The following is a 55,726-nucleotide window of genomic DNA, read 5'->3' on the forward strand; positions in this document are numbered from 1 at the left end:
CGGTCCGGTGCTGGCCACCTGCGGTGTCCCCTGATTCGAGCTCCGCTGCGCTCCGCCCGGTGAAGAGCGTTCTTGTTGTTCCCTTCTGGCCTTCCGAGTCTCGCCGGCGGTGACCTGCGCGCAACCGCCGACGCCTGCGGCGGCCCAAGGGCTCCGAAAATTCTTTCCTCCGCTTCGCTCCCCCAAGATTTTTCGGCTCGACAGTTGCACTCCGGCCCCCTCATACCGGCGGTCCTCTCCTTTGCCAGAAGGGCACAAAAAATGATCTGGGCCGCGCAGGTGGCCCGGCTGAGTATCGGAGGTTCTGAGTGAGCACCACCATCGTCCTCGACACGGTCATCGACCCCATCGCCGTCGCGCGTGCGATCTACGCCGACTTGCGGGTCGAGGAGGACCCCGACTTCGACGACCTGGGCACGGATATGCGTGCCGAGCTGGTGGGCATGGTCTTCGGCCTGGTCCCCGACGACCCGTACATCCAAGCGGCCGAGATCCGGCTGGTCCCTGCCGACTTCGGCCTCTGACCACATCCAACCCTTCAGAAGGAGACACACATGCGCACCACCTTTTCCGCCGTCGTGATCGAGATCGACGGCACCATGACCGCCCAGGACCTCCCGGTCGACCCGTTGTGGGCGAGCCTGCGGATCCCGGCCGGTATCGGCGCGGCGCTGGACGCCGTCGGTGACGTCGGCACTACCGGGTTTGTCCTCGGACGCGGCCCGCACCAGGGCACGGCGAGCCTGCTCGTGGGGGCGAACCACCAGCATGTCCCCGCCGTCCCGGTCAACCAGTTGGCCACCGCGATCGTCCACCGATATGGCCCGGCGACCGACCGACCGATTCGCGGTCGCGCCGTTCTGGTCGCCGGATGGGATGAGAACCCGGAACCGATCCTCGGGCCGGTCGCGGAGGCACTGATCGCCAGCCGCAGCACTCGCCCCGCCCAGGCGGCGTAAGCACTCCGATCCGGAACGTCGGTGGGAACCGGGCAGCAACTATCTGCCCGGTTCCCACCGCCACGACGGACACCACTCACGCGACTGGGACCGGAAAGTTCCGGTCCCATCACCACCGAAGGGAACCTCAGATGAATGTGACACCGGGAGCGCCGAGTGTGCCGATGCGGGTGCTGCACAACGATGCACGGGACGCGATGCTCATCGGCTACACCGACGGCGACCCCTTGCGCGAGGTGGCCCGGTTCGAGATGGATCCGCGCCGCGACCTGGAGGTGAACCTCGAGGAGGTGTTCGCGGCGTTCAACGAACCCGGCCCCCAGCTTGTCGGACTCGAAGTGGTCCGCCGGTACCGGGCCGAGCGGCACCGATCGCTGAGCAAGGGCGACGTCCTGTTCTACGGCGAAGTCGCGTACGCCGTCGCTGCCGCCGGATTCGTCCGGGTCTACCCGACGCGCGAATCCATCACCTTCCGCTGACCATCAGGAGATCTCAATGACCGAGGAGACGGTCCGCATCATCCGCGAGCAGGGATTCACCGCCGGTGTGCTCGCGTCGTGCGGCGAGAGCGACGACGAGCCGCTGTACGTGCTCGCCGAACGTGCGGGCATCGAGTTCGGCTACATGGCCGCCGAACTCGACACCTTCAACGACGGCTTCGCCGCCGGGTGGCAGATGGCACGGCAGGCGGACGGCCCCGCCGATACACCGGCCCCCCGCTGACGAGGAACCACCCGGAAACAAGAGAACACCGGGCAGCAACTATCTGCCCGGTGTTCTCGCCCGAGACAGTACAGGAGAGAGACATCATGACCGCAACACAGCAACCGGTGGGCGTTGAGCTGATCGAGGTCGACCCGCGCACCCTCGACGTCGGCAAGAACGTGCGCGACCAGGTGGACCTCGAGGCGACACCGGGATTCGTGGCGTCGGTCCGCGAGCACGGTGTGCTGCACCCGATTACCGCGAACCGCCGCGAGGACGGGAGCCTGGTGGTGATTGACGGACAGCGACGAACGTTCCCTGGAAAGTCAGCGTGTTGTGCCTTCAGATGTTGTCTCGAAGTTTACGGCTGGTAGGGCACCCCCGCCGAGGCCAAGGCGCTGGGCGCGTTCTACCACCGCCAGCTCACCAGCACCGCGGCGGCGGTCGGCGCGGGCTACTCGGCCGGCGCCGATGACCTCGAGGGAGGGTAAGCCGGTGCTCATGCGCCGCAGGGGAGCCTGGCCACCGGCCTACCGTCCCCCGCCGCTGCCGTTGAACGGGATGACCTCGGTACGTGACCCATCAGGATGACGGGGGGCTACCGAGGAATACTTGCTGACGCCCCGGTCCCGGAGCAGTTGTCGAGGGCGGAGGGAATCTACAGCTACCCGGATCCACCGGAACCGGGAACGAACCTGCGGCCGGACTTTAGGGGGTTCCGGTTCGATAGATCGGCGCCTGAAGTAGTGATTCATATCACAAATTCTAGGCCGACTCTCAGCGGGAGAAGATTCCTCGGCTTCCCGGTCACTGCAGCAAATCGGATCGCGAGATCGACGACTACACCACACTCTCTGCCTGCGTGGCCGCCCATGCAGTGGCGAACAGCAGCATGCGAGAGGCCAGATAGGTGAACACCAGCACACCGATGATCGGCCCGAACGCCACACCGGCCGAACCTCTCGTGACAACTTGCAGGTAGATCGCACCGACCTGCTTGAAGATCTCAAAGACGATCGCCGCGAACAGCGCCGCCGTCGTCGCATTCCGGAAGGTGACGGGTCCACGCGGCAGGCGCGCGATAACCCAGATGAAGACCACCCAAGTGGCGACCAGCGACAGCACCACCGACAGCACCCGCAGTCCGGCGTCGACCGCGGCGACCTCGTCGAGGTTGAGGAACGCGAGAACGGTGCGGCCCCCCCGGCCCGCTGCTGAGCGCCGACCCACCGAGGGAGACGACGAGGGCGAGGCCGAGACCGACGAGCGCCGCCGCGTCGCCAGCTTCGTGCGGACGAACCCCTTCGGCGCATAGGTGCACCCCCACATCACGGTCAAGGCGTCACGCACGTTCGCCATCCACCGCAGCCCCGCATAGGCCGCACCAACCAAACCCAGGACACACACTGGTACGGGATGCGATCGCCGTGTCGATCACGTCGTTGAGGGTGTCGCCGAGCGTGCCCGGAATGTTGTCGGTGATCTCGTCCTGCAACTGCTGCAACAAGTCGGGCTGGCCCACCAACACGAAACCCGCGATCGCGAAGACCACCATGAGGATCGGGATCAATGCCAGCACGCTGAAATATGTGATTCCCGCGGCATAGTAGAGAAAGCGCGGTTCGCCAACCATGCTCCCCCCTTCGGTGTCAGCAAACCTACCTTGTCGCGCACGGTCTGCCCGCGTTGCGACGACACCGTTCGGGGCGCTTGGGGTGCCGGGCCCTGGTCCGCTGTCCGCGCGAATCCTCGGCGTGACATCGGCTCGGCAGTCCCCGCTTGGTGCGGGTCATTGGGGGCCGGGGACCTGCGGCGGGGTTATCCGCGCCGCCCCTACCCGCCGCGCGGTGCTGCCACAAATGTTGGGCCCGGAGCAGCGCAGCCGCGGCGCAGCCCGCGGGAAGGTTCGCCGCCCCGAACTTCATCACCTGTGGGTGAGTCGGCGCCCGCACCCGTTCGGCATGCTGGCCGAGAGGAGTGCTTGGACATCACATGGGGGCATGCCGTGCCGGATCCGCCATCAGATTGGCCCGAGAACGTGTATTACAGGTTCGTTCTCGCTGAGGGTGTGTCCGAACGTGTCCTTGCCGCCTTCCCGGAACTGGTGGCACGTAGTGGGCCGGCAGACGAAGTCACGCTCTACGGGCGGGTTCACGGTCCCCCGGATCTGCGTGAGCTTCTCGCCCGCTTCGACGATCTCGGATTGACCGTGATCGAGATCCACCGAACTACCACTTGACGGTTTTTCTCTCCGACCGTCCTCAGGTGCGGGCGATGAGGAGATAGGTCAGGTAGAGGGCGTAGCACCCGACGAAGACGGCGCCCTCGAATCGCGAGACTTTGCGGCCGGTCACGAAGACGGGCACGCAGGCGAGCGCCACGGCGGTCATGACCGGTAGGTCGACGCGCAGGACCTCGGGTGGCACCTCGATGCCGCCGGGTGCGACGAGTGCGGTGATGCCGAGGATGAGGGCGATGTTGTAGACGCTGGAGCCGAGAAGGTTGCCGAGGGCGACATCGCGGTCTCCGCGCACCGTCGAGATGAGGGTGGTGACGAGTTCGGGCGCGGAGGTGCCGATGGCGATGATCGTCAGTCCGATGACAGCCTCGGAAACTCCGAAGGCCCGGGCGAGGTCCACCGCGCCGCCGACGAGCACTTCGGCGCCGACCACCACGATCGCGAGACCGCCGACGAGGAGGGCGAAATCACGCACCAACCGGGCGGCCGACTTCTCCTCGGGGGGTGGCGCGAATTCGTGGTCGAATTCGGCTTGGACGGTGGCCGGTTCGTGGCGTCCGAGGCGGACGATCGCGGCGGTGTAGCCGAACCCGAACAGGATGAGGATCGTGCCGTCCAGCGTGCTCAGTTGCCCGTCGCGGGCCAGGACGAGAAGCAGGACCGCCGCGAATGCGATGACGGGCAGGTCGGTGCGCAGCGTCTGGATGCCCAGCGCGATGGACCGGATCGCGGCGCTGCCGCCGAGGATCAACAGCAGGTTCACGATGTTGGTGCCGACGATGTTGCCGACCGCCAGCGCTGCGCTGCCGGTGAGTGCCGCGTCGATGCCGATAGCGAGTTCGGGGGCACTGGTACCGAGCGAGACGATCGTCAATCCGATCACGATCGGTGCAATGGCCAGCCGCGCCGCGATCCGGGATGCTCCGCGTACCAGCAGCTCGGCGCCACCGATGAGGACGACCAGGCCGCCACCGACCGCGAGTGCTGCATTCACCGATCTTTCCCCCTGCCCTCGGTGTCATGACCGACTCGACATGGCGGGCAGGCAGGCACCGCAGCACCACCGGCCGTGGGGCAGGTCAAGGTCAGCTCAAGGCCTTCGCCTTGAGCTGCTCGAACTCCGCCGAGCTGATCGTGCCGGCGTCGAGCAGTGCCTTGGCGTCGGCGATCTGCTCGGCTGGGGACTTTCCGGCAATGTCCTTGATGTAGGTGTCGGTGGCCTCCTTGGCCGCCTGCTGGGCCTCGCGCTGCCGGTCGGCGATGCCCCGGCCGCGGACGATCAGGTACACGAACGCCGTGAGATAGGGCAGCACAATGAGGAAGATGATCCACAGGATCCGCGCGATGCTGGACATGGTGCGGTCGCGGAACAGGTCGGTGAGAACCTGGAACAGCACGATCAGGTAGGCGACGAAGGCGAACACCATCAGCGTGTACCAGAATAGTTCCCAGAACGAATCCAACATGGTCGACTCTCCTTCAGGTGTGGGGCTGCCCGGGTTCGGGAAGCCTCGGGGTGCTCGGGGCGGTCTCACTGGAGGCGGTGCGGTTGCGGGCCACCGCCGGGCGAAGTGCCTAACCTGTTCGTAGAGGGCGGATTCGGCGCTCTCACCGCTCGTTGCCGTATCCCCTCGGCCGTGCCCGGAACCTGCGACTTCACTTCACCAGTACGACCGGCAACAGCACGGTGTCCAGTGCGGTGACGAGCCGTACGACGATGGTCGCGAGGATCCAGGTACGCCGGCCCGAGCTGGTCAGGCCACCGAAGAGCGATGCGATCAGGAAGATTCGTCAGTACCAGTACTGGCGTCCGCCGACCTTCTGCCCGCGCAGTCCGAGCAGCAGGAGGATCAGGCCGAGGACAGCGACGATGAGGCCTGCGATCCACAGCGTGGAGATCTTGACGATCAAGCCGATGACGATGAGAACAACACCGATGGCGATCATGGCCAATTCCTTTGTAAGAGTGGGCTCGGGTTTCGCGCACGGTCAGAATTCGATCGGGTCGCGGCTGATGGGGCAGGTCATGCAGTGGCCGCCGCCGCGGCCGCGGCCCAGTTCGGCGCCGACGATGGTGATCACTTCGATGCCTTCCTTGCGGAGCAGGGCGTTGGTGTGGGTGTTGCGGTCGTACGCGAATACGACCCCCGGTTCGGCGGCGACGAGGTTGTTGCCGCTGTCCCATTGCTGGCGTTCGTTGGCGTAGAAGCCGCCGCCGGTTTCGACGATCCGGAGCTTGCTGAAATTCAGGGCTTCGGCGACCACGTCGACGAACGGTGCCTTCTCCTCGGTGACCTCCACACCGGTGTCGGACGGGCGCAGGGAGAAGGTGTGGATGCCCCCGACGATGTCGGGGAAGATGGTGACGCAGTCCCGGTCGGCGAAGGTGAACACGGTGTCCAGGTGCATGGCGGCCCGGAGTTTCGGCATTCCGGCGACGATGACACGGTCGGCGGCCTGGTTCTGGAACAGGGACGCGGCGACCTGGGTGATGGCCTGGCGGGAGGTGCGTTCGCTCATCCCGATCAGTACGGCGCCGTTGCCGATCGGCATCACATCGCCGCCCTCGAAGGTGGCCAGGCCCCAGTCCTGTTCGGGGTCGCCCCACCACACCTGCGCCTCGGTGAAGTCGGGGTGGAAGGTGTAGATCGCCTTCATCAGCAGGGTTTCGTCGTGCCGGGCGGGCCAGTAGAGCGGGTTGAGGGTGACCCCGCCGTAGATCCAGCAGCTGGTGTCGCGGGTGTAGAGGGTGTTCGGCAGCGGTGGCATCAGGTATTCGCGGACCCCGGTCTGTTCGCGGGCGAGAGCGAGGTATCCGGGCCTGAAGTCGTCGGGCAGGTCCGCGGTCGCCAGGCCCCCGATCAACAGGGTGGCCAGGGTGCGGTCGTCGAGGCCCTCGAGGTAGGCGCGGGTGTCCTCGACCAGGCCGAGTCCGACCTCGTTGGCGACGATCTTGCGGTCCAGGATCCACGTCTTGGCATCGGGGACTGCGAGGGTGTCGGCGAGCAGGTTGTGCAGTTCGATCACCTCGATGCCGCGCTCGCGCATCTTGGTCATGAAATCGAAGTGGTCCCGTTTGGCGTTCTGCACCCACAGCACGTCGTCGAAGAGCAGGTCGTCGCAGTTGCTCGGAGTCAGCCGTTCGTGGGCGAGGCCGGGGGCGCAGACCAGGACCTTGCGCAGGGTCCCGACCTCGGAATGGACACCATGCGGTGCGCTGCTGACCATGTTCTTCTCCTGGATCACTGGTGTGGAAGATACGGGGGCTCGGCCGGAGTGGGCTGTTCGATCTGGATGGCACCGGTGGCCATCAGCACGATGCCGACGATGGCGCCGACCAAAACGACAGCGAAGATCGTCAGGCCAGGACGGGTGAATACGGTCTCACCCTGTTTACGTCGCGCGGAGTAGTAGAGAAACGTTGCCGGAGCGAGCAGCACGCACGAGAGAAAGAGGAACAGGTAACCGGCCGCCCACAGCAGGAAGAGGGTGTAGACGGTGGAGATCGCAGCCACGACAAGTTCACGGGTGCGACCGGGGTCGCCTGCGGGGTAGCCATCGTGCGTGAGAGCGATTTTCAGGGCATAGGCGGAGGCGAGCGCAAAGGGTAAGAGTGCCAGCGCCGCGGTGAGGTCGAGGGTGAAGTCCAGGGCGTTGCCGATGAACTGCACGGCGAACAGGATCGCGGTGACCAGGATCGAGGTCCACAACACCGCCGACTCAGGGGCGCCGTGCTTGTTGAGTCGTTCGAAGTAGGGTGGGAAGTCTTTGTCTTTCGCTGCAGCGTAGACAACATCAGCGGCGAGCAGCTGCCAGGCGAGATAGGCGCCCAGGACCGAGACGATCAGTCCGACCCTGATGAGAGTCCCGCCCCACTCGCCGGTCACGGATTCGAGCACGCCTCCGATGGAGGGCTGCTGCAACGCGGCGATCTCTTCTCTGGGGAGGATGCCGTAGGACAGGATCGAGATACTGGCGAACAGAGCCAACACCGAGAGGAACCCGAGGACGGTTGCCCGGCCGACATCGGACCGCTTCTTCGCGTGGCGCGAATACACGCTCGCACCTTCGATGCCGAGAAACACGAACACCGTGATCAGCATGGTGCCTTGTACCTGCTGAAACAGGGAGTCCCCGCCGACAAGGTCGTATCCGCCGGTCAGATTGTCGGCGAAGACGTCGGACTTGAAGAAGAAGATCACGAGAACCAGGAACAGCAGCAGCGGAACCAATTTCGCGACGGTGACGATCGTGTTGATCCATGCCGCTTCCTTCACGCCGTTGCGGATGAGGAAGAAGAACCCCCACACCGCGACTGCCGACACCGCGAAGGCCCACCAGGTGTCGCCCGACCCCAGGATCGGCTCGAGATCCGGGACCAACTGCGACACGGTGGTCATGATCAGCACCCAGTAGAATGCGTTTCCGGCGCAGGCGGATGCCCAGAACCCGACCGCGGAGAGGAAACCCGGGTAGACGCCGAATCCCTCACGGGCGTAGACATACACGCCGTTGTCCAAATTCGGTTTGCGCCGCGACAGGTTCTGGAACACGAAAGCGAGGGCGAGCATCCCGGTGCCGGCGATCGCCCAGGAGATCGCCGCCCCGTACACGCCGGTCTCGCTCGCGAACCGCGAGGGTAACTGGAAGACTCCTGCGCCGACCATCGAACCGACAACCATCGCGGTCATCGCGGTCAGACCCAGCTTGCCCGTTGCGTTCGCGGTGCTCACCGCGGCGGTGCCTTCGGCCATGATTCGACACTCGCTCCCACCGCGCAGGTGCCGCGGATTCAGTAGTTTGCGATTGCGACAGTATAAACCCCGATTACTGCCCGTTGCCGATTAATGATCTTTTGCTGTACGACACGAGGGTTGGACCCACACATGTTCGAAACTCGCTGGTGACAGCTCTGTTTTTGCGGGCGCTGTGAGCGTACGGGTCCGCTAATTTTGGCCTGATTGTGAATTCCTTTGTCCCTGAATCGGGTCGCCAATTTATGGGAGTTCACTTATCCGTAAATCCGGTCCGTTCGGCGCACCCATGGAGATCGGTGCGCTTCCCGATTCGATTCTCCGGTGGCTGACCGACGCCGGCTGGGACACCGCGCCCGCACTGCGGTGCCCCGATCACTCATCCAAGTAGGACAGTCCCTCGATGTGGGCCAGGGAGTGCCAATTTCGGCCCAGAACAACCGACAAAGCAACCCCGGTGGTTACGTCTCACTTGATGACGAGGTTCCGAGCTCGAGGTAATCGATCAGGCGCGGATGACCGGAGCGGCGCGTGCGTCGCGGTGGAGGTTGTCGTTCTCGATGGTCAGTACGTGCAACGCGCGAGCGAACGTTTCGCTGGTCAGGCGGTAGCGGTCTCGTTCGTCTCGCAGCGACTGGTTGGTCTTCTGCAGGGTGGCGATCTGCTCGCGGAGCTTGACTTCGTTGTCGGGTATTCCGTGGCAGGTTCGTCGCTGCGCGTAGAAGAGATCTTTGAGGTCGGTGTGCTTGTGGGTCAGTTTGTTTCGCTTCACCCCGGCTTCTTGTGCGAGGGTGACGATGTCGAGTTTGCCGGACGACCGCAGCGGTGTTCCCGTGAACAATCGCTGCATGGCCGCGGTGATGGCACGCCGGTCGTCGTCATCGGTCAACGTCGGTCTCCTCGCGGTTCGTGGTGCGGGTCTTCTCGTGTTGTTCGACGAGTTTGTTCAGGTGGGCTGCTCGTTGACGGAGGCGTTCACGCAGCGGCATCGGGGTGGCCGGCTCGGCGATTTCGTCGCGGAGTCGGGCGATCTCGGTGCGCAGTGCGGCGATGTGGGTGTCGGTGCGCGCAATGTTCGCACAGGCCGGATCGCATCGGTCGGTCGCCGGGGATTTTGACCGGCCGGACGGGTGGGCGCGATCTGGGTGGCAGAGCGCTTTGGTGGGGTCGTAGTTGCAGGTGAGGAAGGCCTCGGGGTTGTCGTGAACGTGGAATTGCGGAACTTTGAGCAGGGCGCGGGCCTGTGTAGGGGTCAGGAACATGCCCTCGTACCGGTTCCGGGCTTCGGTGGCGGCGCTGATCAGGCGGCGTGCGGCGGGCCCGGAGACGTGTTCGCCGCGGTGGAGACGATCGGCGACGGTGTCGAGGTAGTCAGCCATGGCTCGTGCGGTTTCGATGTCGAGGGTGCGGCGTAATCCGTCGCGGGCTCGTCCGGCGTAGCCGTCGGTGACCGTGGACGCGCGTAGGTGCCCGTACTGCACCGCGAGCGCGACGCGCCCGCCGGGCAGGCGGGCGATGTGCCAGGCGAGAGTGCGCCGGAAGCGGTTGACGTGCACCGGGCCGTGCGGATCGTCGGGGATGCGTTCGTCGGGGCGGGTGCGGGCCGCGTAGTCGTTCAGCCATGTGGTGAAGGCCGAGATCCGCGCGTTGGCGCCATGACAGGTCAGCGCCTCTCCACGCCGCTTCCGGGAGCCTGACGTGGTCGAGGCCCAGGAAGTTTTCACGGGGAACAACAACGGCCCATCCGCCATTCGCTCGAGCACGCGTACCGCGCGGACCACCGGCGCGATCGCGGTCCAGGGCGTGTCCCGGGGAAGCCCTCCGACCACATGCTTGCCGTCGCCGTCGCGGGCGCCCTTGAAGTAGTTGCCGTGGATTTGGTAACCGTGGGGGCGCGGGTCGTCGGGCCCGGGTTCCGGGCAACACCTGACCCGCAGTTCGAGCGCTTCACCGGGTCTCATCCCGGTCAGATACAAGATGACGATCAGGCAGGCGGTGGACAGTCGGTGCATGAGCTGAGGGGCCTCGTGGAAGGTGATGTGCTCGAGCCACGCTTGCCCGTCCACGCGCCCACGAATGGGGCTGCTCAGCGGTGCCTCCTCCGCCACGGACAGGTGCGATCCGTAGGCCCGGACGGCGTGGCTGGCCTGCTCCTTGCTGGCATTGGCGCGGCCGGCGAGGTAGGAGATCGCGAGCATCGGGCGCCCGTTGTGGATGCAACCGGGCAGCGGCCGATTCTCGGCGGCGTACTGTTCGACCAGCTTCCGCATGGCTGCGGACGCCGCGGGGTCGGCGTGCGGCCGGATCCGGCCGGTCAGCGTGTGGTGTTCCTGCCAGGCGGCGAGGATGTCGTCGGCGAAATCGTCGACGAACCGCATCGCCCAGATCAGCAGCGGCGACATCACCGCCGGGTGGATCGGGGGTGTGCCGTTCTCGTTGGTGGTGTCGGTTCGGGGCAGGTAGTCCCGCATGCATTCGGCCTGCCACGGTGGCATCGGAATGCGGTCGCCGGGCGGCAGGTGCGGGGCGAACCCCCACAGCAGGCTGACGGCGGCGAGGCGATTGACCGCCGTCGTCGTGGAGATCCCGCGACGGCCGACCTCGACGGCGTAGTCGGAGAGGTCGTCGACGGTCAGCGCGTCGAGGTCGGTGATGTTGCGAGCGAGCAGCCACTGCGCGAGTTGGCACCATTGGCCGACGACGTTGCGCATCGAGGCCGGGTGTAGCCACTTGCGTCGGTGAGCATTTCGGCTCCCCAGCAGCGCGTCGGGGGTCGGGAGGTTGACCAACGCCCACCCGGCCCGTCGGAACGCCGGCCGCAACGGCAGCGGGAACAGCTGCCAGTTCAGGCAACGGTGCGCCTGGTGGTCGTTGGTGTTTAGCGGGGACAGATCCCACCGCAGGTCACCGAACCGGGACACAGCCCCGGGTTGAAGGGTGTCGGGCAGTCGGTGCGGATCGAGGAAGGGGTCGTCGTCGTGTACCAACCGGTGCTGGTCACCGCTGGGGTTCGAGGCGGAGGCGGCGGTCATGCGTCGAAGGTCCTGCGGAGCAGCCGATCGATGGTCGTGCGGTCCGCATCCGTGATTCGGGTGCGGGCGTCGGACCGTTCGGCTGCGGTGGTGTGGGTGTCGAGCAGGGTGGAAATTCGCTGAAAGTGTTGCTGCCACTGCTGCTCCCACACGGCGGTGTCCAGGACGGCGTGCAGTTCGGTCATCCCGTCGTGCAGGTGGACCAGGCGCGGCAGGTGCCGCCGGGTGGCGACCGCGTTCGGGCAGGCCAAGCACAGCAGGAACGATGCGGTGCACGGCAGGCCCGGGTCGGTGTGCGGGCTGTGGGTGAAATCGGTGCAGGCGGCGGTGGCGGTGTCGAGGTCGCCTCGTTGGATGGCGGCGGCGAGCTCGGGATCGTCGGACAACTCGACCAAGGCGTCGGCGTCGCCGCCGAGGACCAGCCGCATTGCACCGATGAGGTGGGCGTGCTCGGCGGCGTCGGTGAGTCCTCGGGCGATCGTCTCGCTCGCTGCCTCACGGCCGGCGGGATCTCGCAGCATGTAGACCGTGTCGTGGACCTCCGAGGTGTTCTGGGCCGGTTCCTTGCGGATCAGCACCTGCACGGTGCGCCGCAGCCGGCGCAGGCTCACCGATTCGGTCCCGACCGTCAGGCTCTTGGCGATGCCGAACCCGAATTCCTGTCCGCGGCGGGACGGACACGCGGTGCGATAGACCAGCAGCCGATCAGTCGGTCGGCCCAGCACCGCCAGGGTCTCCCGGGCCGGTGCCGTGGCCTCGATGACCTGGCGCAGCAACCGTCCCGGACTGCCCGCGCCGCTGTCGACAAGGTTCGTGCTGGTGTGCCGCAGCCGCACCGGTCGGCGCGGCTTGTCGAGCTGCACGGTGAAGACGTCGACGGCGTCGGCCACGGCCGGGTCGTGCTCCGGGATCCGCATCCGGTGCAACACCGATTTGTTCCACGACTCGCTGGCCACCAGCAGGACCGCCGCCGCGAACACTTCACCGCGGCTCAGGAACAGCCGACCCCAGGTCTTCTCCGGTGCCAACCCGCCGAGGGCGGCCAGATAGCGGCGTGACATCCGTCGCCCGGTTCCCTCCTGTGGCGGAAGCAACGGCACCTCGCCCGTGCGGGCCACACAATCCAGTGCCTCACCGATCAACCAGTCGCTGCTCGCCGCCCGGAACTCGCCGGCCCGCCAGCGACGCAGATGTTCACGGTGTCCCGGATCCGGACCAGGGCGCTGTTGAACACGGTCGCGGCGGCCGAGCGGATTCGCAGAAACTCCTGGTAGGTGTAGGCGATCTCCGACGACGCCGGCGCGGGATCGACGCGCCGATCGACGACCTCGAGGGTCTCGGATGGAAGCTCGGGTGCCTGGGCCAGCAGCGATCGGAGCGCGACCAGGTGATGGCGAGTTCCGGCGGTCGGGGGAAGAGACATCCGCCAGGAAATCCACACCGCCGGGGTGATCTGCGCCATCGTCGTCGGCGGCTGCTCCGAGGCCGCCAGCCCGCGCAGCAACAACCGCACACTCTGATAGCCGCAGTAGCAGGTGTCCCACGAACGCCACCCACCTGCAGGCCCGATCTTGCGGTCGAACGCCGCCGCGAACTGTTGCCGCAGCACCAGGGTGCCCGGCAGCGGTGTGAAGTCGAAAGCGCCTTCGGCGATTCCGTTTTCGGACCACAGGGTCACCACCAGGCCGGTGCTTTCCACCGAGGGCGGACGTCGATACCCCGCGTCGGGCAACACCGCCTTGCTCCGATGTCGGCCCGCCACGCTAGGCTCCCCCGTCGGGTGCGATATCGACGACCCGGCCGGTGGACGCGGAGACCCGCGCGAGGACCGCGCTGAGGTCGTCGCTGCCGTCCAGAATCATTCCGAGGCGCAGACCGTTGAGCGGTTCGAGATAAATTTCCCGGGTCGTCTGTTCGCTCCGATGTCCAAGCAGGTCTTTGACCAGCGTAAACGCGTTCCCGTAGACGTTGCGCAGGTAGTCTCGCTCTGCCTTGTCCAGGCCGCACCGGGCATCGAGCCCACGCTGCAGCGTGACCAGCATCTTCAGCGCGAAGGAATGCCGGCAGCTGTGCGGAGTGATGCCGACCGGTTTCCCGAACCGCAGGCACCGGACGTTGGCCGCGGCGAACACCGCCTCCCAGGATCGGTAGTCCATCGGCAGCCCGGCATCGGTGAGCCACAACTGCAGCGGCTCGAGCCCCGCCTCGCCCTCGACGAACAGGCGACGCCGCTGACGCTCGTCGATCGCGGTGACGGGGAGCTCACCGCGGCGCCCCAACCCGTCTTCCCAGGCCAGTCGACGCTGACCTGCCGATGCCTTGGTGACGATCAGCTTCCCCGCCAACCGGTCGTAGCGGCCCGCCCGCTGTGCACGACGAATCGCATCACGCCGGGTCGTGGCGACGTAGCCGGCGATCCCGCTCAGCGTCTCCACGGGGACGTAGAAGCAGCGTTCGCGGCGCTTCGCGGTCGCGGCCGCCACCGGGCCCTCGCAATAGACCTGGCCGGTCATCGGGACCGGAACCTCGACGGTGAGCAAGCAGCCGCCCTCCCGCAGGCGCAGTCCGGTATCGAACAACAGATCCGCGAAGGCCGCGTTGCGGCCGTCGTTGCGGCCCCGCCAACCCGGCTCCGGCACACCGTCGCCCGAGTAGCCGCGCAACCCGATGTCGCGCCACAACCGATAGGTGCGAGGGGTCACCCACTTGACGTTGGCGACCCGCACGTCCTTCGGTCGACTGTCTGCCACCTCGACCACGGCGCCGTCGCGCCGGCGCACCGTGTGTGTCGCCACCGGGCTACGCTGCATCGCGCCGGTGACCACCGCCCAGTCGAACAGCAATTTGAACGCGGCCAGCTCCCGAGCCCACTTGGCTCCACCGATCGGTCGCGGGTTGTCCGTCGACCGGCGTCGCCACGACTCGTAGTCGCCGATGTCGTCGTAATCGGCTTGATCCCAGTACTTTCCGCGGCTCCACATGAAGCTGAAGAACAGTCGGTAATCCTTCACATACGATTGCCGTGTTCCCTCGGCGAGAAACGCGAACCGGGACCGGCGGAAGAACTTCGCCAGAACCGGATCGACCCGGCCGGCCGGGTCAATCAAGATCGGTGTGACCTCGTCGACTCCCGCCGCACGCTCGCGGGCATCGATGTCCACCCATCCGTCCAGCGTGTTGTCGAACCCGACGGGCACGTCGACACCGCGAGTGGTCCAGTACAACATCCACTCGGAGCAGTCCGGCGTGCATCCGGAAACCGCGTCCACAGAGGGCACTTTTCGAACGTAACCCCGTCATGACCGATATCGGTCGCAACACGCCCAGACCTTCGAGGGAACGAACGCTTGCCTCGATCGCTACCGGCCGCGACACCATCCCCGTGTTGGTGCGCTCGCAGGACACGACCGACGAGATCGAGCGTGCCATCGCCCGGATCAGTGAGCAGATGAACTCGAACAACCACCGCACCGGCCTGACGACCGCGCAGAACGCCGCCGGGATCGCCGAAATGCTCGACCTCGGGGTGCCGGTGGAACGAGTCTCGAAGGAGCTGAGCGTCAAGCGGAAGGCGGTCAAGCTGCTCGGCGCAGTCGGACGCCGCGAAGCCGCGCGCGCGAGCCTCGAGGAACAGGGCCTGACGATCGAACAGGCCGCGATCGTGGCGAAGTTCTTTCTTATGTGGACATCTCACGGCGAGCCGCAACCTGGATCGGATCAACTGGTGGTGGGCTGGTGTCATGCACGTGCAGACCGTGAAGACCGACGGAATCGTGTCCTCGGTGGTCCTGGTCGGGTCCGATGGTGAGCCAGTACTGCCGGTGACCCGGTTCCTGCGGTACGTGCTCGATTCCGGCAGGAGCCCGAACACCGCACTGGCGTACGGCTACGACCTGCGCCTGGTGTTCGAGTTCTTCGCCGAACACAACATCGATTGGCGTCGGTTCCGGCCGGCGCACGCCCTGGAGTTGCTGGGATGGTTGCGCCGTCGTCCGGCGCGCAGACCCGCCCAGCGACTGGGCCTGGCGGCCGTCGGACCCCGCGGGCGGTTGTTGGCGCCGGCGAGTGTGGCCCGGGTGTTGGCGGCGGTCTCGAGCTTCTACGACTGGGCAATCGTCGCCGAACTCGTCTCCGACGAGAATCCGATGCGCCGCCGCCGCGATATCGCGTTGGCGATGGTCGCCGAACGGCACCGCCCGTTTGCGGGACATGCGAGCAGACAACAGCCGGTCAGCCGGGACATCCGGGTCCGGATTCCGCGCCGTCTGCCGCGGCCGCTGAGCGAGTCCGAGGTGACCGCGGTGCTGGAGAGCATGACCTGCTTGCGGGATCTGGCGATGGTGCTGTTGATGCTCGACGGCGGGCTGCGGCCGGGAGAGGTGCTCGGTCTCCAGCTCGGTGATATCGCCTACGGGCGACGGCGGGTCACGATCCGCAAACGCGACGACCATCCGCGGGGTGTACGGGGGAAGTCCCGGCACGAACGGGTCGTCGACCTGCTCGATCCTCGCACCTTGGATGCGGTGAATCGGTATGTGCTGCATGAACGTCCAGTGGACGCGCCGAATCCGTTCGTGTTCCTGGTCGGCGGCCGGGGCGGTCGTCGTTGCGTGCCGCTCTCCTATGCCGCGCTCGTGCGGATGTTCGCCCGGCGGCTGGACGCCCTCGGGTTACGCACCGTCGACAAGACTCCCCACGCCTTGCGGCATACCCACGCGACGGTGATGTGGGAGGCGGGGATGCGGGAGTTGGCACTGCAGCGACGCCTCGGGCACGCCTCGCCGGAATCGACTCGGATCTACACCCGAGTGTCCGACATACAGGTCCGGGACGAGTACGCAGCGGCGCTACGGGATCGCCGATGACCGGGCCCGCGACTGCCCGGCCGGTACCCATCCCGCACCCGCGGCGGCACGTCGACGAAGGCGAATACCAGGCATGGGTCGGTGCCCATGTCCCTCAGCTTCCGGCCCAGTGGGTGCGGATGGATGCCTATCGCCGGTTCGTCGAGCGGTGGCCGGACCTGGAAACGTGGTTTGCCGAACCGCTGCCGGTGCGGCTGGGATTCGTCGGCGAGGGCATGCGATCCAATGGACGCACCGACTCCCACCGCGCCAGCGGCTACCTGGTGTATCTGTCCCTGGTCAAGGGGATCGGCCTCGACTTCGAGTTCCTGCTCGCCCGCAAGTACCCCCGCCTGCTGGATCGGCGTGGGGGCAGCGCCGGACTCGGCGTCGACCTCGCGCTGTTCGAGCAGTGGGTTGCGCGGCTGACCGAGCTGGGCCATTCCCCGGCCAAATCACATAGCAGCCTGATCTGGTGTCTGGGCCGGCTGATGCTTTATCGCGGCGACCCCGACCTGACCTCGATCACCGTCGCGGACCTGTTCGAGTTCGGGTCGGCGATCCGCGCATTCGCCGCCCGCGAGGATTTCAATGCGCTACGGCGGGCGCTGTTCCCGAACGGCCAATTCCTCGATGGTCCCGACGCCAACCGTGGATTTTTCCGGGCCCAGCTCGCCAATCTCCACGCCACCCATGTGCTGCTGTACAACGTCGGCCAGGTCACGGTGGCGCCGCGCATCGGCACGCGAACGATCGAGGACTGGACCGACCACCTGCTGCCCGAACCGTGCCCGCCCAAGATCCGGGAGGTCATCGAGCGGTACCTCCAACTGCGCCTCGACGCCAAACTCGATCGACCGCAGACGGTGCACCACGCCCGGCAGGCACTGCGCCGGCTCGTCAACTGGCTCGGCGCCCATCACCCCGAAATCACCAGCCTCGCCCAGCTCGACCGCGCCACCATCGAGGAATACATGCGGTGGCTGCCGAGCTGTCCGAGCCAACACACCGGCCAGCCGCTGACGACGACCACGGTCAAGCACGAACTCAACGCGATCGCCGGGTTCTGCCGCGACACCGCGGTCTGGGAGTGGGCCGAGGTCCCCGGCCGACCATTGCTGACTTCCCGCGACACGCCTCGGCGCCCGGAGTCGATTCCCCGCTACCTCCCTCAACACGAACTCGACGCAATCATGACCGCGATCGAGGACCTGACCGACCCGCTGCAACGTGCCGCACTGTTGTTGCTGCGCTGGTCCGGGGCCCGCCGCGACGAGATCCGCCGCCTGACATGGGACTGCCTCGATACCTATCCAGGCGGACATCCGCGGCTGCGGATCCCGGTCGGCAAAGGGCACACCGAACGGATCGTCCCGCTGCACCCGGACGCGGCCGCCGCCCTCGAGAATGCCATCGGCCTGGCCCGGGCCCAACGTTCGATCGCCCGGATCGACGAGGTCACCGGCCGGCGAGTCGATTACGTCTTCGTCCGCCGCGGCAAGCTGCTCTCGGTCAAGACCCTCTTCGACGAGGCGTTCCGGACCGTCTGCGGCGCTACGGGTCTGGTCGATGACCGCGGATCCCCGACCGTGAGCGCACACCGGTTGCGGCACACCCTCGGCACCCAACTCGCCGAAGGCGGCGCCCGCATCCAGACGATCATGGCGGTACTCGGCCATCGCAGCGCGACCATGTCCATGATTTACAGCCGCATCTCCGATCCCGAGATCCGCCGTCAATACGAGACGGCGCTCGCCGACGGGCACCGGATCGCCGGCCCGGCGGCCGATGCCCTGCTGCACGATGCCCTCGACGACGCCACCGTGGACTGGCTGAAGACGAATTTCCTCAAGACCGAACTCGAACTGGGGCACTGCCTGCGGCTGCCCGCCGAGGGGCCGTGCGAATGCGACCTGATGCTGACCTGCCCGAAGTTCCTCACCACCAGCGAGTATGCGCCGCGGATTAGGGCGCGCCTGGCGACCGAGCAAGTACTGATCGACGACGCCCGCTCCCGCGGCTGGGATCGGGAAGTCGAACGGCACGAAGCCACGTGCCGACGTCTGCAGCACCTGCTCGATGACCTCGACGACGGCGAGGCCCAATGATGTTCAGGAATGGTTGGGGCACAACAGGTCCGAATCCACCGACCAATCGTGGTGTGCGAGCCAGTCCCGCACCGGCACCGGGACCTCGTCGGTGCCGGGATCTGTTCCGGTGATCAGCGGGCCGTCGCCGCACCGGGAGCAGCTGATCACCAGGACATGTCCATGTGGCTGACAGCGGGCGCAGTGCCGCGTCTCGCGCAGGTGGCCGCGCTCGTCGAGGTGTAGCCAGACGGTGGCGAGGTCGGCGCGGTGCGGGACGAGGTCTTTACGCGTGGTGGGCTGATGTCCACAGGTGGGACATGCGAGCGGTTGGGCGCCCGGTGGTGGTGGCGACACCGAAACTGTTGACGGTGACGGCTTCTGCTCAGCCGCGGCGTCGGCGGTGAGCGTCTGCGCCGGCCGGGGCGGGAGATGCCGGTAGAGGGTGGAGCGGGTCAGCCCGGTCTTGCCGGTGATCTCAGCGATGGTGGCGCCGCCGTCCCGGAGTTGGGTGGCGTAGGCGAGTTGGGCGTCGGTGACCACGCTGGGCCGGCCGGTGCGGCGACCCTTGTCGGTGGCCACCGTGCGGGCATGGGCGGCCCGCTCGACCGCGTAGGTGCGTTCCATCTGGCCGAACAGCGCCAGCAGCACCACCGCCAGCTGTCCCATCGGGTCGTCCGGGTTCGTCGAGTCGATCCGGATCGGGTCGGCCAGGTTTCGGAATCCGATGCCGCGCTGGTGCAGGTCGTGGATCAGGTTGAGGGTGTCGCGGACGGTGCGGCCGAGTCGGTCGAGGGTGTGCACCACGATCACGTCGCCAGCTCGGGCGTAGCCGAGCAGGGCCTGCAGCCCGGGACGGTCGGTAGTGGTCCCGGACTTCCTGTCCACGTAAATGTTCGCCGAGTCGATCCCAGCATTGGTGAGAGCGTCGATCTGACGAGCGAGGTCCTGCTTGCTCGTGGACACCCGGGCATACCCCAACTCCATACCCTGATCGTACCGAAAGTCAGGTTTGTACGGGAATTATGACATGCTCTTTTGGGGCTGACTTTTGAGATGTTCTGACCAGGCGCTTTGCGGGGTGCATCAGTGAGTGGGCGACCGTCTCATTTCCAACCAGCGACTCCGCCCAAAACGACATACCCGGGTGCCTCCCTTCGAAAGGGATGGCGGGTAAGGAAATGGGACGGGTCTTTGTCGCGATTTTCCTCGAAGTGGTGCATCGCCACCGACGGGATCCATCCCGTCGGTGGCGATGTTCTCGCGGCCATTCTGTGCGCTCGCTTACGGGGACCTGGCTCGCGCCGATTTTGATGACCGATTGCGATCAGAATTAGAATGAGTCCGTCGGTATTTTCCCCGACATATGGGAGTGGTCATGGATGACCTGTCGAGCGGTCCCCGCCTCTGTTACTCCGACCGTGACGGCATACCGCGGGAATTCGTTCTCTCCGACCATGCACCGCGGGTGATGGTGGGGCGCTCCTCCGATGCCGATATCGCGTTCACCGCGGATCCAGATGTTTCCCGGCTTCATGCCACCGTCGAACGGATCGGGACATACTGGACGATCGTCGACGACGGGATGTCTCGTAACGGGACTTTCGTCAACGGGGAGCGTGTGACCGGTCGCAGACGGTTGAGATCGGGTGACCGCGTCCGCATCGGCTCCTCGATGCTGGCTTTCCGCCACGATGGGCGCGCCAGTGGCGCGCTTACCAATGTCGCCCATGCCGTGCCCACGCGCGAGTGCCTGACGAAAACGCAGCGCACGGTCCTGATTGCGCTTTGCGGCCCTCGCAAGAACAGGTCCGGTTTCGCCAGTCCCGCCTCGAATCAGCAGATCGCTGATCAGTTGGGCGTCAATGCCGAGACGGTCAAAACACACATGAGGGCATTGTTCTCCAAATTTGGGGTCGAGGACCTTCCGCAGAACCAGAAACGGGCCCGGCTCGTCGAACGGGCGATGCAGAGCGGGATAATCACCGACAAGGATCTGTGACGCAACCTCTCTTCCCGCCGATCTGTCGGCATACTGATTAAAACCCGTGACGGCTGGCGAATCAGATTCGCCGACGGCTCAAACATCGTCGGGGATTCAGAACTTTGAGCCGCCGCCGAGGTCGCCGGGCTGGAAGGTCTCCCCGGTGACACCGCCGCCGAGGTCGCCGGGCTGGAAGGTCTCCCCGGTGACACCGCCGCCGAGGTCGCCGGGCTGGAAGGTCTCCCCGGTGACACCGCCGCCGAGGTCGCCGGGCTGGAAGGTCTCCCCGGTGACACCGCCGCCGAGGTCGCCGGGCTGGAAGGTCTCCCCGGTGACACCGCCGCCGAGGTCGCCGGGCTGGAAGGTCTCCCCGGTGACACCGCCGCCTGGGACTGGGACTGGGACTGGGACTGGGGCTGGGGCGGGGAGGCCCGGCTGACCGCCACCGGGTGGTACCTGCTGGTCCGGGGTGGTCCCCTTGTCCGCCGGAGCTGGCTCGATCGAGTCGTCGGATGCCGGTTCGACCTGTTCGGTGACGGCTGGATTGGGAGGTGCCGGGGGAACCTTGGGTTTGACCAGCCAGAGCCAGCCGATGCCGAACACGATCAGGGCGGTGACTGACACGGCCACGATCTTCCAGAAGTCCTTGTTCCGCAGGGGAAAGTTTTTCGCCCAGAGATACGCCGGGACGGGCGGTGTCGGCTTCGGTTTTGGGACGGGCACGGTGAAGTTCAACTTTCCGGACTCCACCAATTCCCGGAGATCCTCCCAGTTCTCTCCGAATTCGGACTTCAACTTTTCGCGAAGTTCCTCCCATTGCCCTGCGGCATCACAAAACACATCTTCGACCTGAACCAGCTCCCGCCAGAGTCTTTCTTCCTCTTGCCGGAGTCTGTCAAGCTCGTCCAGATACTGCTGCCATCGCTCCTCAGTGAACACGAAATGTTCGCCGTTCTGTTCGACGAGGCCCCCACCATTTTCGTGCCAACTGTTTTGATATTCTTCCCGCCGCCTGCGGGCCTCCTTCCACCCATCGCGGGCCTCCTTCCAGCGTTTTGCCTCCTCGAGATAGCGCTGGTACGCCTCGTCATATTGTCGAAAGAGGTCCTTCGATTCCTGCTCGGTGATGGTGCATACGCTGACGCTGACCGCGACGTCGTCGCTCATAATGGTTACTTTCGGTATCGGTATCGGTATCGGTATCGGTATCGGTATCGGTGCCGCCGGCCTTCGTCTCCCGGGGTGTGGATTTCGGGCGGGGCGGAATGGTTCCGGCGGCTTCGTGTCGAAACGATGGTGGCCGTTGTTCGTGTGAACCATGCTCGTTGTGGGGACACCACAATTGTGGGGTCGGTGATGGTGCGAATTCGTCCCCCACAGTGGGGAAGTCGCCCCCTCGCCGGGGTGGACGATCTTCCACCCTAGGTGGGCGGTGGCGGATGTTTCGGCGGGCCAAGTTCCGGTCTGTCCGCAGCGGGCCAGCGAAGAATCCGGTCAACTGCCGGGCCGTGGCGGGTCTGAATGCCGCAGCGGAGACACCGAATTCGCACACCACCAGCCGCCTCCGTCCGCGATCCAGGGTCGGGACTTCCCCTGCGAGCGGGGTCGATCGGCGGTGAGGAGGGCGGACAAAAGTTCCACCCTATGGCCCCTGTTTCCGGAAGGTGTCATGCAGGAAGAATCAGTTTCCTCGCCAAACGACGAACAGGCCTTCGGCTCATATTCCGCTCGGAGAGTGAAACCCCGACATTCGTCCACGTGGCTTTCAAAACATTGAGAAAAGGAAACACTCGTGAACACTCCACATTTCAACCTCGGCCCCATCGTGCTGAAATGGGCCGCGTTGGGCGGACCGGACGGATTCCTCGGAAAGGCCGTCGGCAACGAGCAACCAAATCCGGACGGCCGAGGCCGCCGGCAACGCTTCGAGCACGGTCACATCTACTGGTCGCCCACCACCGGAGCCCACGAAATCCACGGAAACATCTTCACTAAGTGGGAATCTCTGGGATGGGAGAACGGCATCCTGGGATATCCGACCAGCGACGAACAGGACGAGCCCGGCGGCGGTCGCATCAGCAATTTCGAACATGGCTCGATCCGTTGGCGCAAATACGCCGCACCCCTATCGTTCGTGCAGCACAACATGGCCCTGCTGCCTTTCCCCGGCAACTACAAAGGTAGCGAACGCGACAAGGCGATCGACGCTCTCGTCGACAACCTGCGTCGCACACGCCCGGATGTCGTCGGACTGAGCGAAGTCTTCGTCGACGACGAAAAGGGCACCATCCGCAAGCGCCTGCGGGCGATCTACCCCCATCACAAGTCCGGACCGGATGAAGCCGACCTCGAATCGGACGGTGGCCTGCTGCTGTTAAGCAAATATCCGTTGGTCGCCGAGCACAGCACGATCTTCCGGCAGTCCGCCGGCGAGGACAGCTACGCCAACAAGGGCGCCTTGCATGCCCGCATTCAGGTCCCCGGCCATCCCACCCAGTACGATATCTTCCTCAGTCATACCCAGAACCCCAACGCCGGCGGGGGCGGGGCCGCTCGTAAACAGGTCAAGGCGCAGCTGAGCCACCTGGCCAGTTTCGTCCACGGGTTGAGCAGTCCGCTGCGACCCGCCCTGCTGATGGGCGACCTCAACACCGACGCCCTCGACCCGGACTTGTACAGGGATATGAAGAACCGGTTGGGGTACTCGCTCGATCTGTGGACCACCACCGGAAACGGCACCAAAGGCGTCACCTCCGGGGACCCGGCCAACACGTTCGTCCTCATCGACAACCCACTCGACCCGAGCACCTTCAATCCGCCGCTCCCGAGCGGCGATCCCACACGGCATCGCCGCGGCACCCGCATCGACTACTTCCTTAGCTGGCACGGGCCCCAGTACTGGCCGCTCTACCGCGACACCACCGTGCTGGTCTGGCAGTCGAGTCCGGGACGGGACATCTCCGATCACTACGGTCTCGCGACCCGACAGACCGACGTTCGGGAACTGCACGTGAGCGTGCATCGGCCGCTGGGCATCATCACGCTGACCCTCAAGCAGTTCCACTGCCTCGAGGAAACCGACGAACTCGGCGACGACACGGTGGACTTCCAGCTCTCGTACTACGCCGCCAACGGATCCCGCGATGCGCGATGGGTCGGCAACGTCGACGGCGTCGCCACAGGAGAGGTGTACAAGTACCAGTCGCCCGTCGTGTTCCGGATCCACGACCCCGGAGCCTGGCTGGACTTGACCGTCAAGGGACGGGAAAAGGACGACTGGCCCAACGCCGACGATGAGATCGACACCGGCACCATCCGCGTCGAACGCCGTGAACTCACCGAACTAATCGGGCGAACCACACGACGGGTCGTGCGGTTGGCCGGTGACGGTGGCGAATACGCCGTCACGGTGAGCATCGGCGTCGAATAGAGGTCCGGCGGTCGCTGTCAGGGCGGGATCGGGGACAGGGCCGCGCATCGCACCGTGTCCGAAAGTTGCCAGGCCTCGGCAGGATGATCAATGCCGGAGCCAGGTATTTCCGGATGGTATGCGGTCGGATCCTCAGGCCGTCGAGATCGGCCCCTGAGACCTCCCGGCATGCCAATGCCGGAACAACTCCATCAGATCGATCATCGTCCACGTTCTCCTTGCCACCCTCAGGCCTCCCGGTCCCCTTGTCGATGGCCCACACGGTTGTGGCGAAGCAGAGCCGAAACCCCGTCAGAAAGATCATCCGGGGTGATGCGTTTCCACCCTGGTGAGGATGGTTTCGGCGGGGTGCCAGGGAGGAGAATTCTTTACAGAGAGCGGGAATCCCGACGTTTCCGAATGTGATACCGCAAACAGTTATCGCAACAAGTCCACCACAGCACTCGGCACCCTGGCCGGTTACACGAACTAGTAAGTGACACTATGAATAATAGATTCTTGCGTGCGGCGTCCGTTGCATCGGCCGCGATCGTGCCCCTGATTGCCTTCGGGTTCGGCATCGCCTCAGCCGCTCCACCGGCAACCGTCAGCGGCGGTGTAACGGTCGCGTACGTCACCGATGCAGCTCAGCCCGAGCCCATCCCCGGAGCAGCAGGTCAGCGGTGCTCAGGAAATCGGGTCGGAGTCGACGTGAACACCGGCGAGGACATCGTCTGCGTCTACTCCAGCGACTACTACCCGGACGGCAAGTGGGTCACCGCCGAGATCGTCGGTGTCCACAACATTGGGGAACCATGCGACCCCTCGATCGACAGGGCCTCACAAACGCCGGAAGGCATTCCGATCCTATGTGTGCAGGGCCAGGGATGGACGCCTGGGCCATAAGCCGACCGGCTGCAGTCGGGTCTCGTTAATCAGTACCGCCCCATCAACAAACCTCGAAATCCCCCACCTACTCAGGTATAGACCCCGATTTTCGGCCCAGTATACTGCAGCAACCCCAGCATCTCGTGGGGTTGCGGCGCGGCTTCCGGTGCACCGACTTGTGGCGGCACCGCACGGAGCGGGGAGAGCCGTAGGGTCGAGAGATTTCCTCGGATTCACAGATCGGCGTCGACTATGATGCCGCTGTGTCGGGCTCGGACGACGAGTTGCATGCGTTTCTGGTTGTTCGGTAAATCCTCGAGACCGAACTTCGAGAAGAGAACGCGAAGATGGCATTTGACCGTATCGACAGTCAAGAATAGGCGGTCGGCGATCTCCTGGTTCGAGGCGGGGTGGGCGAAGAGTGCGTTGTCTTTGTACGGTCGGCACAACTCCACCAGGACCGTGAACTGTGCCGTGGTCAGGGCGGCTCGGGTGGGCAGGGAGTCGGCGGTGCCGGTCATCTCCCCGCTGGCCGCAATGAACGTGCGGAAGGTCAGCGATGAGGATCCGATCCGGATGACGTCACCGGCATGGAGTCGGCGGCGCCCACTGAGGCGATCACCATTGACGAAGGTTCCGTTCCGGGAGAGTCCGTCATCGGTCACCGTCCAATAGGATCCGATCCATTCGATGGTGGCGTGCAGCCGCGACACGTTCGGATCTGACGGCAACGCGATATCGGCCTTCTCCGAGCGGCCCACGGTGATCCGCGGTACGTCCACGGACAACACGAACTCGCGGGTGCCGTCTCCGCCATCGAGATAGCAGAGGTTCGGTTCGCTCAGAGCATTCATCGTCGTCCTCCCCGCAATTTTCGGCACACGACTTTCGGTCGGACGCTTCGCTTTGTTTTGCCAGTCTAATTCCGCAGGTCGGCGCGGCACCATGGTCGGTTGTGCCGTCGTCCCGCATCGGCATGCCGATCGACGAAGGGTGATAAGGGTCCACCCGGAGGGTGAAGATTTGGCGTGGCCGACACATCATCCTGGAAGTCGATCACTTCGACCCGAGGAGATGCCATGCCTCGAACCCGTCACCCCACTCGCCCCGGTAGCCCGGAACTCGGTGCGCATCGGGTATTGCCCCGGCGCTCGGCACCGGCGCAGACTGAAAGTACCGAACGCGCACCCGAGGGGGTGGGGCAGATGCCCCGGCCAACCCGTTGGCGGCGGTCGGTCATGGTGATGTCCACCCTGGTGGTTGCCGGCGCTCTCGGGTTTTTCGGGTTTCACTCTGGATCCCCGCACGCGGTCGCCGCGCCACAATCGGTGGCCGCCGTTGTTGTGCGGCAACAACCTGTCGCGCCGTGGCCGACGATGCCCCAGCTTCCTCTCCCAGGCCCAGGAGAGAGTCTCGACCCGGCACGGTACCCCGCTGCCGACGATCAGCAACCGATCTGTGTGCCACCGGACTGTTCCCCGGATCCTGGCGATGTCGCTCCCTGGGTCCCGCCGGAGCAGCAGCCGTGGACGCCGCCGGAGCAGCAGCCGTGGACGCCGCCGGAGCAGCAGCCGTGGACGCCGCCGGAGCAGCAGCCGTGGACGCCGCCCGAGCAACCGTGGACCCCACCAGAGCAACAACCGTGGACCCCACCAGAGCAACAACCGTGGACCCCACCCGAACAAGAGCCCTGGACGCCGCCCGAGCAACAACCGTGGACCCCACCCGAACAAGAGCCCTGGACGCCGCCCGAGCAACAACCGTGGACGCCGCCCGAGCAAGAGCCCTGGACGCCGCCGGAGGAGATCATTCCGGACGAGTTCCCAGGTGAGATCGGTGGTGGCGGCTGCTATCCGGCTGGCACACACTGTCAGCGCGACACCGACATTCCACGGATACCCGACGGCGGCGACATCTGCGAGCCAGCCGAGGTCCCCTGCGATGTCGTCGTCATTCCCCGCAAACCATTGGATCGGACCGGCGGCGGCATCACCTGCGAGCCGGCCGAGTTCCCCTGCGTCGACATTCCCCGCAAACCACTGGACCGGACAGGTGAGAACCCCGAACGCCCGGAGGTATGCACCGACCCTGCGCGATGTACTCCGGTGCGAGAGGTTCCGGGCCTACCCAGACCGGGGCCAGGAGAAGAGTCTATGGTTCCCGGGCCCTTTGTGCTGCTACCGGAGGTGCCCAGCCTGGGCACTCCTGCTGAGGTCGTCCCCGACACAGTTCCACCACCACAGGAGCCCGGTCTGGTATTCACCGCGGCGGCCGTGGCACCCGGTGAAGCGGTGACCATGGCCGGAGCCGGATGCCCACCTGACGCCGAGGTACTGCTCTCGGTCGATGGTGCGCAAGTCGGCGGAGTTCGCGCCGACGACACCGGCGTCTTCCGGGCACCGCTACGCGCCGTGGGCGCCGATGTCGGACGTCACGATGTCTCAGCCGACTGCGGCCCCACGTTCGCCGCGCCACTGGATATCGTGCTGGTCAGCCAAGCGACGGGGTCCACCGCCACCGCCGTGGTGATCGTGTTCTTCCTGCTCGTAGGTTTGTCGATCTACCGTCGACGCCTTCTCACTCCACAGCCGGGTCGCGAGGAGGAATCATAACCATGCGGTGGTTGATTGCGCTCGTAATTGCCCTCGGGACAGTGCTACTCGGCGCTCCAGGCGCCGTGCAGCAGAGTCGGTGGGGATGACGGTGACCGTCAACGGTCAGGACATCGCCACCGCCAGCCCGACCCATCCGGTCCGTCTCGACCCGCACAGCCCGGCGCAGGTAACGGTGAATCTCAACAACGCCACCGCGTCCCCGGTCACCATCGCTGCGGTCGACCTGTCCGGGCACGTCCTCGGGTTGACCTTCTTCTCCTATCACACCGCGGTCGGGTTGACCGTCGCGCCGGGACAGACCCAGTCCCTCGACTTCGAACTCGACCTCTCCGGGCTCGACGGGCAGGCCACCGGCCTGATCAACGGGACGGTCACCGTCCGCGGCGATGATGGGACCGTTCTGGCCGACATCTCGACCGTGACCGATGTGCGCGGCTCACTGATGTCGGTGTACGGGCTGTTCGGGCTCGCCCTGGCGCTGCTCACCGCACTCGCGGTGCTTGACGCAGTCCTCGGCATCGCCCGGCGCCGACTGCACGAGAACCGGTGGCGACGCGGCCTGCGGATGCTCACCCCGGGCATCGGGATCGGGCTGGTGCTCGCGTTCACCCTGTCCGCCACCCGGGTGTGGGCGCCGACCCTGGATCGGTGGCTGCTTCTCGCCGGCGGATTCGCCGTCGGTTTCTTCATCCTCGGCTACCTCACCCCGACCCCGGACACGGCGGAAGATCTGGACGAGGACTTCGGCGACGAGATGGACGAGAACGAGGACTTCGGCGACGAGGACGAACGGACCGGGCGGATCGGTGACACCCCCACCGACCGGTTCTCGCCGAGCACCCCAGCTCCGGTGCGGCCGCCGGACACCCGCCCCTTCACCGACCGACCCACCCCCTGACCGGACCTGCCCATGGATACCGACATCGATCGTGTGGCCGCCGCCCTCCCCGCATACGAGGTGGGCGGCGAACTCGGCCACGGCGGATGGGGAATCGTGCTCGCCGGACGCCACCGCACCCTCGGCCGCCCGGTCGCGATCAAACAGCTGCCGCCCGCCTTCGCCACCGACCCGGGCATCCGGCGACGGTTCACCGCCGAGGGCCAGCTGCTTGCCTCCCTCGACCACCCGCACGTGGTGCCGGTCTACGACTTCGTCGAACACGACGGCCTGTGCCTGCTGGTGATGGAACTGCTGCCCGGCGGCACGGTGTGGAACCGGTTCACCCGCACCGGATTCAACGCCCATGGCGCCGTCGCGGTGGCCCTGGCCTGCGCCGCCGGGCTGACCGCGGCCCACAACCGGTCCATCCTGCACCGCGACATCAAACCCGAAAACCTGTTGTTCGCCGCCTCCGGGGCGATCAAGGTGACCGACTTCGGCATCGCCAAGGTCATCGGCGGCGACCAAACCCTGGCCACCAAGGCCGGTGATGTCCTCGGCACCCCGTCCTACATCGCCCCGGAACAGGCACGCGGCGGCGAGCTGACCCCCGCCACGGACGTCTACGCGCTGGCCACCATGCTCTACGAACTCCTCGCCGGGGAACTGCCGTTCCCACCCGCCGACGACGCCATGGCCCTGCTGTTCATGCACGCCTTCGACGATCCCACCCCGCTGCAGGAGACCGCCCCCGCCGTCCCCGACTCGATCGCCGACGTGGTCATGCGCGGACTGGCGACGGACCCGACCCTGCGTTACCCGTCCGCCGAGGCCTTCGGGATCGCGCTGGCCTGCGCCTCCACCGGTCGCTGGGGCCCGGGGTGGCTGACCACCGAGGGCATCCCGGTGATGGGAGCCGACACCATCGTCTCGGCCACCGGTCTCGGCCCCCCGCACACCCCGACGATGACCGACAGCGACGACCATCCCCCGTTGCCGCTGACCCGCCCCCACGCCGCACCCCGCCGGCCCGTCCCGGGCTCTCCCGGCACCGAATCGCACCGGGCCGACCCGGCAGCAACCACTGACCCGACGGCACCGACCGGATCCATCGATCCGACCGCATCACCCACCGCGACAGCACCCGGGGCGCGTGCCACCGAACCGCCGCCGACGGTGCGCCCGTCGATCACCGTCCACGCCCCCGGTGCCCGCCTGGCCGACGTCTCCGGCGCCGACCTCGTCAACGTCCGCACCGTGGTGAATCTCCCCTCCCCCCGCATTCCGCTGCTCATCGCCGCCGCCCTCGCGGCCATCACCGTCCTGGTGGCCCTGCTCGGTCTCGGTGCGCCCCCGATCGATGTGCCCCCGGTCGGTACGGTCGCCGTCGCCGGCGTGGACCCGGCCGGCGGTGCGCCCGTCCCCCTCGATCTGACCGCGCCGGTGCCGGTGACGGTGGCCGGTGCCGGCCTCGCCGACACCGCGACCCTGGCCCTCGACGTACTCGACATCCCGGTCAAGAACACCGACGCCGCACCACTGATCAACCAGGGTGGTGCCGCGGCCGCGACACTGCCCCCACTCGGCGGACAGTACTTCGTGGCCGGAACCCTCACCGGAACCCTGACCCTGCTCCAGGCCGGTCAGGTGCTCGAAACGTGGACGTTTCCGGTCCGCACCACCCAGCCGGCGACCACCACCGCGGCCGCTATCGGGCTCGCCGCCCTGGTGCTGTTCGCCGTGGCCTACCTCGAATCGTTCCTGCGCTCGCTGCGCCGGGGTCGGGGCCGGATCACCGGACTCATCGGTGCCACCGTCACCGCCGGTGTGCTCGGCGCCGCGGTCGTCGGCGCCCTCTGGATTCTCACCGCTCGCCCACCGACCACCACCACCGTGGTTGTCTGTGCGGCAGTCGCAGCAGGGGCCGGGGGCGCCGCCGCCGTCGGCGCCGCCCGGATCGGGCGTCGACGCCGTTACCGTCGAACCCACCGCAACACCAGATCCACGGGTATCGCCATCGACCAGCGGTAATGCTTCGTCCCGGCGCCAGCGTCGCCCGGGAACGGTCCATCCCCGGGCGCGGCCACCCGTGGAGCCAGCCGCGAGCCACGAATCTGCCCGGAGAGCGCGGGTCCGATGCCACACCATCTGGTCCTCGTCCGCAGCACAAAGTGAACGGCGGGAAGTGGGACTGTCGCCGCGAACCGCGGCATCTGCCTGAGGATGAAAGAGGTTGTCGCACAGCGGATGGATCAGCTACGGGATCTCCGGAGGATCGGGCAGGCCGATGGTGGGGCCCGGGAAGGCAATCCCGTCGGTGCCGACACCGACACCACCGACGGTAATCCCGGGCAGGGAAACACCGGGGATATAGACGGAGACGGTCGGTGCGGGCGGCGCAGCCGAGGGCTCGGGCGCGGTAGCCTCCTCCGGCACTTCCCAGCTGTGGCTCTCCTGCGGGCCGCTGTCGTTGGTTGCCGCGCCGGCGATTCCCCCGCCGACGGACAGGGCAACTGCGGTGAAGGCGATCAAGGGGACAGCGAATTTCATAGTGTTCGACATGGTCAAACTCCTTGCGTGACGAGGTCGTGAGAGGTCTGGGGCGCCTCGGAACGGTACGGATATCGCCGAGATCAGCCTTCGGCCTCTGGGCTCACCGTCGATCCGAGGAATTGCTTCGATTGGGCGCTCCGGCGGGTAGGGAAGCCGGTGGTCTGCGGCGACGGGTAGCGGTCGTGATCCGCCCCGCGGGCCTCCTACCGGCCCGGTCGCGGTGTCGTACGCGTCGACGTGGGTTCGATGGATGAGGATGCGGTACTCGTCCCCGGCTGGGTGGTTGCCGCAGGAGTGGTCGATGCCGCCGGAAGGGGAGTTTCGACGCAGCGTGTTCGGGGCGGTCGCCGCCTTGCCATGCTCGGTGTGATCGTCGTGGCGGAGGCAGACCGCCCAGCGCACCATTTTCCTTTCCCGGTGGCTCGATGCCCGGGCGTTCTCGGGTGAGTGGCTCGCCGCGGGTCCAATGGAGTGGATCTGCCCCCAGGGCCGGTCCTGTGTCTCAGTGGGTGGGCCGGCCCTGGGAGAGTCCGCGATCCTTATGGGCGGGGGATCGGGATCAGCAGACGAACGGAATCGGAATGACGCAGATTCCGGGGCCGCCGCCCTGAGCAGGTGCAGGTGCCTGCTCGATCGTGCCGCCGTCCCCTCCGGGCGCCACTCCACCGTTGCCGCCCGCACCGTCACCGCCGAGGCCCCAGCCGCCGAACCCGTCGCCGCCGGTGGTCGGGCCCGTCGTGGCGTCACCGGAACGCGCGTTGCCGCCGTCACCGCCGCTGCCCACCTCGCTGTTGCCGTTGCCGCCGCCGTTGTTCAGTCCGATGGTCGGACCGCCGAAGGAAATTCCGGGGGCACCGGCGCCGCCGTCACCGGCATTGGCGTTGCCGGACTCGGCGTTGCTCTGCGCGTCGCCGCCCGTGCCGGGTGCTCCGACACCCGGTGCGCCGACACCGGGTGCACCCGGTGCGCTGCCCCCCGCGCCCCCGGGCGCCGCCGGTTCGGCGGACGCGATTCCCGCACCCGCCGACAGCGCGAAGGCTGCGATGGCAATCGCCGTGATGGTGCGATTCTTGATGTTCGCCATGTGAAACTCCTTGTGTTGCTTGTCGGTTTTGCTTTCCTGACAAGATTCCCGCGAAATGAAGAGAATTGATATCCTCGGCAGGTCTGAAGTTCCTCACCCCTGCATCGGCAGGGCATCGATACGGCACGGCCGGCGCTGTTGTTTCGCGGCGTCACCGAACCCGTTGGCGCACAAGCCCTTCGCCAGGTACTAGGCGGATATCCAAAAGTGTTGGTGCAGTCCAGATTTCGGTACGGCACCACACGTCAACGGGATCACACAGGACATCCGGCGCTCCGCAGACGATCCAACGCAGCCACCTCGGGGACGCCGCCTTGCTGCGAGATCGGCAGGAAGATCGATCGGCCCGAACTCGACATGTGACCGCGCCGACGAGGGGTCTCTCCTCTGACCCTGAGGTGGAAGTCGTGTCCGACCACGGTGTTAGTCCATGTCGGGCCCGGTCGTGGATGCGCACGGAGCGGGTCCATGAACTCCATGGGGTGAGGAACTTCCACCCCGCTGTCGAAGATCCTCCGTGCCTGTACGGGAGAAGCTAGTAAGCGTTGATCGGCACGGATCGCTGCCACCCCGTCAAAGAAAGATTCGCCATGAGGCCCACCTCCCTTCGCTCGGCTCTTCTGATCAGTGCTGTTGTACCCGCAGCTCTCCTGCTCCCCGCACTGGCCTCGGCCGCCGAACCTACGTCGGAAGGTAGCCAGTCGGCCTTCGAGCGCGAGATCGACAAGATCGGCTGGCACGATGGCTTCGAGATCACCGTCGACAAGGTGACCGCGAAATCGGACGACGCCTCGACGACGCTCGATTTCGACCTGAACTACAAGAACCTGGTCGGAGTCAGCCACACCCCCACCGACAAGGCCTACCTCGAGGTCGATGGCGCGGTGGTCAAGCTGTCCTTCGACAGTCCCGAGATCGCTGGCGGCGGGGAAGCCTCCGGCACGGCGTCCGCCTCCCTGAAGACCTCGTCGGACACACCTGACGTCGACGACGTCGTCGACAGTGTCGTCCTCGTTTACGGCCAGGCCGACCAGAACCAGACCCGAATCCCGCTAGCCGAACACGACAGCGTCGAGAGCGTCGAGCCGAGGGGCCTCCCGGTCGGGATGACATTCGGCACGGACATGGAGATCACCCTGGACGAGGCGTTCCTGTGGCCGAGTTACCAGCCCGGCGAGAAGGGCAAGCATGAGGTCTGGGTCAAGATCAACGCAAACTGCGGGCGCTGCTCGACCGGCGGCTTTTCTGATGTCAACCCCGGCGACTTCGAGCTGACGGGACCGGACGGCCAGTCCAGCCGCGGCGACAAACGCGGCGGATTCATCTCCGAGAACGTCTCCTCGATTAGCAAGATCGAAGGCGAGTGGATCGTCTTCGTCATGGACGAACCCACGCCCGGCGCATACACCTTCCTGTGGGAGAACAGCAACGCGGCAAAGCCCGCGCAGGCCTCGACACAGATGACCCTCTGAGTGCCGAACGGCCAGGCCGCGACCTCAGGCGTTCCAGCGCTGGCACGGGCCTGATCGGTCGTGGCCACTGGGAGGCAGGGTGCGAAAACATCCTCCACCCTGTCGTTGACGCTTTCCGCGCAGGTCGACGGCGACATGGTCGTTCCCCTCCGGGATCTGTTCGAACTGGGGGTTTGTCACCCGATGTCCGTAGCGCCTGAGCGGTGGGCTGCGCGGAGTTCACCTCAAGGTGCCAGGGCGTACCCACTTCCGGCGGCCTTGGCCTGATACATCGCTGCGTCTGCGCGGCCGATCAATGTTTCGCGGGTCTCGCCCGGACCGGCGAGCGCGACACCGACGCTCGCGGTGAAGCGGAGAACATGCCCGCTCGAATCGGGGCCGACCTGCAGTTCGGTGATCCGGGTGGCGATGGCGATGACTTCCTCGGCCGAGGTGTCCTCCGGGCACACGATGAGGAATTCGTCGCCGCCGATCCGGGCCACGTCGCCGCCGATCCGGGCCACGGTGTCGGCAGGGCGCACGACCGACTGCAACTGCTCGACCGGCGTTGGGCTGAGACGATTTCGTCCGGACCAGCCTCGACGACCTCATCCCCGCGGCCGCGACCACCTAGTCCTAGTGTCCTCATCTGCATCCAGACACTGCTCGAACGCGTGCAGAACCGGGCCCACCCCGACCACCACGAGGTCCTCACCCAGCGGCTGACCCGGGTGAATGACCACCTCACCACACTCCTTCCCCCTCGCGGATGAACGGCCCGGGGGAAGAACCCGAGACAACATGCCACAAGGCGACGCCACACAGCGAGGACATCATGACTGCAAACAGAGCCCGGTTGATTCGGTTCCTCGGCGCAACCCGGACGCCAGTGGGCGTGGCAGCCCTCGTGCGGCCCCAGCTGGTGTACCGCTGCCTCTCGGGATCAGTGCCGGTTCCGACGGCGACACGGTGGCGCGGCTGTTCGCCATCCGCGAGGTAGCGGTGGGCGCGGCGGCCCTGCAACCGGACCCCACGGGACACCGGCTCGGGTTGGCCGCGGGCGTGCTGGTCGACTCGGCGGGCGTGATATCCGACGGCGTCAGCGCGACCGGTGCCGTGCTCATCGGGGGCGGCACTCTACGCGGTCGCCGGCGCCTACGTGCTCGTCACCTGAGGGGCGCCGGGGGCCGGGTTCCCGCTTGACCTACAGGACTTGTCCACATAATCGAAGCAGAAGGAGACACCGAGGCCGTCGAAAAGCTGATGACCGCTGGCCGGTACCAGTTCCGCTACATCGCGCAACGGCTGCTCGACGACCGCGCGGAGAAGACCGAACGCGCCGCCGCCGCCCAGCCCTACCTCGACAAGGGCTACACGATCCTCGCCGAAGAACCCCAGTACGGAACGGATGTCCTGCTCGCCGACCTGGTCGCTGCCGACGGCAGCGAGGTCACCACCGCCCACACCGAGGCCGACCCGGCCCGGTGGGCGGTGTGGCTGAGCAAGGACGAACGCTACTTCGACACCGAGAGCGGCGAGGAAGTCGACGGCGAGGAGGTGGACTGGTCCACCGAGAACCACCCCGGCGCCACCCCGTACGAGGGGCACCGGCACGCGAACACGGTGCAGACCCGCCAGGTCTGGATACCGGAGTACGTGTGCCTCGACCTCGAGGGTGCCGGAGTGGCGCTCTCACCGGTACTCGCAGCCGCCCGAACCGCAACCGAGGGTGAAGGCACCGAGGACGACGCTGCCGCAGCCCTGCGGATGGAAGCCGAGTCCAAGGAACGCCAGCGTAAAGAACGCCGCCAGGTGCGGGAGCTGAACAAGCAGTCCGCCGCCGCGACCACCGTCCGCCGCGACTTCCTGCGCACCACACTGCTGGCGCGCAAGACCGCCCCGAAGGGCACCGCCGCATTCATCGCGGCAACCCTCGCCGCCGACTCCGGACTGCTCTCCGAGTACAACGCCAGCACCCTGGTTCCCGAGTTGCTCGGCTTCACCGACTTCAACATCGGCAGCGGCGTGCTCAAATTGCTCGACACCGCCACCGACAACCGCGCCCAGGTGATCACCCTCGCGCTGGTCGCCGCCGCAATGGAAGCCCGGATGGTCAACGACTCGTGGCGCTCGCGCCCCCGAAGCGCCGACCGCTACCTGACCTTCCTGACCGAGCACGGTCACACCCTTGCCCCGGTCGAGGAAGTCATCGTGGAACAGCGCACCCCCGACGACGTCGAGATCGACTGACCAAACCCCGGCCGGGGCGAGGACCTACCTCGCCCCGGCCAGGGGGCCAGCCGGGTTACCGCGAACACGCGGTCGGCCGCACCCCGCGCCGAAGACCCAGCCCCAACCCACCAGTGCTCACGCGGCGCGGGCTGCGGCCGAAGGCGGACCACTCGCCACCGCGGTCGGGCCCGCGGACCCGGCGCACCAACAGCAGGGCCCCGATAAAAGAAAAAGCGCCGAGAAACGAAAAGAAAAACAAATCCGGGCACCTTTCCCTTTTCTCTTTCATTTTTCTATCGCCACGCCTCCGCATCAAGGACACTCCCCGAAAACTTTTTCACGCGTGTCGTCCACTCCCTTATTTCGCGGAAAACTTTCCTCGCTCACCTTGACGCTTCGCCGCCGCGCCAGAACCTTCGCCAGTGCAAGGGAGGGCAGAGTATGGGCAGGGGAGAGCGCTAGAGCGGTCTGCTCTCCGGGGCTGATCGCGGGCCGCCATATCGCGGAAGAATGGCACGTCAACCATTTATGTATTGCCCGTAAATTTCGCGTCGAATAACTGGGAAAGCCTTGGAAATGACGCAATTATTCGATAAAATAAACACAATCGGAAATTCGACGGAGGGGGAAATGGTGACGGTCACCGTATACACCAAACCGGAGTGCGTACAGTGCAATGCCACCTACCGCGCCCTCGACAAAGAGGGGTCGACTATTCGATCGTCGACCTCACCGAGAACCCCTCCGCCCGCGACCGTGTGATGGGACTCGGCTACCTCCAAGCGCCCGTCGTCGTGGACGGCGACCAACACTGGTCCGGCTTTCGCCCCGACCGCATCGCGGCACTCGCCGCAGCCTGACACCCCGATGTCCGCGAGAAAGGATCGAACCGGCATGAGCGCCGCACTCTCCGTCGTCCCCGGCACCCCCGAACTTGCCGGTGTCGACCCGATTCAGCCCGAAGACTACGCAGATGACCTGCACAACGATGTCGAAGCGCTGTTCCTGTGCGCCCTGCTCTGGGCGCCGGCCGAAGCCGCCACCCGGGCCGTCGACCTCGTCGAGACCACCGACTTCGAACGCATCACCCACCGGGAGTTCTTCCGCCTCATCACCCGCCTGATCCGCGGCGGCGCACCCCACAACCCGGCCATGGTCGGAGCCGCCCTCGAGCAGTCCGGGCTCCTCGCCGGTCACCACGGATCCGAACGCTCCCGCCACCTCGCCAACATCACCACCCTCGGCGCCGAACACACCGCCGTCGACCACTACGCTCGCGCCGTCTTCAGCCAGGCCTACCGGCGCTCCTTCGCCGCCGCAGCCACCGCCCTCACCCAAGCCGCACAGCAACTCCCCGAAGACCAGCTCTACGAGCACATGTGCGAAATCGGCCGCCGCCAACGCACCTTCACCGAACGCCGCAACACCATCACAGGAGACGCCCGATGAGCATCGACCACCACGTCCACACCGACGACGAACGCGACGCCTTCCAACTCCACGAATCCGGACTCACCTGGACCCAGATCGCCCACGAGATCGGCTGCACCGAAGCAACAGCCCAAGCCTTCGCCGCCGCCTACCAACAACGCACCGACACCGCCGCCGCCGAATCCCAGATAAGCCTGTTCTGACGCCCTGACACGCACCTGATCACCGACGCCCACGAAAGGACCCGCTTGCCGTGACTGGAAAACTCCAGGACCTGCAAGGACGGACAGAGGCCGCGGTCGCCGACATCCGCCCGGCAGCCCTCCTCGACCCCGCAGGGACCGCCATCCTCGACAACTTCGTGCGCGCGCACTACCTCCGCACACTCACCACCGACGACCACGATCACACCACCGAGTAACCGGCCCGAGCTCCACGCCGAAGCGGCGTGTCAGACCCCTCGGGGATGCTGTCACCGCACGGCCGCCAGCAGAAAGGTCCACCCATGGCAGTGGCAGCACTCATCGCAATCGGAGCGCTACTGGTCTGGGCATTCGGATCCGTCACCGCCCGACTCGTCGGTGCCCTCATCATCTTCGAAGGACTGCTCCGCATCGGATTCACCGGCGCCGGCCCCCTCTCCATGACGATCCTTGCAGCCGGAGTCGCCGTATGGCTACTCGGACACTGGATCTGGGCATACAAACACAAAACCTGGCGCACCCGACTCGCCCTCAACGCCTACAGCTTGCCAGGGCTCCACCACTTCGCACCCATCGGAACGCACCGCGCACCGCGCACTGCGGTCAAGTGGCCATCGCAGCGATAGACGTCTGGATCTCGTGTGTAGGAAGTCGATGGCCGCGTATTGATCGCCGTGGCACTCGACCGCGGAAGATAGCCACTGAATTTACTATTACGCATCTTCGGCTGTCCCTTGCCAATAGTGTTTGTACCACATCGCGGTCTCGCCGACCTGCCTGTTAAACAAGTCGATCGTTCTCTTGGGTGCGCCCTGCTTTATCAGTAGGTTCCGGAATCCGATCACGTTGGAAAGAAGTAGCCGGGGAGAAAGTCCACCTCGTACATATTGTGCAAGTGTGTCAATAAAATCCATGTTGGGCGTAAATCCGCCGGGCGGAACACCGCCGCCAGCGCCGCCCCCTCCGGTGACCAGTCGCTGGCCCAGGAGAACGGCATAGTCATTAGGCTGCGAAGCTGGAATCGTCGATTCTACGAAACTCAGCGCATCTGTTAAAGCGGGTTGCGTCACCCATGGCATAAAATTCGTTCGATTTTGCTGCTCAACTCTCCAGAGATTGTAATCGCTCCGCCAGGATAGGTTTTCCGGAGATCCCAAGATCGACCCGGACTTGAGAATCAGACTATTGGCCTCACGGCTTGGTGCTACTTTGAAAATATCGCGTGCAGCACTAATTAGATATGGTTGTGCAGACTGCCGATCATCCGGAGCGGAATAGGGATACGTGTAGGGCCACGGGCGTTGAGCATTCTGTTCGCGCCACGATGTTGACCAAATTCTTTCGATCGAACCCGGGGGTGGATCGAGAGGCTTCACAAGGCGTTCGGCCCACGTCGGCACCGATGGCCACGTTCGTGGGTTGGGCGGCCTAATAGGAGGTGTTCGCGTAATAGGTAGCGGATACAGCTTCATCAGGGATTCCCTTCCAGTCTTCATGTGGCGACCTCTAGTGAGTGGGTGCCCGAAGCAAGACCCGCTCCCCATTCGTCAGGGCATGCCCGACCGGTTGGTTCCTAAACCGGGAGAGTCATCAGAACGGTCGCGGGGGGGTCGACTGCCGCTGAAGGGTCGCTTTCGGCCGCCCACCGCAAGCGATCGATGTCGGTTCACCAAAGTTTCAAGACCACACCGACCCAAGTTGCATCTAGATGAGGGTGGGCCGGAATGGTTCGTTTCTCAACCTCAGGGCTGCTCGGATCGGCGGCGAGCGAGTTCGGCGCGAACTGCGTCGGCGAGGAGCGGTTCTCCTGGTTCTGCATGTGGTACGGCCGCGCTCTCAAGGTCCTCCAAGAATCTTTCAAGCCGTTCCGTAGTCCACATGTCAGGCATGGTTGGGATTTGGCCTCTCATTCCGATCCAGGTGAAAGCGGGAACTAGGATAGAGAAAACGACGAATACTACTTCCAGGATAATCCAAGCCACGTTTAAGTACTCGACACCGCGCCAAATAAGAGCCCCGAGTGCGATGGCAGCGAATAAGATCGGAACAATAAACCCCTCGGAAAAGAACCTCTGTATAGGATTGCGTCGACGCATGCGTTCGAGAATCCAGAGCTGCCACGACCTGTCGTATCCGGTCTGTTTACGCAGGTAGGGCCAGAGTTCGCAGCGAATGTATTGGCCGATTCTCGTGAAGCGTGCCCATTCTGCGGTATGAAGGGCGGACACAACTAGGGCGAGAGGCGGCACGACAACTAATAGCTGACGATTTCCCGTATCCTTTGCGGCCGCAGTAAATATTACTCCAATGGCCGCGAGGCCAAGCCCCAGGACGGCGCCCTGTTTCGTGAAACATCCGACAATCTCATCGCGCAATGCTTTGTACTCCGCAAGAGCAACGTCGATTGCCTTATCGGGGCTTGGCCGCATCGATTCAGTCATGCGCACATTGTCCTAGGAGCGAGCGCTGAAGACACAGGAAATCCCTGCTTCGGACGGTCAGTGAATATCTCGAGGATCCGCCACAAGTATCAAGCGCTTGGAAGAGGATGCCTCCGCAAAGACAGCGCTTTGGTACGTGCCCTACAGGACGGCCATTCAGATCAGCGAAACTTGAAGTCCTCTCGATCAGGGTGTGAGGTGTCGCACCCGCACACCAGCACATGCGAGACCTCAGACGGAACGCTCCGAGACCGGAGTCCGCAATCGTTGGTTTCTGAGCCTCAGGGTTGCTCGGATCGGCGACGGGCGAGTTCGGCACGTACTGCGTCGTAGGTGAGGAACGGTTTTCCCGGTTCCGCATGTGGCACGGCGTCGCGTTCGAGATCCTCCAGGAATTCCTCGAGCCGTTCCGTAGTCCACTTGTCCAGTCCAGTGGCGCGGCGGTTGTCAGGCATGACTTCACTATCCGCTCCATGTCCGACATCCGTCACGCCTGGGGACTGTGTACACGTCCGGTGTCGCGCTCGAGTCCGTATACCTTGCTTGACCGCAATCGGTCGTATTCGGGCGTCGAATCGAGCGTTTCGGCGCCGTGTGACTCCCAGCGCTATCTGGCATGGTTCTGCCGACGCTATTTGGCTCGGTCGGTCGGTTGCTGTTCAGTGAGGTAGCGGTACACGGTGCTGCGTCCCACACCGAGCGCCTGGGCGATCGCGGTCATGGTGGCGCCGTCGGCCTTCATGGTGCGGGCTTGGGCGACGGTCGCAGTGGTGAGGGCGCGGGGTCGCCCGCCCACGCGGCCCCGGTTCCTTGCTGCGGCGAGTCCGATCAGGGCGTGTTCGCGGCGGATGGCGTGTTGGCAGGTCGACAGCGCGGCGAAGATCTCGAGGACGTGGGCACCGGTGTCCGGGTCGCTGGTGTTGAGGTCCTCGGTGATCGACCAGAGGCCGGCGCCGGTATCGGTGATCCGGGTGGCGGTGCGGAGCAGGTGGGTCAGCGAGTGGGCGAGCCGGTCGAGGGACCACACGACGAGCAGGTCTTGGTGTTCGAGCGCGGCGAGGGCGGTCTCGAGCTGTGGTTGCGGGGTGCTCGCCGCGGGGGTGGTGTCGGTGAAGATGCGTTCGCAGCCGGCCGCGGTGAGCGTGTCGTGTTGGAGCGCGAGGCGGCTCCGGTCGAGCAAGGTGATGCGGGCGTATCCGAGCTTCCTGGTCATCAGATCGTCCTCGGGGTGATTGTCGGTGGTCAGGTGCCGATGACGAGGGTGTCGCGGGCGGTGTCGACGACCTCACGGGTGATGGTGTGCAGGTCGTTGAGTTCGAGGACGCGTTGGACCTGGCCGAACAGGCGGTGGATGAGCCGGAAGTTGCCGCCGGTGATGCGGGCGACCGTGGCGATCGCCTCGGCGTCGGTGAAGTCGTCGGCGTTGAGTGCGAGGCCGAGCCGGTTCCAGTGCTTCTCGAGCACGAAGGCGAGTTCGTCATCGCTCAGCGGCCGGTATTGGTGGGCGAAGCCGATGCGGCTGTAGAGCTGTGGGTAGCGTTCGAGGCGGCGTTCCAGTCCGGGCATGCCGATCAGGATCAGGCCCAGGTGGTGGCGGTCGAAGAAGTCCCGAAGCTGTTCGAGGCCGGTGGCTTTGAGGCGGTCGGCCTCGTCGACGATGAGCAGTTCGGTGTAGCCGCAGCCGCGGCCGTCGCTGTAGGCGAGCGGATCGTAGTCGGGGTGGTGGTGGCATTCGATCGCCCAGGAAACCTGTTGGCACAGCGCGGGAATCGCCCGGTCGAGCTCGCGGGGTGTGGTGGTGACCTTCGGGGTCCACATCGCGGTGCGGGCGGTGTCGATGATTTCCGGGATGGCCGGGTCCTTGAGGTAGCGGTCGAGGAACCATTGCTCCCAGTCGTCGGCACCGCTGTAGACCCGTGAGGACAGGGTCTTGCCGATCCCCGCGGGTCCGAAACACACTCCGATGTAGCGGTTGCGGCGCACCGCGTCGGCGAACTCGACGAACCGGCGGTGCTCCTTGGTGACAAGAAACGGCGGACCGTCGCGCCGCACCGGGGTGGCGTCGCCGATGAGCGCGGCGGCGGTGTCGCTCTGCCGGGGAGGCAGCGGCGGTTCGCGGGTTTTCGATGTGCTCACGTGTATCTCGCCTCGGGTGGTTGTCGGGTCAGTCCTCGCGGTAGGTCTTCAATCTCCGGCGCGGCCTCTGCGGCGCCGGCTGGTCGTGGTCGGGGTCCGCGGCGCTGCGGTCGCGCGGGGTCAGTGGTGCGGTGTCGGGGATCGGGCCGGTGCCGGTGGTGGTCAGCGCGTCGGCGAGGCTGCGCCGGGAGGTGAGCGTGCCGCGCAGTTCGCGGCGCCGTCGGGTGCGGGCGCGTTGGAGGTCCTTGAGGGAGATGGTGGCGTCGGCGAGCTCGGCGCACACGGCGCGGCACAGGAATTGGTCGCGGTAGTAGAGGCGGATCTCGGCGAGGTCGCGGGGGTCGTAGCGGACGGTGACCCGTTCGCCGACATATGCCGACAGGGTCAGGTCGAGGTAGCGCAGTCCGTGGCAGTGGATCCCGTCGCGGTGCACCACGCGCGGGCGGGCCACGGTGAGCAGCAGCAGGTCCAGCTGCTCGAGCGAGTCGGGCATCCGCGGCAGCCACCCGTCGGCGAGCCACCGCTGCTGCGGTGGGACACCGGTTTCCGAGTGCTCGCGCCGGTGGTAGGTGTCGAGAATGTATTCGCCGATCGCGGCGTCGAGTTCGGCCAGCGTCAGCGTCGGTGCGGTCACGGGTTTGCCGTGGGTTCCGTGTGGGATGTGGCCGGGCAACCTCGGGAGGAGTTCGGTGGTGACGGTGCCGAAGAGGCGCTCGACCTTGCCGCGGCCCTGCGGCACGCCGGGGGTGGAGTGCACCAGCCGGATCCGGGTGTCGGCGCACACCTGGTCGAGATGGGCGGAGGTGAAGTCGGCGCCGTGGTCGCTGTAGAGCACGTCCGGCAGCCCGCACACCGCCCACCGCGGGTCCGTCTTGCGCCAGATCGCCTGCCGCAGCGCCAACGCCGTCTGCAGCGCCGACGGATCGCCGAGGAACACGGTGTATCCGGCGACCGCACGGCTGCGGTCGTCGAGGATCGTCGTCAGCCACGGCCGGACCGGTGTGCCGGCCGCGTCGAGGATCATCAGATCGAGTTCGGTGTGGTCCGCCTGCCACACCTCGTTCGGGCGGGCCGCCTCGCGGCGATAGACCAGCTCGAACCGGTCCCGGTAGGCGGCGACACCCTGATGGGCCAGGGTGGCCAATCCCGGATCCAGCCCGCCGACAATCGTGCGTACGGTCTCGTAACTCGGTGCGGGCCAGCCTCGCTGGGCCGCGATCGTGGTGACGGTGCGGTGGATGTGCGCGGTCGACGGCTGCGGCCGGCGCAACGCCAGTCCCTCGACCAGCTCGACGCACTCGCTGGGTAGCGTGCGGGTGCCGCGGTCCGAGCGCGGACGCCGGGCCAGCGCGGCCGGCCCACCGGCCCGGTAGGCGGCGAGCCAGCGGCGGGCGGTGCGGACCGACACCCCACCGGCGGCCGCCGCCCGCGTCAGCGGGACACCGTGCTCGAGATGCGGGCGCAGCACCGTCATCGGATCGGCCCGACCCCGGCCCGGGGTGCTCATCGAGCCGGGCCGGTAACAGCACCGCGCGCGCCGCCGGTGGAGACCGCCGCGCTCAGGTGCCGGTAGATCGTCGGGCGGGTCACCCCGAATTCGGCGGCGATCTGCGCCACGGTGTATCTGCGTTTGCCGTCCTCGCCGGTCTCCTCGTACATCGCCCGCGCCAGGGCGACCTGACGCGGACCGAGCTTCGGTTTCTGCCCGCCGGTGCGTCCGCGGGCGCGGGCCGCGGCCAGCCCGTCGGCGGTGCGCTCGGAGAGCAGCGCATGCTCGAACTCCGAGATCGCCCCGAGCACGGAGAAAAACATTCGCCCGGCAGCTGTCGAGGTGTCGACCCCCTGATCGAGCACCACCAAATCGATCCCGCGCTCCTGAAGCAGCCGCGAGAGTTCGATCAGGTTAGCCAGCGACCGCCCCAACCGGTCGAGCCGGGTGACCACCAGTTGGTCGCCTCGGCGGGCGACCAGCAGCGCCTGATCGAGACCCGGCCGGTGCGCGAGGACCCCGGAGGCGGTGTCGGTGAAGATCTGCTCGCAGCCGGCTGCGCGGAGCGCGTCCTGCTGCGCTTCGGGGTGTTGATCGCGGGTGGAGACCCGGGCCAGGCCGATCCGCACCCGTCCAGCGTAAAACGAACCCCCGAGCACGTGCCATAGCCGCGGACACGGGAACCGTGACACCCGTGACCTGGGAAAACGGCATCCGGCCGGGAGTGTCTCGCGAACCATCGTTTCCATGACACAGAACCGGGACGGTTGAGTCTGAGGGGTGCTCGGGTCAGAGGTCGGGGCCGATCACGGCCCGGGCGGTAGCGGCAACGGCGGGATCCGTGCCGGTGAGCCGGCCGCGTGTCTTCCCGGCGAGGAGCTCGAGGACGTCGAGCGTGGGGCTGACGACGGCCGCGGCGGGGAGGACCGGGCTGCCCTCCACACGCCAGCCGAGGCCGAGCAGCAGGTTTCGGATCTCGCTCGTCCAGTCCTCGGCCGGGATGCCACTCCCGACGACGGCGAGTGCCAGCCAGCCCGCCTGTCGGTCGAACTCGGTCCGGCCCACCGGCAGCCGGGACAGGATATGCCGCCACAGCGCCAATGGTTGCTCCCGGCACCGGCGGGCGAGCGCGGTCGGCGCCAGCCGACCCTTCCGCACACTGACCAGGCCCAGCGCTCGCGCGCTGTCGCGGAGCTGCGCGACCGGCCACGTGAGGTCCTCGCGGTTCGCCTTGCCGATCCACCACCCGGCGACGCCGGTCCGCTCGGCGAGCTGCTCGACCAACGTCGGCGGAAGGTAGCCGGCGCTCGTCAGCCGCACCCCATCGCCGATCAGGTCGAGAAGGACGAGGTACGGCTCGAACAGGCGTGTGGCGTCTGGCTCGCTCACCTCGACCGGGGCGGGCGCCGCCGACCGTGCCAGCACCTGCGTGAGCGCCCGGTTGCCGCGCCGCTCCAGTTGCTCGCGCAGCGCGGCCAACTCCCCGGCCACCGGGACCGGCGCGGCCACCGCCACCGCGAGGGCGGTGTTGGCCTCCTCGACGTCGAACCGGTCGGGATGCCAGTGAAGCGGCAGCCAGCCGCGGGCATGGTCGGCGTCCTCGAACGGGTCCGGGACGGAGGCCGGGTCGCACCCGCCCCGGACCCACGCCGCCAGCTCCTTGTAACCCCAGATCCCACCGCAATCCTCGGGCGGGCAGGCCATCCGACCGGCGGTGCAGCGCACCGCGGCGGGCGGCTCGTCGAGGACCGCCTCCACCGCGAGCACGTGGTCCCAGTCGTCACCGAAGTCGTACTGGTACCAGAGGCGGTCACCGGTGCCGGTCAATACCTGATCGAGCCGGACACCGTCTTCGAGCACGCCGTCCTCGCCCTCCTCGACGTCGAACGGTGTGACGAAGTACGGCGACCAGGGATCGCTGCCCATGCGGAACCGGTGCAGATGGCCGTCGAGCCACCCCATCGCGGCCTGGATCACCACGTGCAGTCGGTCGAGGGCGAGGTCGCCGGGCAGCTCGAGCCGCCGCCACACCGGGGGCTTGGCACCGACCAGGTCGAGCCGGACCCGAAAGCCGCGGATACGGGTCGGCGCATCCCCGACCATGGGCTCGGGGACTCGCAGCACATTCTCGACCCACCCCATCGAACGCTCCGCCCCGACCGCGCCCAAGAACGCTTGTTGTTGCTGCGGGGACAACTCGGCCATGAGCTGCTCGGCGAGCCGTCGTACGTCGTCTGAGGTCGGCACGACACCAGTCAACCATCGACCGTGAACGGCATGCCCAGCCGATCCACGAAACAGGGTGCGAGGTGCTCGGCGTGCAGGGTCGCCCGTGTTGCCGCCACCTCGCCCGATCGGCACCGTGCCAAATAGCGTCGACAAAAACGTGCCAGATAGCGCTGGGAGTCACACTCAGTGCGGGTGTCGAAAAAGGATGGATATCTTTAGCCCTCCCGATGCTGTCTTTCACGTAGGGCACGCGATGTTTCGCGAGTCCACGCCACGTCATGGACGGGTTACCGTCGCTGCCGTCCATGACGAAGACGGTGGGAGATTTGATGCAAGTGACGCGGGTGTTGGATCCGGCGAGTGATGCGGTGTCATTCACGCTGCTCGACGAGAACGGCGTCGTGGCGCCGGCCGAACGCTATTTGCGGTACCTGGCCGATATCGAGCGGTCGCCGAACACGATCAAGGCGCACGCCCACGACCTCAAGGACTGGTTCACATTCCTGGGCGAAATCGAATGTGATTGGCAAACCGTAAAACTCGAGGACATCGGAGCATTCATCCGCTGGCTGCGGCGACCCCCGGGCGTCCGGGAGCAGTCGGTATCGGTACTGCCCTCGGTGGGGCATCACTGCAGCGAGGCGACCGTGAACCGCAAGCTGTCTACGGTCTCGGTGTTCTATCAGCACGCCACTCGGCATGGGCTCGACCGTGGTGAGTTGGTGACGCTCTGGGACCGTGGCGCGGCCCGCGGTGGGTGGAGGCCGTTCCTGCATCACATCAGCAAGAGCGCACCGCATGCGCGGCGGGTCGTGAAGCTTCCGATGACGTCCAAGATTCCTCGGCTTCTGGCACCGGACGAGGTCCAGACCATTCTGGATGCGTGCAGGCATCTGCGCGATCGCCTGCTGTTCGCGGCGCTCTACGACTCCGGAATCCGGATCGGGGAAGCGTTGGGTCTACGGCATGAAGACGTCGCCGCGGCGGAGCGCGAGATCACCGTGCGCCGCCGCAGCAACACCAACGGTGCCCGTGCCAAGTCGCCGCATTCACGGACGATCCCGGTCAGCGCCGAACTGGTTCGCCTCTACGCCGATTACCTCCATACCGAGTACGGCGACCTGGATTCGGATTATGTGTTCGTCAATCTCTGGGGCCGCCCCTACGGTCGGGCGCTGACCTATTCCGCGGTGCACGCGCTCGTGCGTCGCCTGCGCAGAGACACCGGGATCGACTTCGATCCGCACTGGTATCGGCACACCTACGCCACCCGGATGCTGCGCGACAAAGTCCCGGTCGAAGTGGTCTCCAAGCTCCTCGGGCACGCTTCGCTGACCACCACCACCATGACGTACGGGCACCTGAGCAGCGACGACGCACGACAAGCCCTTGCCGAAGCCGGCTGGTTCACCACCGCGGCGGCGGTGACGCTGTGAGCCGCCTGCATTCCCTGCCGTTCCCCGATGAAGATCGCCCGCCGACGCCGCGACGGCAGGACATGACCGCACAGCCGCGGATCCGCCACGATGCCCGGGACCCATGGGAAACCGAATACCCGAAGGACATCTGGAACGCCAGACACCTCGGCATCGCCACACGCAGCAAAGTCACCATCCACTTCGATCAGATCACCCGCCCTTGGCTGAAGGTCCTCGCCAAGAAGTGGGCCCGCTGGCGCCTCTCAACCGGACTGACCATCGAAGCCGCCGGAATGGGCACCAAGGCCATCGAAACCTTCAATGCCTTCCTCGACACCACCCACACCCGCGTGAACGGCACCGCTGACATCGACCGCGCCCTGATCGAACAATTCCTGGCCTACCTCCACACCCACAGCCCAGGCCAGGTCACTCACCGCCAACGCGTGGGCCAGTTCAACCTGTTCTTGCTGACCACCCGGCGGCACGAATGGGTCACCGATCTGCCGAACACCGCCTCGATCTACTCCGAGGACTATCCGAAAGAAACCATTCGCGAGCCGCGAGCATTGAGTGAGCACGTCATGGCCCAAGTCGAACACCCGGAGAACCTCGCCAAATGGACGAGTCCGCATCACCGGCTGATCACCGTCATCTTGATTCGGTGCGGGCTACGGATCAGTGACACCGTCGCCCTGACCCAGGACTGCATTGTCCGCGACAAGGACGGCGCCCCTTACCTGCGATATCTCAACCACAAGATGAAACGAGAAGCTCTCGTCCCCATCGACGAGGAACTCGAGCACGCCATCACTGAGCACATCGCCCACGTGAACCGAACCCATCACACCGACACACGCATGCTGTTCCCACCCCGGCACCCCAATGCCGCCGGCACCGGGCACATCAGCACACACACCTACAGCACGTCGCTGCGACGGTGGGTCGCGCGATGCACCATCACCGACGAGCACGGGCACCCCGCCGTGGTCAGCCCCCACCGATTCCGCCACACACTGGGCACCAGACTGATCAACCTCGACGTCCCGCAAGAGGTCGTGCGCCGCATTCTCGACCACGACTCACACCAAATGACCGCGCATTACGCCAGGTTGAGCGACACGTCGATACGTCGACATTGGGAGGCCGCCCGCAAGGTCAATGCATCCGGCGCCGAGGTCACCCTCGACCCGGACGGTCCGCTCGCCGAGGCAGCCTGGTCCAAGCAACGCCTCGGCCGCACCACCCAGGCGTTGCCGAACGGCTACTGCGGCCTGCCGGTCCAGAAGACTTGCCCCCACGCCAACGCATGCCTGACCTGCCCGATGTTCATCACCACCGCCGAGTTCCTGCCCCAGCACCGTGAGCACCGAACTCAGGTCTTGCAGATCATCTCGGCCGCCGAAGCCCGCGGTCAGCAACGACTTGTCGAGATGAACTCCCGAGTCCTCGGCAATCTCGACCTGATCATCGGCACACTCGACGACGAGCGCGAGGCCGATCCTGCACGTGAGCCGAGCGCAGGCGATTATGCGAGCTGACAACCGCCACCACATCCACCAAGCCGCCCAGCGCCGGCACGAGTTGACGCGTTCGAAAGCAGTTGCCGCCCTGCGCAAACTCGAAAATGAGGGAAGCCCAGTTACATTCGAAGCCGTTGCCACCGAGGCTCAGGTCTCACGATCATGGCTCTATACCCAACCCGACCTGCGGGACGAGATCATCCGGCTCCGCTCCGAAGGTCGGCGGGATCGGCCACCAGTCCGGACCCGGGATCGCGCGACCACCGATTCCTTACACACCCGGCTGGCTGTCGCACACAATCGCATACGAGCACTTACCGAGGAGAACGCGAGTCTGAGACACCAGCTTGCTCTCGCCCTCGGACACGCCCGAGCGAGCCGCACAAATTTGCGAACAACTCCAACGTGACTGCATCAACTCGATAACAAACGTCAGGCGAAGGGAGCCGCCCAGCACGGGCGGTTGCCTCCGTTCTAGACAACGTCTACATCGCAAGACCCCAGCTCAGCAGACCACAACCGCACCGGGCTAAAGATATCGATGGATTCTCGACAATTGGTGGAGTGGGGAACCAGTTGGGGTGCCGATCGGTCACCTAGGGGTGCAGTCAGTCCTCGCTTGACGCGGAAGTGTCCGCGACGTGATACTGGACGTGCCCACGGCATAGCGTTCGTGGGAAGTGGACCCGGGAGCTCTCCGGACGGTGAGTCGCCCGGGTTTTGCGTATCTATGGCAGGGTATGCACTTCAACCAGATCGACCACGGCCTTTCGGTGATGTCCACCCTTCCCCCAAGCCCAGGCAATTACGTCAGGGACCCACAGCATCGGTTCGCTCGTCGGTAGCGCGTGCCGGAAGGGGAATCCCGGTCCACTGGAGGCCATCAGCGCCGCCCGGATGACGTGCCGGTCCTGTCGATCCTGATCGCAGGATTCGAGCCAGAGTTGACGGACGCCCATGGTGTCGAGGTCGGTGACCATTGCGGCAAGGGCCTCGTCGCGAGCACGGCGCTCCGGCCGGCCGTGTAGTCGCGCGACGTACAGGTGCGCCTGCACATCGAGTTCAACGACTCCGCGGATGATTTCGTGCGCTCTGCGACTGTCGTGTGACATGTGGATCCGTGCAGCCCTCGGGGCGCGGAGCGCCTTGAGGGCCTTCCGGGCCTCGGCCAGATCGGCGGGAGCGATCGTCGCCGCGCAGATCAGGTAGTCACCGCGACGTGACTCGTCCGCGAACGCATGCATCGCTCACCTGCCTCTCGAAGTTCGGAGGTGGCAACTGAATCACGCGGGCGTCCCAGCGTTCAAACCATCCTGTTGATGCTCCTGTGGATAAACATCGACCTCGACTACAGATAACCCACATCCTGATCCGAGGGCCAGCGGAGTCGGGCGGTCCCCGGACATCGTCCGGAACGCTCTCATCGCCACCATGGACCGCGGGCGGTGACAAACATATTGATCCGAAGGTCGGGGCCCAAGGACATCCCGCCGATGACCGACGCCGTCACCGTCGACGAGGACGGCCGCTACCTGTTACGCCTGGCCCGACATCTGCCCTACCTCCGCGAGGACGTCTGGCGCGGCGTTCTCGAGCTGCGTCGTCACAGCGCACGGGCACTATCCTGCTCGTGCGCCGACTCCCCGGCACTGCTCGAATACCGCAACAGAGACAGCGTCCTACGCTGGGAGATCGACTCGGACGGTCCCGCCCGGTCCCTCCTGATCTTCACCCACCGCTGCGGTGACCGGCACGACGGAGTCGACGCCATGGGATGGTGGCTCACCGAACTCGATGTTCTCCCCGAGATCCTGGACGGACACCCCCGTGTCCGATCTCCCACACCGGGCAGCGGAAATGATCCGCCGCTGCCGCTGCACCTTCGGGTGAAATGCGGTCGGCAACATCGCCAGCCATGTCGGCAGTGTCCCCGCGCGCACCGTTTCGTCAAGGGCGGCGAACTCCGGTGATGACTGGACCCGCTTCGTGGTGAGGTCGACCACCTCCTGCCGACGGCCGCTGCGGTGAGCAGTCGTCGCCTGCCCCGTGGAGCCAGCGCGCCTCAGCCAGAAGCCGACGACCCCGCGACGACGACCTGCAGTGTGGCACTCATCGCCGACTCCCGCGTATAGCGCGACCGTGCAGCCCCCCGGATCGACGACCCCGATCCGCGCTTCCTCACCGACTGCAACGGAGGTGAGAGGGTGGGTGCCGTGGACCGACCGCGGACGGTCCACAACTCTGCCCCACGCTCTAGGGGTGGCCGCACCGGGTTGGGCACCGAGGACTGCGGATACCGGAATCGTCAGCCCTGCCCGCCCGGCTTTTGTGTTACCACGAAGTCGTACGCCGCCTGCGGTCCGAGCAGCTTTATCTCCACCCGGCCCTCCCACCGCTGGGCCAGCTCCCCGACCGCCCCTTCGAGCTCTTCCTGACGCTCGACGTCGGCGAGCACCGCCACCTGCACGGCCTCCTCCTCGTGCGTGGGCTCGCGCATATTGACCGACTCGACGAGATCCTCGAGCGCCTCAAGGGTGGTCTGCGTGTCCTGTTCGCGTTTGGCGACGATCGCGTTGCTCACCAGTTCACCCAGGGCCATCCGCGCGTCGCGGCCGGCGTACTCCGACTTGTCGCGGATCGCGTCCCGCAGTTGCGCGGCCTCCTCGTTCTCGTCGATGATCTCCTGCAGAATCGCCGTCTCCACGTACCGGCCCTTGACGACGTACTGGGCCTTTCCCTCCAGTTGTTCGAGTGCGGACGCGAACTCGTCCGCATGCGCCGACAGCAGTTCCTCCTTCACAGCGTCGGCGTCGCTGAGCACGGCACCGAACCGCAGCGGCAGCACCGGCGCGACCCGGGCCGTCCCGTCCAGCACGTTCGCATGGGCCCGCAGGTCTTCGGGTTTGCCGAGGGCACGGTCCACGGACAGTTCACTGACCAGTGCCGCGATCTCACCCTGCGCGACGACGCTCACCGTGCCGTCCGCGACCCCGGTCGCGTCCTCTTCGGGTTCGAGGTCTGCGGGGACGATGCCGTAGACGTACACCCCGGTGGTTCGCTTCTTCTCCCCCGTACCTTCCTTTTCGGCCTTCTCCAATGCGCCCATCACCTGTCACCCCGAGTCGACTTGCGTGACACCCGTTCCCGTTCCGGTTCTTCCTCTTCGTCGCCGCCGAGGAGGCCGCTGAGCTTGTCCCCCGCCGCTTCGAGCGCACCCTTCGTCTTGTGCTCCGAGCCGCCTGAGACGATTTCGGACAGCCCCTTCGGTTCGCTGCCGATCTCGAGCCGGTTCACCGCCTCCGCGAACCGCAGGTAGGTGTCGACACTCGCGACGACGACGCGGGCGTCGATGGTCAGCAATTCGATGCCGACCAGTGAGACCCGCACGTACGCGTCGATCACGAGGCCCTTGTCGAGGATGGTGTCGATGACATCGGCGAGACTACTCGAGCTGGGTCCACCTGCCGTGGTCATGCCGATGCTCCTCTCCTGCGCCGCGCAGGAGCCTTCTTCGCCGCAGTTCCGGTCGACTTCGTCCCGCTTCGGGTCGACTTCGTCGCGGCCCGGGTCGTCGACTTCGTGGCGGTTCGGGTCGACTTGGTGGCCCCGGTGGACTTTGACGCGGTCCGGGTGCGCTTTGCCGGGGTCCGGGTCGACTTCGCCGCGCCCCGGGTCGACTTCGCGGCGGCCTTACGGGGACGGCGCCGAGGTGGTTCGGGCTCCTCCTCCGCCTCGTCGGGTTCCTCGCCGCTCTCGCCCTCGTCGGTCTCGTCCGCGTCGGTCTCGTCCTCGTCGGCTTCGTCCTCGGGTTGTTCGTCCTCGTACTCGGCGGTGTCTTCGCCCTCGTCGGTCTCGTCCTCGGGTTGTTCGTCCTCGTACTCGGCGGTGTCTTCGCCCTCGTCCTCCGGCTCCTCGCCCTCCCGCTCCTCGTCCTCGTACTCCGCGGTGTCGGACGCTTCGTCCTGCTCGTCCTCGGCGGGTTGCGCTTCGTCCTCGGCCGGTTCCTCGTCGTAGTCCTGGGACTCGTCGGGTTCGACTACCTTGCCGTCCCGGATTTCTCCGCGCCAGCCCTCGATCTCGTCGGGATGGAGGATCGCCTGCGTCATCACGTGGCGTCCGAAGTGCTTCAGTTCCAGGCGCGCTCGTCGTCCCTGCGCCCGCCACAGGTTTCCCGTCCTCTCGAACAATCCCTTCGGGTGATATTCGAGGATCAAAACGATGCGGGTGAGATCGGGGGTCACCTCGTGGAACGTCACCGCCCCGTCGGGGTAACCCTTGGCGCCCTTCGACCGCCACACGATCCGCTCGTCGGGAACCTGCTCGAGAATCGACGCTTCCCACGTTCGGTGCGAGAGGAAGATCTGAGCCTTCCACTCGAGCTTCTCATCCGCCTCCTGCTCCACCCGCTCGACCTTCTTCATGAACGACGGGAAGTCGGCGAACTGGGTCCATTGGTTGTAGGCCAGTTGGACCGGGACCCCGACATCGATCGTTTCGACGATATTGGTGAGCTTGAGTTTCTTGCCCTTACCACCACCGCCGCCACCGGTGACCGCATCCTTCAGGTCGGACGCCTTCTCCTTCACGGTGTCGGTCAGCCCGGAGAGGGGCGACTTGCCGTCACCGTTACCGTCGTCGTTCCCGTCCCCGTTCCCATTCCCATTCCCGTCCCTGTCCCCGTTGCCGTTGCCGGTGATCGCGGACAGCAGGGTGCCGCCGCCGCCCTCGGCGTAGTCGTTGAGCCGGTCGGTGGCGCCCGCCACCTTGTCGGAGAGGGCGGAGACCGCCTTGTCGGTGACGGTGCCGAGCAGGCCCTGCGCGGCATTCTTCAGCGGTGAGACCGACGCGGCCTTACCGGAGGCCCCGGATACGTTCTTGCGCAGTTTCTTCGCCGCGCTGTCGAGATTCGCAGTCATCGCTGATCACTTCCGGGTGCGTCGTACGGGGGTGGAACTCGTGGTCGCCTTCGCACGCGTCCTGCGGACCCGGGCGAGCTCGTCGTCATCGCCGTCATCGTCGTTGGAGGACGACCGGGACCGGCGGGGCCGGGACGTGCCGCTACTCGAGGACCGGCGGCGCGGGGTGGGCCGCCGCCGGGCCCGGGGCTTGTCCTCGGTGTCCTCGTCCGACTCCTCCCCCTCGTCCGACTCCTCCCCCTCGTCCGGCTCCTCATCCGGTTCCTGGTCCGATTCCTCCCACTCGACCTCCGCGTCCTCGTAGTCGTCGTCTTCGGGTTCCTCGTCCCGGCGCCGCGTCGACTTCTTCCCGCCCGCGGTATCGCCGTGCCCGCCGAGCAGGCTCTCACCGGACTCCAGTCGGGAATTGAGGGAGTCGATGCGCTGACTGGCCGCGGTCACCGCGGCCGTCTTCGCCGCGTTCATCAGCTCGTGGCGGACCGTCTTGCCGAGCTTGGCGACCTCGGGGGATTCGGCGAGCAGCTTGCGCCCTTGGTTGAGAAGACCCAACGACCCGCCGGGGGACAATTGTCTGGTCGCCCCGCCGGCGGCCAGCATCAACGCCAACTTCATCTTCTTCGTGCGGCCCAGCATGTATCCCGCACCCACAGCCAACGCCAGCTGAGATTTGGTGGTCATCGCCCAACCCCTTCGTCGAGTGAAAGTGGTGCACCTCGGCGCCGGCGGCGGTCTGTGAGCGATCCTGCCCGGTGGGGGCGCATTTCCGCCGACTACCCCAGGTCGGTGCTGCTCAATCGTCCACCGAACACTCCCCAGCCCTGCAGTCACCGAGCCAGAAGATGTCGACGACGTCGGCCGGCTGCCCTAGCTCGGGCTACCTGACGTGGCCATCGCGGTGCGCCCTTCGCTACCCAGCCGTGCCCGGAGCTCCGTGCGCCGCCCGGGCCCGGTGCGGATAGCGGCCCACCCGACACGAAGCAAGGTCGATCGGTCAAAAATCCGACGGGAGTGGATAATTCGGTTTCGAGCATCCGCCTCGCCCCGCACCTCCGCCGGGTCCCGCCGGCGCCAACGTGACGGTCCCGGGCTCGGCCGGAAACCGGCGTAGCCCCGCCCGGATCCGGGTACCCGCAAACTACGCTGCCCCGCGGCCCGACACGGACCGCGGCAGCGAGTTCCGCTTAGGTCTGGCCTTCGAACCCCTTGGCCGCGGCGGAGCGCCCCGCCGCGCACGGACCGAGGCCGAGTGTTCGCCCACCCCTCCTCGGCCGCGCGCGGCCCACCCGACGTCGAGGTCCAGCGTGAGGGGGCCTTCCCCACGCAGCGCGTGCTGATCGTCCTCCGTTTCGGGCCCTCACCGACGGGGTAGCCCCCGGTCACGGGTGTACTCCCACGGCGAGACGAGGTGCATGATGATCATTCTCGGACTGATCCTGCTCGTGATCGGATTCGTGGCACACATCTCGATCCTGTGGACCATTGGGATCATCCTGTTGGTGATCGGGGTCATTCTCGCGCTGCTCGGCGCCACCGGCCGCGCCGTCGGCGGACGCCGTCACTATTTCTGACCAGGCAAATTCGACACACTGACCGGACCCGGCTGGCAGGGTTCGACGGCTCTCGTCACCGGCCCGGCCGCTCCTGGTTCGCACGCCCTCCCCGCGCGGAGCGGGTCCGCCCCCCACAGGGGTCTCCGAGCACGTCGACGCTGATCGAGTTCGGCTGTACCCTCCGACCATCCGGTCTGGTTGCACGGTTGAGGCACGCCCGCCCGGGTATCCCCTCGCACGGTGTGCACGGGCCTCTACCGAGGTCGAGCCGGAGAACTCGTGCCGCGCGGCGTGAGGTGACGGGTCCGGGGAACGGGCACTGTTCGAAGGACCGGGGCAAAGTGCAGAAGCGGGCGGAAATCACCGGTGAGGCGCTGCTCCTCGCGGCGGCGGTGGAATTTACCCGGGTCTGCTACGCCGATGCCCGGCTGGAGACCATCCTCACCCGCGCGAACGTCAGCAGGGGCGCCTTGTACGACCATTTCGGCTCCAAGGAAGAACTCGCCCGCGCTGTCATCGAGGCCGGCAGTGCCCGGTTCCAGGGCGCGTGCGAACCCCTTCTCGCCCCTCGGATTCCGGCGTTCGAGGCGCTGATCGGCATCTCGTGTCTGTTGCTCGATCCGGTCGTCCACGATGTCACGGTCCAGGCGACGTTCCGCCTGCTCACCGAAATC

The 55,726-nt window shown here is 66.2% G+C and carries 57 protein-coding genes and 2 pseudogenes (1 of these 59 cut by a window edge); 29 read left to right on the forward strand and 30 right to left on the reverse strand.

The window, feature by feature from the left end; translation table 11 throughout:
• Positions 1-308: 308 nt before the first annotated feature.
• The 5 genes from H0B43_RS37500 (at position 309) to H0B43_RS37520 (ending at position 2,038) form a co-directional block, all read left to right on the forward strand.
• Positions 309-524 (forward strand): hypothetical protein, encoded by a 216-nt coding sequence (locus H0B43_RS37500; protein ID WP_185730279.1) that lies wholly within the window; start codon positions 309-311, stop codon positions 522-524.
• A gap of 30 nt (positions 525-554) precedes the next feature.
• A complete protein-coding gene (locus H0B43_RS37505) occupies positions 555-959 on the forward strand; it encodes a hypothetical protein (RefSeq protein ID WP_185730278.1) in 405 nt (134 codons plus the stop codon).
• A 131-nt stretch (positions 960-1,090) separates the two neighbouring features.
• Positions 1,091-1,438 carry a hypothetical protein gene (locus H0B43_RS37510; protein ID WP_185730277.1) on the forward strand — a complete coding sequence of 116 codons (348 nt, stop codon included), beginning with the start codon at positions 1,091-1,093 and terminating at the stop codon, positions 1,436-1,438.
• 16 nt (positions 1,439-1,454) lie between these two features.
• Positions 1,455-1,682 (forward strand): hypothetical protein, encoded by a 228-nt coding sequence (locus H0B43_RS37515; protein WP_185730276.1) that lies wholly within the window; start codon positions 1,455-1,457, stop codon positions 1,680-1,682.
• A 50-nt stretch (positions 1,683-1,732) separates the two neighbouring features.
• Positions 1,733-2,038 carry a ParB/Srx family N-terminal domain-containing protein gene (locus H0B43_RS37520; protein ID WP_312037656.1) on the forward strand — a complete coding sequence of 102 codons (306 nt, stop codon included), beginning with the start codon at positions 1,733-1,735 and terminating at the stop codon, positions 2,036-2,038.
• Positions 2,039-2,510: 472 nt separating this feature from the next.
• Here H0B43_RS37520 and H0B43_RS37525 read toward each other — a convergent pair.
• Positions 2,511-3,273, reverse strand: a pseudogene (locus tag H0B43_RS37525) (YhjD/YihY/BrkB family envelope integrity protein); the annotation flags it as partial.
• 459 nt (positions 3,274-3,732) lie between these two features.
• On the opposite strand from H0B43_RS37525, the gene H0B43_RS37530 reads away from it, so the two are divergent.
• Complete coding sequence (locus H0B43_RS37530) at positions 3,733-3,903, forward strand: hypothetical protein (protein ID WP_252190330.1); 171 nt, start codon at positions 3,733-3,735, stop codon at positions 3,901-3,903.
• 22 nt (positions 3,904-3,925) lie between these two features.
• Here H0B43_RS37530 and H0B43_RS37535 read toward each other — a convergent pair whose 3' ends face one another.
• The 10 genes from H0B43_RS37535 to H0B43_RS37580 form a co-directional block, all read right to left on the reverse strand.
• Positions 3,926-4,897, reverse strand: a complete 972-nt coding sequence (locus H0B43_RS37535) for a calcium/sodium antiporter (protein WP_185730274.1) — start codon at positions 4,895-4,897, stop codon at positions 3,926-3,928.
• A gap of 91 nt (positions 4,898-4,988) precedes the next feature.
• A complete protein-coding gene (locus H0B43_RS37540) occupies positions 4,989-5,369 on the reverse strand; it encodes an SHOCT domain-containing protein (RefSeq protein WP_185730273.1) in 381 nt (126 codons plus the stop codon).
• Between the two features lie 325 nt (positions 5,370-5,694).
• Complete coding sequence (locus H0B43_RS37545) at positions 5,695-5,850, reverse strand: hypothetical protein (RefSeq protein ID WP_185730272.1); 156 nt, start codon at positions 5,848-5,850, stop codon at positions 5,695-5,697.
• A 42-nt stretch (positions 5,851-5,892) separates the two neighbouring features.
• On the reverse strand, positions 5,893-7,131 hold the full coding sequence (locus H0B43_RS37550) for an arginine deiminase (RefSeq protein WP_185730271.1): 1,239 nt from the start codon (positions 7,129-7,131) through the stop codon (positions 5,893-5,895).
• Between the two features lie 14 nt (positions 7,132-7,145).
• Entirely contained in the window at positions 7,146-8,657 is a 1,512-nt protein-coding gene (locus H0B43_RS37555) for a basic amino acid/polyamine antiporter (RefSeq protein ID WP_185730270.1), read from the reverse strand.
• Between the two features lie 505 nt (positions 8,658-9,162).
• A complete protein-coding gene (locus H0B43_RS37560; protein ID WP_185730269.1) occupies positions 9,163-9,546 on the reverse strand; it encodes a hypothetical protein in 384 nt (127 codons plus the stop codon).
• Positions 9,536-11,689, reverse strand: coding sequence for an integrase (locus tag H0B43_RS37565; protein WP_185730268.1), 2,154 nt, complete (start codon positions 11,687-11,689; stop codon positions 9,536-9,538). Before H0B43_RS37565 ends, H0B43_RS37560 begins: the two co-directional genes overlap by 11 nt.
• Positions 11,686-12,750, reverse strand: a complete 1,065-nt coding sequence (locus H0B43_RS37570) for a hypothetical protein (RefSeq protein ID WP_185730267.1) — start codon at positions 12,748-12,750, stop codon at positions 11,686-11,688. The genes H0B43_RS37565 and H0B43_RS37570 overlap by 4 nt, the downstream gene beginning before the upstream one ends.
• A 77-nt stretch (positions 12,751-12,827) precedes the next feature.
• A complete protein-coding gene (locus H0B43_RS37575) occupies positions 12,828-13,451 on the reverse strand; it encodes a hypothetical protein (RefSeq protein ID WP_185950107.1) in 624 nt (207 codons plus the stop codon).
• 1 nt (position 13,452) lies between these two features.
• Complete coding sequence (locus H0B43_RS37580; protein ID WP_185950108.1) at positions 13,453-14,967, reverse strand: site-specific integrase; 1,515 nt, start codon at positions 14,965-14,967, stop codon at positions 13,453-13,455.
• A 107-nt stretch (positions 14,968-15,074) separates the two neighbouring features.
• Between H0B43_RS37580 and H0B43_RS37585 the strand changes: the two genes are divergently transcribed.
• From H0B43_RS37585 to H0B43_RS37595, 3 genes are read left to right on the forward strand one after another with little or no spacing between them, the layout of a single operon-like run.
• Positions 15,075-15,497 carry a hypothetical protein gene (locus tag H0B43_RS37585; RefSeq protein WP_185950109.1) on the forward strand — a complete coding sequence of 141 codons (423 nt, stop codon included), beginning with the start codon at positions 15,075-15,077 and terminating at the stop codon, positions 15,495-15,497.
• Positions 15,430-16,554, forward strand: a complete 1,125-nt coding sequence (locus tag H0B43_RS37590) for a tyrosine-type recombinase/integrase (RefSeq protein ID WP_185730263.1) — start codon at positions 15,430-15,432, stop codon at positions 16,552-16,554. The genes H0B43_RS37585 and H0B43_RS37590 overlap by 68 nt, the downstream gene beginning before the upstream one ends.
• On the forward strand, positions 16,551-18,641 hold the full coding sequence (locus H0B43_RS37595) for a tyrosine-type recombinase/integrase (RefSeq protein ID WP_252190329.1): 2,091 nt from the start codon (positions 16,551-16,553) through the stop codon (positions 18,639-18,641). Before H0B43_RS37590 ends, H0B43_RS37595 begins: the two co-directional genes overlap by 4 nt.
• Before the next feature lie 3 nt (positions 18,642-18,644).
• Here the strand turns inward: H0B43_RS37595 and H0B43_RS37600 are convergent, their stop codons facing one another.
• Positions 18,645-19,607 carry a recombinase family protein gene (locus tag H0B43_RS37600; RefSeq protein ID WP_185730262.1) on the reverse strand — a complete coding sequence of 321 codons (963 nt, stop codon included), beginning with the start codon at positions 19,605-19,607 and terminating at the stop codon, positions 18,645-18,647.
• 391 nt (positions 19,608-19,998) lie between these two features.
• On the opposite strand from H0B43_RS37600, the gene H0B43_RS37605 reads away from it, so the two are divergent.
• Complete coding sequence (locus tag H0B43_RS37605) at positions 19,999-20,622, forward strand: FHA domain-containing protein (protein ID WP_185730261.1); 624 nt, start codon at positions 19,999-20,001, stop codon at positions 20,620-20,622.
• 96 nt (positions 20,623-20,718) lie between these two features.
• On the opposite strand, the gene H0B43_RS37610 is transcribed toward H0B43_RS37605, so the two are convergent.
• Positions 20,719-21,771, reverse strand: coding sequence for a hypothetical protein (locus H0B43_RS37610; protein ID WP_185730260.1), 1,053 nt, complete (start codon positions 21,769-21,771; stop codon positions 20,719-20,721).
• Positions 21,772-22,396: 625 nt separating this feature from the next.
• On the opposite strand from H0B43_RS37610, the gene H0B43_RS37615 reads away from it, so the two are divergent.
• Both H0B43_RS37615 and H0B43_RS37620 read left to right on the forward strand, forming a co-directional pair.
• On the forward strand, positions 22,397-24,034 hold the full coding sequence (locus tag H0B43_RS37615) for an endonuclease/exonuclease/phosphatase family protein (protein ID WP_185730259.1): 1,638 nt from the start codon (positions 22,397-22,399) through the stop codon (positions 24,032-24,034).
• Between the two features lie 483 nt (positions 24,035-24,517).
• Positions 24,518-24,919 carry a hypothetical protein gene (locus H0B43_RS37620; RefSeq protein WP_185950110.1) on the forward strand — a complete coding sequence of 134 codons (402 nt, stop codon included), beginning with the start codon at positions 24,518-24,520 and terminating at the stop codon, positions 24,917-24,919.
• A 215-nt stretch (positions 24,920-25,134) separates the two neighbouring features.
• Here the strand turns inward: H0B43_RS37620 and H0B43_RS37625 are convergent, their stop codons facing one another.
• Positions 25,135-25,755 (reverse strand): FHA domain-containing protein, encoded by a 621-nt coding sequence (locus H0B43_RS37625; RefSeq protein WP_185730429.1) that lies wholly within the window; start codon positions 25,753-25,755, stop codon positions 25,135-25,137.
• Between the two features lie 1,299 nt (positions 25,756-27,054).
• Here H0B43_RS37625 and H0B43_RS42185 point away from each other — a divergent pair.
• From H0B43_RS42185 to H0B43_RS37640, 3 genes are all read left to right on the forward strand, one after another.
• Positions 27,055-27,513 (forward strand): hypothetical protein, encoded by a 459-nt coding sequence (locus H0B43_RS42185; protein ID WP_252190328.1) that lies wholly within the window; start codon positions 27,055-27,057, stop codon positions 27,511-27,513.
• An 85-nt stretch (positions 27,514-27,598) separates the two neighbouring features.
• The gene (locus tag H0B43_RS37635; protein WP_252190327.1) at positions 27,599-28,414 is read left to right on the forward strand and encodes a hypothetical protein; all 816 of its coding nucleotides are present in this window, start codon (positions 27,599-27,601) and stop codon (positions 28,412-28,414) included.
• Between the two features lie 12 nt (positions 28,415-28,426).
• A complete protein-coding gene (locus H0B43_RS37640; protein WP_185730258.1) occupies positions 28,427-30,427 on the forward strand; it encodes a serine/threonine-protein kinase in 2,001 nt (666 codons plus the stop codon).
• A gap of 225 nt (positions 30,428-30,652) precedes the next feature.
• On the opposite strand, the gene H0B43_RS37645 is transcribed toward H0B43_RS37640, so the two are convergent.
• Together H0B43_RS37645 and H0B43_RS37650 are read right to left on the reverse strand one after the other, a co-directional pair.
• The gene (locus H0B43_RS37645) at positions 30,653-30,958 is read right to left on the reverse strand and encodes a hypothetical protein (RefSeq protein WP_185730257.1); all 306 of its coding nucleotides are present in this window, start codon (positions 30,956-30,958) and stop codon (positions 30,653-30,655) included.
• Between the two features lie 550 nt (positions 30,959-31,508).
• Positions 31,509-32,033: a hypothetical protein gene (locus tag H0B43_RS37650; RefSeq protein ID WP_185730256.1), complete on the reverse strand. Its 525-nt coding sequence runs from the start codon at positions 32,031-32,033 to the stop codon at positions 31,509-31,511.
• 590 nt (positions 32,034-32,623) lie between these two features.
• Here H0B43_RS37650 and H0B43_RS37655 point away from each other — a divergent pair.
• Positions 32,624-33,505 carry a hypothetical protein gene (locus tag H0B43_RS37655; protein WP_252190326.1) on the forward strand — a complete coding sequence of 294 codons (882 nt, stop codon included), beginning with the start codon at positions 32,624-32,626 and terminating at the stop codon, positions 33,503-33,505.
• Between the two features lie 224 nt (positions 33,506-33,729).
• Here the strand turns inward: H0B43_RS37655 and H0B43_RS37660 are convergent, their stop codons facing one another.
• Positions 33,730-34,038: a GGDEF domain-containing protein gene (locus H0B43_RS37660; protein ID WP_252190325.1), complete on the reverse strand. Its 309-nt coding sequence runs from the start codon at positions 34,036-34,038 to the stop codon at positions 33,730-33,732.
• Positions 34,039-34,453: 415 nt separating this feature from the next.
• Here H0B43_RS37660 and H0B43_RS42190 point away from each other — a divergent pair, with 415 nt between their 5' ends.
• From H0B43_RS42190 to H0B43_RS37695, 7 genes and pseudogenes are all read left to right on the forward strand, one after another.
• Positions 34,454-34,687 carry a hypothetical protein gene (locus H0B43_RS42190; protein ID WP_252190324.1) on the forward strand — a complete coding sequence of 78 codons (234 nt, stop codon included), beginning with the start codon at positions 34,454-34,456 and terminating at the stop codon, positions 34,685-34,687.
• A gap of 60 nt (positions 34,688-34,747) precedes the next feature.
• Complete coding sequence (locus H0B43_RS37670) at positions 34,748-35,734, forward strand: hypothetical protein (protein WP_185730254.1); 987 nt, start codon at positions 34,748-34,750, stop codon at positions 35,732-35,734.
• 615 nt (positions 35,735-36,349) lie between these two features.
• A pseudogene (gene nrdH, locus H0B43_RS37675) lies at positions 36,350-36,576 on the forward strand (glutaredoxin-like protein NrdH).
• A gap of 34 nt (positions 36,577-36,610) precedes the next feature.
• Positions 36,611-37,165, forward strand: coding sequence for a DnaB-like helicase N-terminal domain-containing protein (locus H0B43_RS37680; protein WP_185730253.1), 555 nt, complete (start codon positions 36,611-36,613; stop codon positions 37,163-37,165).
• Positions 37,162-37,350 (forward strand): hypothetical protein, encoded by a 189-nt coding sequence (locus H0B43_RS37685; protein ID WP_185730252.1) that lies wholly within the window; start codon positions 37,162-37,164, stop codon positions 37,348-37,350. The genes H0B43_RS37680 and H0B43_RS37685 overlap by 4 nt, the downstream gene beginning before the upstream one ends.
• Positions 37,351-37,400: 50 nt before the next feature.
• Entirely contained in the window at positions 37,401-37,568 is a 168-nt protein-coding gene (locus tag H0B43_RS37690) for a hypothetical protein (RefSeq protein ID WP_185730251.1), read from the forward strand.
• Between the two features lie 84 nt (positions 37,569-37,652).
• Positions 37,653-37,976 carry a hypothetical protein gene (locus H0B43_RS37695; protein ID WP_185730250.1) on the forward strand — a complete coding sequence of 108 codons (324 nt, stop codon included), beginning with the start codon at positions 37,653-37,655 and terminating at the stop codon, positions 37,974-37,976.
• 87 nt (positions 37,977-38,063) lie between these two features.
• Here H0B43_RS37695 and H0B43_RS37700 read toward each other — a convergent pair whose 3' ends face one another.
• The 8 genes from H0B43_RS37700 to H0B43_RS37735 form a co-directional block, all read right to left on the reverse strand.
• The gene (locus H0B43_RS37700; protein WP_185730249.1) at positions 38,064-38,420 is read right to left on the reverse strand and encodes a hypothetical protein; all 357 of its coding nucleotides are present in this window, start codon (positions 38,418-38,420) and stop codon (positions 38,064-38,066) included.
• 672 nt (positions 38,421-39,092) lie between these two features.
• On the reverse strand, positions 39,093-39,791 hold the full coding sequence (locus tag H0B43_RS37705; protein WP_185730248.1) for a hypothetical protein: 699 nt from the start codon (positions 39,789-39,791) through the stop codon (positions 39,093-39,095).
• Between the two features lie 281 nt (positions 39,792-40,072).
• Positions 40,073-40,246 carry a hypothetical protein gene (locus H0B43_RS37710; protein WP_185730247.1) on the reverse strand — a complete coding sequence of 58 codons (174 nt, stop codon included), beginning with the start codon at positions 40,244-40,246 and terminating at the stop codon, positions 40,073-40,075.
• A gap of 176 nt (positions 40,247-40,422) precedes the next feature.
• Positions 40,423-41,004 carry a recombinase family protein gene (locus H0B43_RS37715; RefSeq protein WP_185730246.1) on the reverse strand — a complete coding sequence of 194 codons (582 nt, stop codon included), beginning with the start codon at positions 41,002-41,004 and terminating at the stop codon, positions 40,423-40,425.
• A 29-nt stretch (positions 41,005-41,033) separates the two neighbouring features.
• Positions 41,034-41,843, reverse strand: a complete 810-nt coding sequence (locus H0B43_RS37720; protein WP_185730428.1) for an AAA family ATPase — start codon at positions 41,841-41,843, stop codon at positions 41,034-41,036.
• Positions 41,844-41,955: 112 nt separating this feature from the next.
• Positions 41,956-43,434 (reverse strand): Mu transposase C-terminal domain-containing protein, encoded by a 1,479-nt coding sequence (locus H0B43_RS37725; protein ID WP_252190323.1) that lies wholly within the window; start codon positions 43,432-43,434, stop codon positions 41,956-41,958.
• Positions 43,431-44,045, reverse strand: coding sequence for a recombinase family protein (locus tag H0B43_RS37730; RefSeq protein WP_185730245.1), 615 nt, complete (start codon positions 44,043-44,045; stop codon positions 43,431-43,433). The genes H0B43_RS37725 and H0B43_RS37730 overlap by 4 nt, the downstream gene beginning before the upstream one ends.
• A gap of 160 nt (positions 44,046-44,205) precedes the next feature.
• The gene (locus H0B43_RS37735; protein WP_312034082.1) at positions 44,206-45,663 is read right to left on the reverse strand and encodes a plasmid pRiA4b ORF-3 family protein; all 1,458 of its coding nucleotides are present in this window, start codon (positions 45,661-45,663) and stop codon (positions 44,206-44,208) included.
• Between the two features lie 311 nt (positions 45,664-45,974).
• Between H0B43_RS37735 and H0B43_RS37740 the strand changes: the two genes are divergently transcribed.
• The 3 genes from H0B43_RS37740 to H0B43_RS42195 all read left to right on the forward strand — a co-directional run bounded on the left by H0B43_RS37740 (position 45,975) and on the right by H0B43_RS42195 (position 48,995).
• Positions 45,975-47,081, forward strand: coding sequence for a site-specific integrase (locus tag H0B43_RS37740; RefSeq protein ID WP_185730244.1), 1,107 nt, complete (start codon positions 45,975-45,977; stop codon positions 47,079-47,081).
• Between the two features lie 62 nt (positions 47,082-47,143).
• A complete protein-coding gene (locus H0B43_RS37745) occupies positions 47,144-48,604 on the forward strand; it encodes a site-specific integrase (protein ID WP_185730243.1) in 1,461 nt (486 codons plus the stop codon).
• The gene (locus tag H0B43_RS42195) at positions 48,594-48,995 is read left to right on the forward strand and encodes a DUF6262 family protein (protein ID WP_252190356.1); all 402 of its coding nucleotides are present in this window, start codon (positions 48,594-48,596) and stop codon (positions 48,993-48,995) included. The genes H0B43_RS37745 and H0B43_RS42195 overlap by 11 nt, the downstream gene beginning before the upstream one ends.
• A 319-nt stretch (positions 48,996-49,314) precedes the next feature.
• Here the strand turns inward: H0B43_RS42195 and H0B43_RS37750 are convergent, their stop codons facing one another.
• Positions 49,315-49,830, reverse strand: coding sequence for a hypothetical protein (locus H0B43_RS37750; protein ID WP_185730242.1), 516 nt, complete (start codon positions 49,828-49,830; stop codon positions 49,315-49,317).
• Positions 49,831-50,079: 249 nt separating this feature from the next.
• Here H0B43_RS37750 and H0B43_RS37755 point away from each other — a divergent pair, with 249 nt between their 5' ends.
• Positions 50,080-50,556 (forward strand): hypothetical protein, encoded by a 477-nt coding sequence (locus H0B43_RS37755; protein WP_252190322.1) that lies wholly within the window; start codon positions 50,080-50,082, stop codon positions 50,554-50,556.
• A gap of 335 nt (positions 50,557-50,891) precedes the next feature.
• Here H0B43_RS37755 and H0B43_RS37760 read toward each other — a convergent pair whose 3' ends face one another.
• The 4 genes from H0B43_RS37760 to H0B43_RS37775 are packed head-to-tail and all read right to left on the reverse strand — an operon-like array spanning position 50,892 to position 54,180.
• Positions 50,892-51,692 (reverse strand): GvpL/GvpF family gas vesicle protein, encoded by an 801-nt coding sequence (locus H0B43_RS37760; protein ID WP_185730241.1) that lies wholly within the window; start codon positions 51,690-51,692, stop codon positions 50,892-50,894.
• Entirely contained in the window at positions 51,692-52,060 is a 369-nt protein-coding gene (gvpJ, locus tag H0B43_RS37765; RefSeq protein ID WP_185730240.1) for a gas vesicle protein GvpJ, read from the reverse strand. The genes H0B43_RS37760 and gvpJ overlap by 1 nt, the downstream gene beginning before the upstream one ends.
• A complete protein-coding gene (locus H0B43_RS37770; protein WP_185730239.1) occupies positions 52,057-53,502 on the reverse strand; it encodes an SRPBCC family protein in 1,446 nt (481 codons plus the stop codon). Before H0B43_RS37770 ends, gvpJ begins: the two co-directional genes overlap by 4 nt.
• Positions 53,503-53,508: 6 nt before the next feature.
• Entirely contained in the window at positions 53,509-54,180 is a 672-nt protein-coding gene (locus H0B43_RS37775) for a hypothetical protein (RefSeq protein WP_185730238.1), read from the reverse strand.
• 734 nt (positions 54,181-54,914) lie between these two features.
• Between H0B43_RS37775 and H0B43_RS37780 the strand changes: the two genes are divergently transcribed.
• On the forward strand, positions 54,915-55,070 hold the full coding sequence (locus H0B43_RS37780; RefSeq protein ID WP_252190355.1) for a DUF6131 family protein: 156 nt from the start codon (positions 54,915-54,917) through the stop codon (positions 55,068-55,070).
• A gap of 323 nt (positions 55,071-55,393) precedes the next feature.
• A protein-coding gene (locus H0B43_RS37785) for a TetR/AcrR family transcriptional regulator (RefSeq protein WP_185730237.1) crosses the window boundary here: on the forward strand, positions 55,394-55,726 show its 5' portion. 441 nt of this gene lie beyond the right edge of the window; only the first 333 of its 774 coding nucleotides appear in the window; it begins with the start codon at positions 55,394-55,396; its stop codon lies off the right edge, out of view.

Origin of the sequence: Rhodococcus sp. 4CII (assembly GCF_014256275.1) — a bacterium.
Taxonomy (GTDB): domain Bacteria; phylum Actinomycetota; class Actinomycetes; order Mycobacteriales; family Mycobacteriaceae; genus Rhodococcus_F; species Rhodococcus_F wratislaviensis_A.

What these genes read in the sequence shown, in the direction of transcription:
- H0B43_RS37505 (WP_185730278.1), top strand. Translation starts at nt 555, where the DNA reads ATGCGCACCACCTTTTCCGCCGTCGTGATCGAGATCGACGGCACCATG.
- H0B43_RS37510 (WP_185730277.1), top strand. Translation starts at nt 1,091, where the DNA reads ATGAATGTGACACCGGGAGCGCCGAGTGTGCCGATGCGGGTGCTGCAC.
- H0B43_RS37515 (WP_185730276.1), top strand. Translation starts at nt 1,455, where the DNA reads ATGACCGAGGAGACGGTCCGCATCATCCGCGAGCAGGGATTCACCGCC.
- H0B43_RS37540 (WP_185730273.1), bottom strand. Translation starts at nt 5,369, where the DNA reads ATGTTGGATTCGTTCTGGGAACTATTCTGGTACACGCTGATGGTGTTC.
- H0B43_RS37545 (WP_185730272.1), bottom strand. Translation starts at nt 5,850, where the DNA reads ATGATCGCCATCGGTGTTGTTCTCATCGTCATCGGCTTGATCGTCAAG.
- H0B43_RS37550 (WP_185730271.1), bottom strand. Translation starts at nt 7,131, where the DNA reads ATGGTCAGCAGCGCACCGCATGGTGTCCATTCCGAGGTCGGGACCCTG.
- H0B43_RS37555 (WP_185730270.1), bottom strand. Translation starts at nt 8,657, where the DNA reads ATGGCCGAAGGCACCGCCGCGGTGAGCACCGCGAACGCAACGGGCAAG.
- H0B43_RS37565 (WP_185730268.1), bottom strand. Translation starts at nt 11,689, where the DNA reads ATGACCGCCGCCTCCGCCTCGAACCCCAGCGGTGACCAGCACCGGTTG.
- H0B43_RS37570 (WP_185730267.1), bottom strand. Translation starts at nt 12,750, where the DNA reads ATGTCACGCCGCTATCTGGCCGCCCTCGGCGGGTTGGCACCGGAGAAG.
- H0B43_RS37590 (WP_185730263.1), top strand. Translation starts at nt 15,430, where the DNA reads ATGCACGTGCAGACCGTGAAGACCGACGGAATCGTGTCCTCGGTGGTC.
- H0B43_RS37595 (WP_252190329.1), top strand. Translation starts at nt 16,551, where the DNA reads ATGACCGGGCCCGCGACTGCCCGGCCGGTACCCATCCCGCACCCGCGG.
- H0B43_RS37600 (WP_185730262.1), bottom strand. Translation starts at nt 19,607, where the DNA reads ATGGAGTTGGGGTATGCCCGGGTGTCCACGAGCAAGCAGGACCTCGCT.
- H0B43_RS37605 (WP_185730261.1), top strand. Translation starts at nt 19,999, where the DNA reads ATGGATGACCTGTCGAGCGGTCCCCGCCTCTGTTACTCCGACCGTGAC.
- H0B43_RS37610 (WP_185730260.1), bottom strand. Translation starts at nt 21,771, where the DNA reads ATGAGCGACGACGTCGCGGTCAGCGTCAGCGTATGCACCATCACCGAG.
- H0B43_RS37620 (WP_185950110.1), top strand. Translation starts at nt 24,518, where the DNA reads ATGAATAATAGATTCTTGCGTGCGGCGTCCGTTGCATCGGCCGCGATC.
- H0B43_RS37625 (WP_185730429.1), bottom strand. Translation starts at nt 25,755, where the DNA reads ATGAATGCTCTGAGCGAACCGAACCTCTGCTATCTCGATGGCGGAGAC.
- H0B43_RS42185 (WP_252190328.1), top strand. Translation starts at nt 27,055, where the DNA reads ATGGTTCCCGGGCCCTTTGTGCTGCTACCGGAGGTGCCCAGCCTGGGC.
- H0B43_RS37635 (WP_252190327.1), top strand. Translation starts at nt 27,599, where the DNA reads ATGACGGTGACCGTCAACGGTCAGGACATCGCCACCGCCAGCCCGACC.
- H0B43_RS37640 (WP_185730258.1), top strand. Translation starts at nt 28,427, where the DNA reads ATGGATACCGACATCGATCGTGTGGCCGCCGCCCTCCCCGCATACGAG.
- H0B43_RS37645 (WP_185730257.1), bottom strand. Translation starts at nt 30,958, where the DNA reads ATGTCGAACACTATGAAATTCGCTGTCCCCTTGATCGCCTTCACCGCA.
- H0B43_RS37650 (WP_185730256.1), bottom strand. Translation starts at nt 32,033, where the DNA reads ATGGCGAACATCAAGAATCGCACCATCACGGCGATTGCCATCGCAGCC.
- H0B43_RS37655 (WP_252190326.1), top strand. Translation starts at nt 32,624, where the DNA reads ATGAGGCCCACCTCCCTTCGCTCGGCTCTTCTGATCAGTGCTGTTGTA.
- H0B43_RS37670 (WP_185730254.1), top strand. Translation starts at nt 34,748, where the DNA reads ATGACCGCTGGCCGGTACCAGTTCCGCTACATCGCGCAACGGCTGCTC.
- H0B43_RS37680 (WP_185730253.1), top strand. Translation starts at nt 36,611, where the DNA reads ATGAGCGCCGCACTCTCCGTCGTCCCCGGCACCCCCGAACTTGCCGGT.
- H0B43_RS37685 (WP_185730252.1), top strand. Translation starts at nt 37,162, where the DNA reads ATGAGCATCGACCACCACGTCCACACCGACGACGAACGCGACGCCTTC.
- H0B43_RS37695 (WP_185730250.1), top strand. Translation starts at nt 37,653, where the DNA reads ATGGCAGTGGCAGCACTCATCGCAATCGGAGCGCTACTGGTCTGGGCA.
- H0B43_RS37705 (WP_185730248.1), bottom strand. Translation starts at nt 39,791, where the DNA reads ATGACTGAATCGATGCGGCCAAGCCCCGATAAGGCAATCGACGTTGCT.
- H0B43_RS37710 (WP_185730247.1), bottom strand. Translation starts at nt 40,246, where the DNA reads ATGCCTGACAACCGCCGCGCCACTGGACTGGACAAGTGGACTACGGAA.
- H0B43_RS37715 (WP_185730246.1), bottom strand. Translation starts at nt 41,004, where the DNA reads ATGACCAGGAAGCTCGGATACGCCCGCATCACCTTGCTCGACCGGAGC.
- H0B43_RS37725 (WP_252190323.1), bottom strand. Translation starts at nt 43,434, where the DNA reads ATGAGCACCCCGGGCCGGGGTCGGGCCGATCCGATGACGGTGCTGCGC.
- H0B43_RS37740 (WP_185730244.1), top strand. Translation starts at nt 45,975, where the DNA reads ATGCAAGTGACGCGGGTGTTGGATCCGGCGAGTGATGCGGTGTCATTC.
- H0B43_RS37745 (WP_185730243.1), top strand. Translation starts at nt 47,144, where the DNA reads ATGACCGCACAGCCGCGGATCCGCCACGATGCCCGGGACCCATGGGAA.
- H0B43_RS42195 (WP_252190356.1), top strand. Translation starts at nt 48,594, where the DNA reads ATGCGAGCTGACAACCGCCACCACATCCACCAAGCCGCCCAGCGCCGG.
- H0B43_RS37750 (WP_185730242.1), bottom strand. Translation starts at nt 49,830, where the DNA reads ATGCATGCGTTCGCGGACGAGTCACGTCGCGGTGACTACCTGATCTGC.
- H0B43_RS37755 (WP_252190322.1), top strand. Translation starts at nt 50,080, where the DNA reads ATGACCGACGCCGTCACCGTCGACGAGGACGGCCGCTACCTGTTACGC.
- H0B43_RS37760 (WP_185730241.1), bottom strand. Translation starts at nt 51,692, where the DNA reads ATGGGCGCATTGGAGAAGGCCGAAAAGGAAGGTACGGGGGAGAAGAAG.
- gvpJ (WP_185730240.1), bottom strand. Translation starts at nt 52,060, where the DNA reads ATGACCACGGCAGGTGGACCCAGCTCGAGTAGTCTCGCCGATGTCATC.
- H0B43_RS37770 (WP_185730239.1), bottom strand. Translation starts at nt 53,502, where the DNA reads ATGACTGCGAATCTCGACAGCGCGGCGAAGAAACTGCGCAAGAACGTA.
- H0B43_RS37775 (WP_185730238.1), bottom strand. Translation starts at nt 54,180, where the DNA reads ATGACCACCAAATCTCAGCTGGCGTTGGCTGTGGGTGCGGGATACATG.
- H0B43_RS37780 (WP_252190355.1), top strand. Translation starts at nt 54,915, where the DNA reads ATGATCATTCTCGGACTGATCCTGCTCGTGATCGGATTCGTGGCACAC.